Below are 57,671 nucleotides of genomic sequence, written 5' to 3'. Positions count from 1 at the left end.
CGAGTGCTCCTTTCGATCTAGAACGCAGTTTCTGCCTCGAGGTACCGACCTCGAATTGATTTCTGCTTGTTTAGGGGTGGATTTAGAAGATCTATTAGTTTGTCTTCCAGGTCTGGAATTGAGAGTTTGTCGTCAACCACAAGAAACCAAATACTTAATGGCTGAAGGCAGAGATATTTCGACAGTCTCTGTTCTCTCGTCATATTTTCTTTCGTTTCGTACAGGAGCCGCGGGTCGCCCATTATGTACTTTTTGTACTCGCCCTCGAATCGTTTCCGTATGGTGGTATCGAACGCTTTTCCGACATAAAGACACCAGTCAAAGCGGTTCTCACCGGCCTCCGTTTGAAACGCGAGCGGTGGCTCCCAACAGAACATATAGATCCCATGCCTGTCTGGTAGCATCTGGCCAACATCAGGATTAGCGCGAAGTTTCTGCCATTTTTGCGAGCCGCCATTCATAGCGGAGCTTACCTGTATACAGAAGTCTTCGTCTATCAGCGCCTGGATGGGAATTTCACTGACCAATCGCTTGATTGACCGGTTCCGATTTAACGCTAGAATACTCTTTAAGCGAGTGGAGTACTCAGTGCCATTCATGTTGCAAGCCTACTTGTGACAAATAACACATGAAGCCGCGACCTCTGCCGTGCCGTAGGCTTCGTCAATCTCGACCTCACTGAGATTGGCGCGCAGTGGGTTCTTTGGCCGACGTGCTTTCGCGCGCGCGAGGCGCCGTTCGTAATCCTCTTCGATTTGCTTGATGCGCTTCGGCTGCTCTAGTTCAGAGAGCGACTCCCGGTCGCTCCAGGTAAACGGCGAGCCATGTTCAAGTGCCGTCTTTTCGTATGCCTTGGCCTCTTCGAAGGCCTCTGGATGGGTCCGTTTCAGTCGCACCCATTCGATCTTTTGCTGATAAAAGCAGAAGGTGCAGCCACTACGGGAGCGCCAGTCATAATAGGTGGGAAGGCCAAGGCCTGACGATTCCAGCAACTCGACCACAGCTGCCTTGTCGAGGCCATGTTCGCGCAACGGAAGGGTAATCTTCAAATTGGGATGGGTGGCTAGCATGCCGGTGCGTGCAGGCTCATCTGCTCGGATCGCGACATAGCTGATGATTTCTATTCCAGCATCGAGGTCGCTCTTCACCCATTTCTCAAAGGGACGCAGCTTAAGCTGGCGTGTGCACCAACGTGTGCGCGGAGAAGGGAGGAAGTTACCATACTCCTTGAGCCAAAAATCGAAGTCCCGGTCGGGATTGAGATACGCAATAGGTCGTCCGAGAAAGCCCTCCAAGCGCCCTAAGAATTCGTAGACCTCTGGCAACTCCTTACCCGTGTCGGTGAAGAAATACTCGATCGGCAGGTCCGGGTAGGTTTGGCGCATAAACACAGCCAAAGCCGCGCTGTCACGCCCGCCAGACAAGCCCAGAACATGGCGCGCACTCATACGGCTTGGCTCCTTATATCGTCATTGGGATCGCTCATGCGCTGCATGCCAGCCTCTGCCAGAGCGGCGAGCGCCACAGCGTCACTTACGCCGGCTTGGGCAAAGATATCCTGCAGGCTTTCCGCGATCGCCTTGGCGGTGTCTTGCTCTTTGGCAGATAACTCGACAGCCCAAAGCGCCGTCTTGCCATTTTCACCCGTACCGACCACCACCCCAAGGGCATGGCGGCTTGGAACGCGCCCCTGGACTTTCGCCAGCATTTCGGCTTGGCGGAATGCCAGAGCGAGCTGGCCGGCTTCCATCGCCGCCCGGCTGGGCTCCAGATCACTCCAATTGCGGGGCGGTTTGCTGACGAGCAAGCCGGCCAAGGATTCCATATCTGGAAGGGTGCCTAAGAAGCTCTGAAGGCGTGAGGCAAATGCGTCCAAGCGAAGATCACCTGAGATCCCCTTGATGGTCTCAGCGCGGCGCTGCAGTTCCTCTAGCAGGTTGCCATCGTGGCCAAGCGCATCCAGCATTTTGTCCCTTAGGCGGGTCAGCATGGCTTCGTACGCTTGATGCAGCTCACGCAGCATTCCGCCGATTTCACCCGCTATCGCTGCCGGAGTGTCGCGGCCGCTTAACTGCACAAGATCGACGAAGATGGTGCGGTGAGGATCATTGGCAGCGCGCATGATCCGGCACAGCTCCTGGGATTCCTTGGATAGAGAGGACGTGCGCCGGGTCCAGTCCGGCAAGCGCATCACAAACTCCACCAAGGCTTGTGCGATATCCAAAGGTTTGGACTCGGGCGCACGTCCCATCACGGTTTCTATTTCTGCACTGAGTGCTTTGAGCAGAGCTTTTCCATCCGTCTTGGGATCAACATGCCGGAGGGACAAATCGCGCGGGTCCTGTAGCAACCGATCAATCACGTAGTCATTGATCTCAGGCTGGAAGATGCCCTCGACATAGACAGCCATCGAAGAGCGATGGGCTAGGACAAAGGCGGCGGCGAGCAAAGGCAGCAAGCCAGAGCGCACCCCAAACGGCGGCTGCTGCCATAGGCTATACACGTCCAACAAGGGGAACTCGCCATCCCTATTCTGGGCATGCTCCTTGGCTGCATCCCACATGGGGATTAGGCTCTGACCGGTTGCCTTGGTCGGTGCACGGAAGTCGAAGGCACTGTTGTATTTGCGGTGCAGTCCGTTGGCTTTGAGGACGGTGCGATAGAGACCCATCTCAGCCGGGAACCCTTCCATGCCGAGATCATCCTCGTCCGAGTGATTGACCATGGCATGCAACAGCGCACGTACGGCGGCTTGGCTGTTGCTGGAGGGCTGCTCGCGGTTCACCAGCTCACTGCGGATATGCGGAGTCAGGGGAAAAGTTTCGTCCGCCAGAGTTGAGGCAATCTGCGCGATCGCTTTGGTGGTGCCGGCCTCGTAGCTAGCACCGCGCACATACCAGGTCGCTTGAACAAAGCCTCGGCGGAGGGTGTCCTCTAACTCTGCGCTGACCACGGCAAGCCGAGCCTCAACCTCACGGCGCGCAACCGCATCGCCCTCCAACGCCGGGTGCCCTTGGCGAATGGCTTCCAAAGCCAACAGGGCCGAGCCAGCTCGACGGATATGCTGCGCATTGGGAGGCACGCCGAGTGCCACAGGATAGCAGCCCGCTCTGTGAGACGCGTCACAGCAGCTCTGCGCCAGCTGGGCGACTGGCACCACATCATCGGGGATCACCAAGAGAAACTGGCCTGCAGCCCCATTGGTCGGCTGATAACGTTCAACCAGTTTCGGCGCGGCCTGCGGCGAGGTGAGCGCCGTCGTGAACCAACGCAGAGTGCCCGTGGTGAAGTAATGCTTCTTGGCAAGGACTGGCTGCAAATCAGCGAAGGCTGACAACCGATCCAGGTTGAGTTCTCCGAGCTGGGCCTGTGCTTCACTCAGAGCAGTCTCGATGTCGAAGTCACTGCCGGCAAACAGAGCAAAAGCATTTAGATGGCCCCTGAACGCCGCAACAGACCAATCCTGAAGGTGCTGTAGCGCCTGATCAATTTCCTCAGATGTGGCCTCCGGCGCGCAACTTTCGAGTATGCTGCGCTCTGGAAGGACGCCGCTGCCGCCATGGAATAGTTCGATTACCGCAATGCTCTTGGCCAGTTTCAGCTGCAGTGGCCCACCCCGGTGCTCGCAGCGCTGGAGTGCTTCGACCGCCTGCGACCAGCGATGGGAATCCGGCGAGGCCAGGATGGCGGGCTCTAGGTTCGCTCGAAGATAGTCCCAAAGCTGTGACGGGTCATAGAGCGTCCCGCCAGCCTCGTGGGTTTTCAGGAATTCCTGAAACCCGCCCGGTTCCGCAGAATTGAGGAAGCCGAACACGCTGCGCTCATTCTGGCCGAAGCGCCGGCGCGACAAGGGGCCAATCAACGACGCCGTGACTGGATGCAGCGGCCAGCAGGCAGCCAAGCGCGTGAAAAGATCCTCAGGGCTACCAGGTCTGCGTCGGCGAATGGCACCGGCGACAGTCTCGATGATAGTGGCGGGGACCTCAGCCTCATCCGAATGGATAAGGGCACGGCCAATCAGATCGAGCACCTCATCAGTCGCAGTGACAATCGGGATATCCACATAGCGGCCCTGGATCTTAGCCCAGTCTTCCTGCATCTCGGCACCGAAACGGCGCGCATACTGGTCGAAGGATTGGTGCAGGACGCCGACGATCAGCAGCCGACCCTCGCAGCGCGCAGCAGCCTCAGCAAGATCTTGAAAGAAGTGGATGTCAGCAGTGCCGTCAGCGGCTGCTTCGAGGTATTTGCCAAGTTCATCAATAACGAGCAGCACGCCGGCCTCTGGTCGTGCAGAGGCTTCCTTCACGAGACGTTCGATTACATCCCGACCTGCCAGATCAATCTGTCGGCGCTTGGTGCGCGCCGGCTTAGCCTCCCGTGCAACAGCATCCGCCAAGGCCTCGCGAAGATCAGATACTGGATCCGCGCGGCGCCCAACGAGGGGCACGACAAGCCACGGTTCTTCCTCCTGTGGGAAGGCGTCGTGAAAGCAGGGCATATCTCCAAGTAACTCAAGGCCGTCTTGGTTCTGCTGGAAGCTGCCGCCGAGTATTTGGCAGAGCAAAAGCGCCAGGCTTGACTTGCCGCCACCATAGGGACCGGTCCAGGTGAAGGCATGCTGACCGGTTTCCTGGAATAGTCGCGCCATAGTCTCCATCGCCTGCCGGCTGGAGCCATGGCATACATAGCCCTGCAAAGCGCCATCGATAGCGTGATCTGTGTCGAGCCGGACCGAACGCTGGAACCGACGAGAAACTGTTACAATGTCGGACAGCTTGCTCATGCGGCACTCCTCTGCTTAGCGGTCTCGTAGGCGGAGGCCAGGAACATCATGGGATCAGGGTTGAGGGAACGGCGCGCAACGTTGCGGACCCCGGCCGTGTCGGACCAGAGGTAAGCTCGGGCTGTGCTTTCCTCTATGCGTGCTAGGCGCTCGACCAACGCATCCTCATCAAGCTTAAAAACACGCCCGGGTGAGCCTGGCTCGAAAGTCAACGCCTCGACCGAAAGCGTCTGTTGGTCTGGCGCATGCCGCATCCAAAACTCGTGAAGCGCATAAAGAAAGACGCCATCTGGCAGGGTCGGCTTAGCCCCGCGCCGGAACTGATAGGATTTGCTGCTCACTGCCCGGATCAGTCCGAGCGGCACTAAGGCCGGCTCAAAAAGATCATCGCTGAACTTGCCCTGACGGGTTGGCACATAGCTGCGCAAGAAACACTCGACGTCCCGCTTGATGGTCGCATCAGATGCTCGGATCTTGTTCTTCAAGCGCGCATTCTGCTGATCGCGATAGTCGCGGAGCGGCGCTGCAATCGCGTCGTGGTCGAAGGTCTGAACGGTGAGGTGATTGAAGACGTAGAACCATGTCGTGCACCGCTCAGGCGTACCCGCCATCATCCAATGGAGCAGCCATAGCGTTGCGGGAGCCTCGAGAAACGGATCGACGCCGGTTTCATCGGAAAACAGATAATCGCCAATATTCGTGGTGCGGAAGACATCGCCGTCTTCCTTCAAGATTCCGCAGGTTAGCGCCCAATGGCGGATAGCGCCGACCATATTCTTGCCAACTCCGAAGGTGACAATGGCCTCAGCATCGTTGAACAGTGATTTTGGCGCAACGCCGCCCTTGGCAGCGGCAACCTGATCGTAAGCCTTCTTCAGCCAGAGATGGCGAAGCGGGAAGGTTTCATGGCCAGAGAACTGGGCCCGGAAAGCAGGGTTGGCGAGTGGACCTCTGATCATGAAATGCTCCTCCTGGACGTGGCATCCAGTCTGTGAGGCAGAAGGAGTTTTGCGAGGGTTTGGCGATCCATCTTCGTCTTACTCCGCAGCGACGGCGTGAGACAGGCGGATTGCCTTTTCGCAGATCAGCTCCACCGCCTGATCAATATCATCGAGTGTGGTGAAGCGCCCGAAGCCGAGGCGCAGTGACGCTCGGGCCTCGTCGGGTGTAAGGCCAATCGCGCCAAGCACATACGAGGGCTCGATCAGGCCAGCATTGCAGGCAGATCCCACTGATGCGGCAAGGTCTGCCTGCAACATCATCAGCAAAGCATGAGCGTCGATGCCGGGAATGCGAATATTTAGACAGCCACTGAGGCTACTCTCTTCTGAGCCATTGACCCGAACACTGGGGATCCTTTCGCGCAGGTGGGTTAGCAACCGCGCCCTGAGTGCTATCGAATGCTGCTCATCTATATCATGCTGGACAAGCGCCTTCTCCGCGGCGGCCGCAAGGCCCGCACAGAGCATCGGTGCAAGTGTGCCGGGTCGCATCCCGTCCTGCTGACCGCCGCCATACATGATTGGAGCAATCCGTGAACGCGCATTGCTGGCGATGTAGAGCGCGCCGATACCCTTCGGTCCATAGAATTTATGCGCTGACAGGCTGACTAGATCGATGTTGAGGGCGAGCACATCAAGCGGCTGCTTTCCCGCGAGCTGCGCAGCGTCACTGTGGAAAAGGGCTCCCATTTCGGAGCAGAGCGCGCTTATCTCCTCCAACGGCTGCAGCGTGCCAATTTCATTATTGGCTGCCATCACAGAGACTAAAGCCGTGTCGGGCCGGATCAGCTGCGCCAAACGCTCCAGATCGATGATCCCATCCGCGTCGACGGGGATTATCTGAACTTCAAAGCCCTGTTTCGAGAGGGCCGCGGCCGGAGCAAGCACGCATTTATGCTCAATGGCGGACACCAGAATATGCCGGCGCTTCGTACGCTGCGCGACGCCCATCACGCTGAGGTTATTTGCCTCAGTTGCGCCTGCAGTGAGAATAATCTCGCCAGGTGCGGCACCGATAAGGTCAGCCACGGCGCGGCGAGCATCTTCCACTGCCCCGGCAGCCTCCCAGCCAAACCGGTGCTCAGAATGCGGGTTGCCGAACCGGTCATCAAGGAAGGGCAGCATTGCGGTGCGCACTTCTGGATCAAGCGGCGTAGTTGCTTGATAATCCAGATATATCGGTTTTCTAATGCTCATCTCAGTCCTTCGGAGCCGACTGCGAGAAGGGCAGCTCGGCCTGCTTGGTTTCGTCTTGCCGCTCCACGAACTCGGCTACTGCGCGGCGCACAGCCCATGACAACGAGAGATCGTTGCTCTCTGCTATGCGCACCAACTTCGCGTGGAGCTGAGGGTCCAAGCTCACTGTGAAGCGGACAGCGTCCTTCTTACCTTTGGGTCGGGGCATGTTCCTGAAGGCCTGTTTTGTGCACCATCATTCACCAAATTAGCATTACCTTCAACCCCAGACTGGAGGATTCGTCCAGCTTCGACGTCTGAATTGCATGCATACACTAGACGACGGCCGATGTTCACGCAACGTTCTGCCGTCGCGTTCACTCGAAAAGCGCCTGTGGTGTAGCAAGCAGGACATCCCTCACTTGGGTCTAAAGGTCTGACATATCAGGGGTTTTTAAGAATTTTGCTGACCACTCGGCTGGGACCGACTCCATCACTCGCGCCAGCGTGACCTCCGGCCCCTGCTTTCCGTCAAGGATCGCCTCGACGATATCCGGCGCGAGAAGCGTCAGACGCAGCACGCGGGTCATGTAGGAGGAGGTGATCACCTCGCGCTCGGCAAGCTCCGCGATGGTGGAGAACTCGCCGGACTCCAGCATGCGCTTCCATCTAAACGCGCGCGCCAGCGCCTTGACGAGGGCGCTGTCCTTCCGGTGCGGCGGAGCGGCGCCTTCCGGCAACTGCGTCTCCTTACGCCCGCCGCGCTTCACGAGGCGGAACGGGACATGCAGCGTCACCGTGTCGGGGATCGGAGCCCCGCGGGTCACGCGGCTTCTCCGATTCCGCCGGCCAGCATCTCGCGCGCGAGGCTGCCAAGGCCGTCCACGCGCAGCCGGACGTTGAGCCCATCCGTGCCGATGTCCACGCGCTCGACCATCAGCGCCACGATACGCGCCTGCTCGGCGGGGAAAAGCTCGTCCCAAAGCGGATCGAGTTGCTGCAGAGCCGCACGGGCGTCGGCCTCGGTGATGTCGTCGGCGTGGGCGCGCGCCGCCTTCCACGTCCCCGCAACGATCTCGGGCTGGCGGAAGACTGCGCGCAGCTGGTCGATCACGGCGGCCTCGATCTCGCCTGCGGGGACACGACCCACCGGGCACGACCCGGCACCGTGCTTCAGCACCGTCTGGCTGACGTAGTAGCGGTAGAGCCTGTCGCCCTTGCGGGTATGCGTCGGTGAGAACGCGGCGCCATCGGGACCGAACAGCAGCCCCTTCAGCAGCGCGGGCGTGTCGGCGCGCGTGCGCGCGGCGCGCTTGCGCGGGCTCTCCTGGAGGATGGCGTGAACCTTCTCCCAAGTCTCGCGGTCGATGATCGCGTCGTGCTCGCCGGGGTAGCTATCGCCCTTGTGGACCGCCTCGCCGATGTAGGCGCGGTTGCTGAGCATCCGATAGATGTACTTCTTGTCAATCCGGTTGCCGCGCGGCGTCCGGATGCCGCGCGCGCCGACCTCCCGCGCCAGTTCCGTGCAGGATCCGATGTCGAGGAAGCGAGAGAAGATCCAGCGCACATGCGCGGCGCTCTCGTCGTCGATCACCAGCTTCCGGTTCTCGACGCGATAGCCGTAGGGCGGCACGCCGCCCATCCACATGCCCTTCTTCCGGCTGGCGGCGACCTTGTCGCGGATGCGCTCCGCCGTCACCTCCCGCTCGAACTGGGCGAAAGACAGCAGGATGTTCAGCGTCAGCCGGCCCATCGACGTGGTGGTGTTGAAGGACTGGGTGACCGAGACGAAGGTCACGCCGTTCCGGTCGAACACCTCGACCAGCTTGGCGAAATCAGCCAGCGAGCGGCTGAGGCGGTCGATCTTGTAGACCACCACCACATCGACCAGCCCGTCCTCGATGTCAGCCATCAGGCGTTTCAGGCCGGGCCGTTCCAGCGTGCCGCCCGAAATGCCGCCGTCGCCATACTGATCGCGGACAAGCACCCAGCCCTCTGACCGCTGGCTGGCGATGTAGGCCTCGCAGGCCTCGCGCTGGGCGTGGAGCGAGTTGAACTCCTGTTCCAGCCCTTCCTCGGAAGATTTCCGGGTATAGACGGCACACCGCAGCTTGCGGACGACCTTCGATTTATCGGGTGGCTTCGTCATGTCCGCCCCCTGTGGTTCTTGAGCCCGAAGAAGACCCAGCCGTTCCAGCGCGTGCCGGTGATGGCGCGCGCGATGGCCGACAACGACTTGTAGGGTCGGCCCTGCCACTCGAAGCCGTCGGCGGTGACTGTGACGATCTGCTCATTGCCCTGCCACTCGCGCAGCAGCCGAGTGCCGGTGATGGGCCGGTCGCGATCAGCGCGGATGCCACGCTTCTTCTTGTCACCGCCGTCCAGTTCCTCGCCCAGCCGTTCCAGCCGCCGGATCGTCTCCGGCTTAAGTCCGCCATAGGCAAGTTCCTGGATCCGATAGGCCAGCCGACTCTCCAGGTAGCGGCGGTTGAACGGCGGCGGCTCGCTGTCGAACAGGTCGCGCCACTGTTTCTTCAGGTCGGGCGTCGGCGTGGTCTTGAGCGCGGCCAGGCGCGCGGGGATGGGAGCGGGCTTGTTCATGCATTTCTCCGGTGAGTTGGAGTTGCATGACGGCATTGGTCGGGCGGATAGTGTAGGCAACGTTCTCCAGTATCGTCAGATACTTCGCCCGTCTCCCGCATCCGCAACCGAACCAGCCCGAGCGCCAGCAGCCCGCACAGTTCGGCGCGTCGCTCGGCGGGGGTCATCTGGTCGGGCGGCAGAGGATTGGGGCGTTTCATGCGGGCCTCGGAGTGGTCGTCTCCTCTGGCCTCTACTCGTCGCTGTCGGAAACCGTCCCAGTCGATCCCGCGCAGGTTGATGAATCACGCAAAAGAACGTATCAAGAACACTGGTTTTGCAGGAAAGGGGATTCGTCGTGGCAGGCAATTTGAAGAAGTTCGTTAACCCCCGGTTCATCAAGACCATTGATCTCGCCCTGATGAAGCCGCTGCTGGCGCGGCACGAGGGCAAGTACAAGGGCTTCTCCATCGACCTGCTGGACCAGGAGGAGGATACCGCCCGCGAGGCGCTGGAGAAGCTGCTGACCGGTGCCGAGGACAGCTATCCCGAGGGGCTGCGCGGCGATCTGCACCGCATCGCGGAACTGGGCGACGCCCGCGGCCTTGAGATCATCCAGGCGCAGGCCGCGCGTCAGGGCGTCGATCTGTTCCCCGACATGAAGACCGGCGACGAGGACGCGCCGAACAAGGCGCATGATCCCAAGCACATCGCCGTCCGGGTGTTTCTGGAGCATCCTGACCTGTTCGACGCGGCCGCCGATCACATGGCGATGCTCACCGCCGACCGCCTGCATGAGTATGCCGGGCGGGAACGTGGCGTCGCGATCGATCTGACGGCGGAGAAGGTCGAGGCGTTCCGAACGGCCGTCGCCGCGCTCTTCCGTGACGCCTTTCTCGGGGACTACTGCCGGGTGGGCGACTACGACGACGATGACGAGATCAACCTCGTGGTCAGCCATGGTTCGATGGTCTCGACCATGCCGGTCGTCGAGGGCCAGGTTGAACGGGTCATCAGCGTGCGCCAGATTTCCCACGCCGTGCTGCGATACTCCGAGAACACCGGCATGTTGCGGCTGGCCCGTATCCGGAAGGCGCATCAGCCCGAGATCGCGGAACTCTTCGCCTCGATCATCCTCGACAGACCCGGCTTCTTCGACGGCGACGATGCGCAGGACCTCTATACCCTGCGCCCGGTCGAACTGGCCGGACCGGGCTTCGTCTTCGATGCCGCCTACGATCCACTGATCGACAAGGTGCTGATCATCGAGGCGGCGGCCGACCTGATGGCGCCCGGCAAGAAGGGGTATCCCCGCGTGGTGCGCACGCTGCGGTCGCGGGATCTCGGCGGTGACGCGCTCCAGCATTTCGGCAGCACACCGGTGTCGTTCGGCGGCGCCTGGCGGCTGGGCGAGCTCGTGTTCCGGATCCTGTTCAAGAGCGACGGCAAGCGCCAGCCGCAGGTCACGGTCAAGCTGCGGCCCCCGGGCGTCGTGCAGTTCCGTCGCACCCAGCATGAGGCGCGGGTGATGAAGCTGATCGAACGGAACGGGCTGATGAATCCGACGCGCAGATGAACGACCTCGAGCCTGCCGACATAAGAGGCGATCACCGCGTTGAGACGGTCGTCGAGGTTCTGGTCAACGATGACGACTTCGAAACCGGGAGGGTCGCGCAATGCGGCGAGGCTCTCGAGACAGTCACTCAAATCCCCGTCGTCCGCCACCGTTGCGATGACGAGAGAAACAAGGAAAGGCTTTTGCACCATAGGTATCCGATAAAATCTTATCTTGTTGCCAAACGTGAAGGACGCCGGGCACGCTAGTGGACGGTTACAATAGTTTGGCCCTCCGAGGAAATGCTTTCTGTCCAGCATTGTATGGATTAACTGCGTGACGCGGAAACGGGGAATCGGTCAACCGTCTCGCTCGCGCGTTAGCTGCTGCGTCGCAGATGGCGAGGTTGCTCCTGAATCAACGGCAACGGCCCCCTCCAGCGAGGCAATTAACCAACATGTTGGCTTGGCGCCCTCAGCCATCGTCGGGCGCCGGACGGGTCGACAACCAGATAAAGACCATTGCCTTCCGCATATCGTCCCGGAGCCTTCAGGTTGCGCACCTGGACGGCCGTGAGGGCGTTTATCGGGTGTCTCTTCCTGCTCGCAGCCATTCAATTTTGCCCCACAGAGCAATTGGCTTTCACCATATTTTCTGCACACTGCCGCACAACCCGAATACGAAAATGCAAGGCGGACAGGGCCTTAACGTCTTTATCTGCACGATACCGGACGCTAAAGCGGCGACCTCCCTCTCCCCCATTCGCCGTCCAGGCCACTGATATTGTTATCGTTTGCGCATGTGCGCGCGGGCGATCATCACCTTGGCCGTCTTGCCCTAGAACTCGTCCCAGTCCGCACTGATCGCCAGATTGCCCGATACCGGCGCGCTTGGCTTTGGCCGTATCGGCGTCGGGGCCGCTGGCATTTCCTGCTCGGTGGTTGTCACAAAGATATCCACTATGGCGTCAAGTTCGATAGCTTGGCCTTCGGTCTGCTCCACGGCGGCATTGGTCTCTTCGACCAGCGCCGCATTGTGCTGGGTCATCTCGTCGAGTTGGCGGACCGCGACGTTGATTTCCTTGATCGCGAGGGATTGCTCGGCGCTGGCCTTGGCAATGGAATCGACCAGTCTTGCGTTCTCGCGTGCCGCGTCGAGGATTTGCGCCAGCCGGTCGGCGGCCTGCTCGACGAGCTTGGTGCCGCCGCCGACTTCGTTGAGGCTGGTCTCCACCAGGGCCTTGACGTCCGAGGATGCAGAAGCTGCCGATTGGGCGAGCCGGCGCACCTCGACCGCCACCACGGCAAAACCGCGCCCCGCGTCACCCGCGCGCGCCGCCTCCACCGAGGCATTGAGCGCCAGAAGGTTGGTCTGGAAGGCGATGTCGTCGATCATGCCGATGATGCTGGAGATCTTGGCCGAGGACGCCGAAATCCTCTGCATGGCCTCATTGGCCCTCTCCATGACCTCACCCCCCTGGGTAGCGGAATCCGAGAGGTTGCGGGTGTTTTCCGCCGCCGTGCGCGCATCCTTGGAGCTGGAAACGACCGCACCCGACAACTGCTCCATGGTCGCCGACGTCTCCTCGACCGTGGTCGCCTGCCTGGCGGTGCGCTCGGCAAGATCATTGGCGCCCGCAAGAATCTCTCCTGTCGCAGTCTTGACCGTCGTCGATGTCTGCTTGAGCCGGTCTACGATGTCGACCAGCTTTTCGAGCGAGGCGTTGTAGGCCAGACGGAGGGCCTCGTACTGACCGGAAAAGCGCTGCTCGATCCGCCCGGTCAGATCCCCCTGCGCCAGGCACTGCAGACTGATGGTCAGCGTGTCTATGATCGCTTCGGCGCGCTTGCGCTCGGTGATGTCGGTGGCGAACTTGATCACCTTGACCGGCTGGCCCTTGGGGTCAAGGATCGGGTTGTAGCTCGCCTGAATCCAGACTTCCCGGCCCCCGCGTCCCAGGCGCCGAAACTCCCCGGCCACATACTCCCCCCGGCGCAGCCGCGCCCAGAACTCCCGGTACTCCGGGCTCGCGGCATAGTCCTTTTCGCAGAACATGGCGTGATGCTGGCCCCGGATATCTTCCATGCCATAGCCCAGTGTTGCGAGGAAATTCTCGTTGGCGGTGATCACCTCGCCATCGAGGGTGAACTCGACAACCGCCTGCACACGGTTGATCGCGGCAACCTGGGCCGAATGATCGGCCGCCTTCAGCTTCTGCTCGGTGATGTCGGTGGCGAACTTGATCACCTTGATCGGCCGCCCGGCCCTGTCCAGAACCGGATTGTAGCTCGCTTGAATCCAGACCTCGCGCCCGCCCTTGGCATAGCGGCAGAACTCGCCGGCGCGATACTGCCCCTCCCCGAGCTCCGTCCAGAAGGTCCGGTACTCCTGGGTGGCGGCATAACCGGGATCGACGAACAGGCTGTGGTGCCTGCCCTGCACCTCGGCCAGATCATAGCCCATTGCGGAAAGGAAATTGGCGTTGGCCGCAAGGATCGTTCCGTCCAGCCGGAACTCGATCACCGCTTGCGACCGGTTTATGGCCTCGAGCTTGGTTCGCGCTTCGTCACGATCCCGGTTTCGCAGCTTGGGAAACATCCTGAGCACCCCCGAAATCTGCTGGCCGCGCGCGTCGCCGCCATTGCCATCAATCCTGCCCGATCAGACCGCACCGAAAATGCACTCGGCCCCTTGCCCTCCGGTTAACGGCCTATGCCCGCATTCTACCTAGCTGCTGCTTCAGATCGAAGGGACATTGCCCGCGATCCTGAGCGATTGGCCCTCATATCCGCTCAGGCGAATGAACAAGTGCCCGTCCTCGGGCAGATCGCCGTAAATTCCCCCCGTCAGCATGTCGAGCACGGGTCCGGTCTCAACATGATCGAGCACGATCGTTTCCTCGAGCGGTTCAGGACCGAAATTGAGCGCCGTCACCTGTATGCCGCGCCCGTCGGGCAGCTCGTGCACCATCACCAGCAGCGCCGGGTTCTGCACGTCCGGAACGGCGATCTGGCGGGCCGCGTAAAGCCCGTAGGATTGCCGGACGGCAAGCAGGTGCTTGAGCTGGTTTGCAAAGGAGTTCGGATCTTCGAGCTGCTGGGGAAGCGAACCGTACAGCGTTTGCGCCTTGGGCAGACCGGCACTGGAATGCTGGGCCCCCGGATTGACGTCGATCAGATCATAGCCCCCGCGCTCGATCCAGCGGGTGTCGCCTTCGGCAACCAGGTCACCGACCGCGTCCGCCGGCAGCGGAAGCGCGCCCACGATATCCCAGCCCGAAAGCGCAAAGACCCCCGGCTGGAATGCGTTGTACATCACGAGGAGCAGATGGATGCGCTGGATCAGCTCCTTTTGCTCGGGTGTGATGGCGTCGAGATCCCGGATGCCCAGAGCCGCCGTGATCACGCTGATCGTCGTGCAGGCCACCCCGTTCGCCACGAAACGCAGATTGTAAGGCGCGGCATCACCGGTGAGCTTGTTATAGAGGATATCGCGCAGATGCTCGCGCAGCAGCGCGCCCGGCCAGGCCTGACCCTCGAAGGTGAACGTGTCGCTGGCGTGCTTGGTCCAGAAATGCACCAGTTCGAGCGTCAGCTCATCATGGTTCTGGAGCGCATGGATCAGCGAGGCCGGGTCGATATCGAAGTCATCCATGATGCCCAGCATCATGCGCAGAAATTCCGTGTTGCCGGTCAGGAGCGCGTGCTGATAGGCCGGGCGGGTGATGAAATCATAGCTGAGGTCGGCGCCACCCTTGGACATTTCCGCGATGTCGTCGACGGTGAGGTTGAGTTCCTGGAACGTGAACCCGCCCGCCTTGCGCACCATGCCCGCGATGATCTGGTTGCCCACCAGCGAGAGCGGATGGCCCTCGGACCAGGCCGTCTCCTCATGCCGGACCTCGACGCCGAGAAATCCGTTGGCATCGAGCCGCAGCCCGCGCGCGCCCAGCACGTCGAGCGAATGGAGCGCGTCTCCCACGATCATCTGTGGGGCGGCGAACGATGGATCGAGCCAGTTGAGCGAAGGCTGGCCCTCCTTGAAATAGTGAAGATAGACCCAGCGCCGGGCAATGCCGTCGACCCCCACGATGACATCGGTCGCGCTCCAGTCGGTCTCCTTGACCCCGGGCTCGAAAAAGATCACCCGGCGCAGCTGACCCACGATATGGCCCTTGGCCTTGAGGGCATCGACACAGTCGGGAGACATGTTGGCCGCGCGCCGGCCCTCGGGGATCTCGGGCAGAAGGTGCCAATCCTCCTCGGGAATCTCGACCATGTGGTAGAGCCCGGGGTAATCGCCGTAAAACATCTCGGCAAGGCGGAAGTCGGCGCCCTTGCCGGTATGGGCCGGGATGATGTCGTCGATCACGATCGAATTGTAGGCCGCCGCGACCCGGCTCATCGCTACGAATTCGTCAGACGTGCCGTAATGGGGATCGATCTCGAAGCTGATGCGATCGAAATTGCCGTCCACCGTCGGCGTCTTGACCCCGTCGCGGATGCCTCCGGCCTCCTTCATCGGCCCGGTATGCACACCCTGCACACCGATCGAGGCAAGGCAGCGCCAAAGCTCGGGATCCCCCAGGGTGGCGAGAACGCTCTCACCCTCGCGCGTCACGATCGCGGCGGGATAGGCGGTGAACCACACCGAGGCCAGAGCAGAAGCGGCCCGCGGGCGTGCCTCGGCATAGGGGTTGCGCCAGAAACGTCCCTTGCCCGCATAGCGGGCGGCGAGCTTGCGCGCATTGGCGAGCATCGACTGTTCCAGGAGCCAATCGATGTACTGAGGGTCTGGTTTGTCCATGTCTGGCCTGTTCGATGGTTGGGCAATGATTGTCGCCAGCCGGGCTGACGCGAAGTGTCGGCTTTCCAACTCAACGCTCGGATGGGGCCGCCGATGCGTCCTTGTGCATTCGATCCGCTCCTAGGCATGGACCGGTTTTCCACGCGCGAGCGGCTCGACAAGACTCCACGCCTGATCGTCGTTTGCAAGCTCCTCGAGGGTCAACCTGTATTTCCGTCGCCAGTTCGGATGCTCCGATGCCGTGCCCGGGACGTTGACCGGATCGATCTCGCCGGTCATGTCGTCGAGCTGGGTGGACAAAAGCATCGCACCCGTCAGCCCCAGAAACCGGTGAGCGTATCGCGCAAACGCCTCGGGCGTAACGAGAGAGGGATTCGACCCGTCCGGGACGAGCCCCTCACTGGCGAAGGCGGCAAGGATATTTTTGCGTTCGCGCGCGCGTCGCTCGTGCTGGCTGCGCGTTTCCTCCTCGGTCTCGAACGCGCCCAGACTCTGCTTGAGGACGAGGTCGTCGCCCCGCCACCACGCCAGCAGGGTCGGCAGGTCGTGACTTCCGGTATTGGCGAAGGCCAGCGCCGGATAGACGTCCGGCGCAAAGAACGTGCCGACGTCGAAGTCCTGTTCGAAAAACAGCACGCGATAGGACAGGACATTGGCAGCCGAGAGCCGTTCGCGAAAGCCGCTGGGCACGGTACCCAGATCCTCGCCCACCACCAGGCAATGCTGGCGCTGGGATTCAAGGGCAAGAACGCCAAGCAGATCGTCCAGCGGGAAGCTCACATAGGCGCCCTCGGCCGGGCTCTTGCCCTCGGGAATGCAGAACAGCCGCCGCAGACCCATGACATGGTCGATCCGCAGCCCGCCGGCGTGGAGCATGTTTGCGCGGATCAACTCTGCAAAGCTGCGATAGCCCTCCCGGCCCAGTTCAACGGGATCGAAGGGCGGCAGGCCCCAGTTCTGGCCCGCTGGGTTGAAGATATCGGGCGGCGCGCCAACAAGGCTGCGCCGGAGAAACGCATCGGGGTTGGCCCATGTCTCGGCTCCGGCAGCGGCGCACCCCACCGCCAGGTCGCGATAAAGCCCAACCGCCATGCCCTTCCGCCGCGCGGCCTCTGCAGCGAGGGCGAACTGTTCGTCGGCGACGAATTGCAGCCAGTCCTGGAAGTCCACCTCGTCCCGGTGCTCACGCGCATATTCTTCCAGTGCAACCGAACCGCAGGTTTGCAGATCCTCGGACCAGGCCCGCCAGTCCACATGGTCGGACCCTGAGGATGCGAAACGCTGGCGCAGCACCTGAAAGAGCGAAGCACGCCGCAGGCTCTCGCCTTTGTCGTGGCGGAACGTCTCGAAAGCCGCCTTGCGCTCGAGAGCCGCATCATCGGTGAAGGTGGTGAACAGGATGCGCAACGCTTCGAGCTTGAGCGCCGTGACACCGGCATAGTCCACGAGCGCGGAGGCGCGGCAGCGTTCGCGCTTGGCCTGGAAGACCTCCGAGCGCGCCAGATCCTGAGCCGCCCGCGATAGCGCCCATTCCGGCACGGCCTCCACGTCGATATAGATCGGATTGAGATAAAGGCGTGTGGCGGGGGAATAGGGGCTGGCTGCTTCGGGGTCATCAAGGAACATCTGGTGCATGGGATTGAGCCCGAGCAGTCCGCAGCCGCGGCCGCCCGCCAGTCCAATCAGCGCGACGAGGTCGGAGAAATCGCCGATCCCCCAGTTTCCGGCCGACCGGACGAGATAGAGCTGAACGGCTATGCCCCACTGGCCGTCCTTGACCTCCTGGGGCAGCCAGCACTGGCCGGGACTGACGATCAGGTGCGTTGCGGCCTCCACCTGAGGCAGGCGCAGCGTATGGTAACCGTACGGAAGGTCCGTGAGCTCCAGCACCATCCTGCTCTCCGAAGGGGCCATGCCGGACCAGTCGAATGTCCCGCTGGTTTGCTCGCCGGTCTCAAGGACCACGCGCCACTCGAGCGGGTTGGGCAACCCACCGCCCCTGATCTCCACGCGGCAGATACCGTCCCGGGGAACGGTGACGACACTTGCCGGAAGCTTTGCCGTGGCGCGCGCCTTGGCCAGCTCCAGCGCGTCCCGGGCATCAGCCTCGCTGGCGATGTGAACCCCCATGCTGTCGAGCAGAAGGCCAAGCGTTTCGCTGCTTACGGCGACGGTGGTTCCAAACGCGTTTTCGAACCGGCTGGATATTCCGTAGCGCTCCGCCAATTGCTGCAATGGAGAAGGTGTGGTCTCTTTGTCGGGTTTCATCAGCTCTCCTGGTGCGCCGGCGGGACGCGGACCGGGGGAGCTGGGCCATTTGCGCCCCCACTTAAGCAATAGACTCACTCAGTTTGAGTTCCGCGAGTTAAAACGAAACCAACTCTGCCCTGGCGCATTGGACGTGGAGGGCTGGACACGCTGCGGGGGCCACATGCTGCGCAAGACTGAGAAAAGCAAATCGGGGAAACGGACCACGCTGCCCCTGGCCACCGACGCCACGAGCCCCGCCCTGAGCACGACTGACGAGCGCCTCATGGCTCTGGCAGCCAACCGCATTGCCATCGAAGGCATCGAGCCAGAGATCGACGGCGGGCGGTTTGCCTCCAAGGCCGTGATCGGGGAACCCGTCCTTATCCAAGCGGATGTCTTTGCCGACGGCCATGAAAGCATCGATGCAGCCGTGTTGTACCGCGCCAAGGGCACCGACGCTGTCTGGCTCGAGGAGCCGCTGGAATTCGTCGAGAACGACCGCTGGCGGGCAAGCGTGGTCTTTTCCGAGAACCGGCTTTACGAGTTCACCATCATCGGCTGGCGCGACCTTTTCGGCACCTGGCGCAAGGACACCGCCAAGAAATACGCGGCAGGCCTCGATATCGCACTCGAGCTCGAGGAAGGCCGACGCCTGCTCGATTCTGCCCGGCACGCCGACCGGGCCACCCCCGCCGACAAAGGCGCGCTGGACCGGGTGCTGGACACCTTTGGCGGACTCGCCGACAATGGGGTCAGGTGGGCCCTGCTCAGCTCCGATGATATCGCTGCACTGATGACCCGGGCTGCGACGCGGACCAATCTGAGCCGCTACGAGCGTGACCTCGAGATCTTCGTTGATCGCAAGATCGCGGCCTTCGGCGCCTGGTACTGCATGTTTCCGCGCTCGCAATCGGGCGATCCGCACCGCCACGGCACGTTCGACGACGTCATCGGCAAGCTGCCCTATGTGAGAGATTTGGGCTTCGACGTCCTTTTCTTCACCCCCATCCACCCGATCGGCGAGGCCAACAAGAAGGGCAAGAACAACTCCCTGACCGCGGGCCCCGATGATCCAGGCAGCCCCTATGCCATCGGGTCGGCTGCCGGGGGACACGAGGCGATCGACCCCAGGCTGGGCACGTTCGAGGATTTCGACCGCCTGGTCGCCGCCGCCAGCGCCCATGGCCTCGAGATCGCGCTGGATTTCGCCATTCAGTGCTCTCCGGACCACCCCTGGATCAAATCCCATCCCGAATGGTTCGACTGGCGGCCGGACGGGACCATCAAATACGCCGAGAACCCGCCCAAGAAGTACGAGGACATCGTCAACGTCCACTTCTATCGCGATGCCATTCCCGACATCTGGTACGCGCTGCGCGACATCGTGCTGTTGTGGATCGAGCACGGGGTCAAGATTTTCCGGGTCGACAATCCCCATACCAAGCCGTTCCCGTTCTGGGAGTGGATGATCGGCGAGGTCCGGGCAAAGCACCCCGATGCAATCTTCCTCTCGGAAGCCTTCACCCGTCCCAAGGTCATGAAGCGGCTGGCCAAGGTGGGGTTTGCGCAGAGCTACTCTTATTTCACCTGGCGCAACGCCAAGTGGGAGCTCGAGCAATACCTGACAGAGCTGACCACCGAGGAATGCCGGCATTACATGCGGCCGAACTTTTTCACCACCACCCACGACATCAATCCGCGCTACCTTCAGACCAGCGGCCGCCCCGGGTTCCAGACGCGCCTGGTTCTGGGCGCCACCCTGGCCAGCACCTATGGCGTCTACAACGGCTTTGAAATCTGCGAAGCCGAGCCGGTGCCGGGCAAGGAGGAACACCTCAACTCCGAGAAATACGAGATCCGGGCCTGGGACATGGACCGCCCCGACAACATCAAGGGGGACATCGCGTTCATCAATCGGTTGCGCCGCGAGCACAAGGCGCTCCAGCAGTTCACCAATCTCGATTTCATCAACGCCTGGAACGACACCATCATGTGCTACGCCAAGTACACAGATGACCTGTCGGACTTCCTTTTGTTCCACGTCTGCCTCGACCCCCACACCGCCCAGGGCGCCGATTTCGAGGTGCCGCTTTGGAAATTCGGCTTGCCGGACGACGCCTCGATCGAGGTTGAGGACATGGTGACCGGCCATCATTTCACCTGGCACGGCAAGAACCAGCACATCCATCTCGACCCCTATTATAAGCCCTATGCAATCTGGCGGCTCATTCCGCCCGGAGCCGTGCGATGAGCCCAGCCGATGGCAACGTGGGAACAGACCCGAAACTAGTCTCGACCGACGGCAGCCTGAATTCCGCGTGGGCGGGGCCGGGGTTCGCTCAGCTCGAGAACACCACCCTGCCCGCCTTCCTGCCGCGCCAGCGCTGGTTCGGCGCCAAGGACCAGACCATCGAAAATGTCCGGCTTGTCTCGCTCGGTGAACTCGAGCCGGGCAACCACGCCCTGCTTGTCGCCGATGTCCGGCTGGACGGCGAGACCCAGCGCTATCTGCTGCCGGTTTCGGCCATCTGGGAGGCGGTGGGTGAAACCCGAGCGCCCGTCCTTGCCCGCATCGGGTCCGGGGAGCGGTCCGGCGTTCTGATCGACAGCGCGCTCCATGAGGGGCTGGCACTCGCCCTGCTCGATGCCATGCGCCAAGACATGCACCTTGATGCTGAAGGGGGCACCGTCCTTTTTATCGGGAGCGACGCGCTGCGGCGCTATGAGCCTCTGGAGGCCCCGCATGCGCTCGGTGTCGAGCAGAGCAATGTCTCGATCGCCTTCGGTTCGAGCATCATTCTCAAGCTCTATCGCCGGCTGCGTGAGGGCGATCAGCCCGACGTGGAGGTGGCACGCTTTCTCACCGGTGTCGGCGGCTTTCGCAACACCCCGGAATTTCTGGGCGAAGTCCGGTTCCGCCCCAAGGACGGCTCGGCAACAACGCTGGCGGCGGCCTTCGCCTTCGTGCCCAATCAGGGCGATGCCTGGGCGGCGGTCACGGGCGCATTGGCCCTGAGCCTGAACGAGGACTCCGGTGATGCCGGGAGATGGCTCGGCGCTGTCCTTGGACGACGCACGGCCGAAATGCATCAGGCACTGGCCGTTCATACCGACGACATCGATTTCAGGGTCGACCCGTTGCAGCCCTCTGACAGTGCCGGCTGGGTGAGCGAGGCTGTGGGCGAAACGCGCGATCTGCTCGGTCGCCTCGAGCGGCGTTTGTCGGCTCTCTCGCCCTTCGCCCGCGCCATAGCGGAAGATATATTGGCCCGGCAGGACCGCCTGATCGCGCGGATCAAGGCCTGTGGCGCCATGGCGCCGTCCGGCGGCCGCTCGCGCATCCATGGCGACTACCATCTCGGTCAGGTGCTGGTCACCCGCGACGACGTGATGATCATCGATTTCGAGGGCGAACCCAAACGAAGCCTTGCCGAAAGGCGGGCCAAGTCCTCGCCCCTGCGGGACGTGGCGGGCATGCTGCGCTCGTTCCACTATGCGGCCTGGACCGCGCTCGACCGCTACCGGGATACAACCGGCGACCTGCCGGACACCGTTCGCGCCCGCGTCGAAGACTGGCGCCGGACCGTCACTGACGATTTTCTCGCCAGCTACCAAACCCACGTGGCCGGCGCGGCCAGCTACCCGAGCGATCCCGCGTTCGCCAGGGCGCTGACCGACCTCTTCGTGATCCAGAAGGCCATCTACGAAGTCGGCTACGAGTTGGCCAACAGGCCCGACTGGATCCAAATTCCCTTGAGCGGGATCCAAGACCTTTTGAACGAGGGCCAAAGCCCGGGACAATAACCATGAGTGAAGCAATCACGCAGCCATCGGCCTATCCTTCCGATGTCGAAGCCATCGTGCGCGGCCGTCACGGCAATCCGTTCGCCACGCTCGGCCCGCAGGGAGGCAAAGGTGCGCCCCTGGCCATCAATGTCTTTGCGCCCCAGGCGGCCCGGGTCGAGATCGTGGACAGCCTGACCGGGGAGAGCGTGACGCAACTCAAGCTCATTCACCCCGAGGGCTTCTTTTCCGGCTTCATCCCGGGACGCACCGAGCCCTTCGCCTATCGCCTGGCGTTGACGGCCGGCGATTTCAGCTGGGAGAGCGAGGATCCCTATCGGTTTGCACCGATCCTCGGGGAGATCGACGAACATCTGTTGGGCGAGGGGCGGCACTTCCACCTTTACGAGCGCCTCGGCGCCCATCCCACCACGATCGAGGGCATTGCTGGCGTCACTTTCGCGGTCTGGGCGCCCAACGCTTCGCGCGTCAGCGTCGTGGGTGAATTCAACGCCTGGGACGGCAGGCGCCACCCCATGCGCAAGCGCATCGGCGTGGGGGTCTGGGAGCTCTTCATCCCCGGGCTGGAAAAAGGCAGCGTCTACAAATACGAGATCATCGGTCAGCACGGCGAAAGACTGCCGCTCAAGGCCGATCCCCTGTCCTTTTTCCAGGAACAGCCCCCCGCCACCGCGTCGATCGTACATGGTCTTCCCGAGCACGATTGGCAGGACGGAGCCTGGATGAGCACCCGCGCCGACCGGCAGACCCTCGATGCCCCCATGTCCATCTACGAGCTGCATCTGGGCTCCTGGCGCACGGGTGGGGACGGCGAGGCCCTCGATTACGATGCCATTGCCGAATTGCTCGTGCCCTATGTCACCGATATGGGCTTTACCCATGTCGAGCTGATGCCGATCACCGAACATCCCTTTGGTGGGTCATGGGGCTACCAGCCCGTGGGCCTGTTCGCGCCCACCAGCCGCTTTGGCACGCCCGAGGGCTTTGCCCGGTTCGTGGACCGCCTCCATGGCGCCGGCATCGGGGTGCTTATGGATTGGGTGCCCGCCCATTTCCCGTCCGACGCCCACGGTCTTGTGCAGTTCGACGGCACGGCCCTTTACGAGCACGCGGATCCTCGGCTCGGCTTCCACCGGGACTGGAACACGCTGATCTACAATTTCGGCCGCAACGAAGTGGCCAATTTCCTGGAAGCCAGTGCCCTGTTCTGGCTCGATCGCTACCACATCGACGGGCTGCGCGTGGATGCCGTGGCCTCCATGCTCTATCTCGACTATTCGCGCGAGCCGGGCGAATGGATCCCCAACAGGTTCGGCGGCAATGAGAACCTCGAGGCCATCGCATTCCTCAAGGAAACCAACACGCGCGCCTATGAGCTCTATCCCGGCTCCCAGACCATCGCCGAGGAATCCACGGCCTTTCCCAAAGTCAGCCGTCCCATCTACGATGGCGGCTTGGGGTTCGGGTACAAATGGAACATGGGCTGGATGCACGATACGCTTCACTACATGCAACTCGACCCCCTCTATCGCAGCCACCACCAGGGCGAGATGACGTTCGGGCTGCACTATGCCTATACCGAGAACTTCGTCCTGCCCCTCAGCCACGACGAGGTGGTTTATGGCAAGGGCTCGATGCTCGGGAAAATGCCCGGCGACCGCTGGCAGAAATTCGCCAATCTGCGGGCCTACTACGCCTTCATGTGGGCGCACCCGGGCAAGAAGCTGATGTTCATGGGCTGCGAGTTCGGCCAGGAGAGAGAGTGGAATCACGATCAGTCTCTCGACTGGCACCTCCTGGACGACCCCCTTCACCGGGGCGTCCAGTCTCTGGTGGCCGACCTCAACCGCCTCTACCGCGACCGCGCGGCGCTCCATCAGCTCGATGCCGACCCTGCCGGATTTGAATGGGTCGACGCGAGCGATGCCCAATCGAGCATCTTTGTCTTCCTGCGCAAGGGCGAACCGGGCACGGACCCTGTGCTGGTTGTCTGCAACATGACCCCCACGGTGCGCTCCGATTACCGGGTTGGTGTCCCTCAGGGCGGCAGCTGGGGTGAAATCCTCAATTCCGACGCAGAGTGCTATGGCGGCTCGAACATCGGCAATGGCGGCACCATCAACGCCGAGGAGGTCGCCTGGCACGCCCGCCCCGCGTCCCTCCGCCTCACCTTGCCGCCACTGGGGGTCATCATGCTGGCGCCCAACGCGGCCACCTGAAGCCCCAAGAGCATATCCTGTTCTGACAGGAGCTTTAAGCCGGGCTGGAGGGTCCGCTGCGGGGGTCACCAGCCAACCGGCCGGCAAGAGCATAAACGAGGCCCTCGGACCGGAATTCGATGCTGGCCGTGCCGTCGAAATAGGTGGGGACGACGCGGGTCGTCAGCCGCGAGCCAAATCCTTTGCGCTCGGGCTCGATCACCTCGGGCCCGCCTTCTTCCTGCCAGCGGAAATCAAAGCCGCCATCGGCGTCGCAGGCCCACCGGACATGCACGCACCCGCTGTCGGTCGAAAGCGCCCCGTATTTCAAGGCGTTGGTGGACAGCTCATGCAGCGCCAGAGAAAGTCCGAGCCCCTGCTGGGCGCTCAGCCCGATGCCGGGCCCCTCGATCACCATGCGGTCGGGTCTGTCGCAGTGAGGCTCGACGGCGGCCATGATGACGTCGCGTATGTCTGCGTCCTGCCAGCTCGCGCTGGTAAGCATGTCCTGCGCCCTGCCCAGCGCCTGGATGCGCTCTGAAGCGCGTCGCGCGCCTTCCTCGCCGGCGGACTGCCTCAGGCTCTGGGATACGATAGCCTGAACCATGGCGAGCGTGTTCTTCATGCGGTGCGAAAGCTCGCGCTGGAGCAGCCGCTGCTGGCGCTCCGCCTCCCGCTGCGCGACCAGCGCCGCATTGGTGCGCGCGACTTCGGCGGCAAGCGCCTCACGATCCCGCAGCGCCGCGGTCGTCTCGGTGACCACGTTCATCAGCCCGGCAATCCGGCCGTCATCATCGAACAGGGGGCTGTAGGAAAACGTCCAGTATGTCTGCTCGACCCTGCCGTTGCGGACCATGGCGAGGTGCAGGTTCTCCGCCCATGTGCCCTGCCCGCTCAACGCTTCGTCGACGAACGGCTTCACGCCCTCCCACACATCCGACCACAGGTCCTTGAACGGCGCGCCGAGCGCGCGATCGACGCGGTCCGCGAGCATGGGCAGATAGTCGTCATTGTGAAACTGAAGCAGCTCGGGTCCCCACCAGAAACAGATGGGCTGCCGCGATGCAAGGACCATCGCCAGCACGTTCATAAGCGACCTTGGCCAGGTCTCTATTGGCCCCAGCGAGGTGCGCTCCCAATCGAAGACACGGATCTGCTGTACCATCCGGCCCCCCTGGGGCAAGAGGTCGAGGCCGCGGGCAGCACCGCGTGGGCCAGATGCGTCAGACACGGAAACCGCCACTGAAATAATATTGCGGCACCAGTGTACCGGTGCCTGCGGGCAGAGGCAAATGCGCAGTTTGAAAAAAGAGTGGTCCACCATGGGTTTGCGGTGCAGCCCGCCGGGCCCGCATCCATGCCCGGAAAGCCCCTCAGGCGTGCTCGGCGATCACCGCGAGGAATTGGGGACCGTATCGGTCGAGCTTGGTCTCTCCCACGCCAGGCACCTTGGCCATCTCCCCCCGCGAGCCGGGCCGCTCCGCTGCCAGCCCGATCAGCGTCTTGTCGTGGAAGATGACGTAGGGAGGTACGTTCTGGGCCCGCGCGAGCTCGAGCCGCTTTTCCCGCAGCGCGTCGAAAAGCGCCCGATCCCGATCGCTGATCTCAGGCTGCGCGGCGCTCCTTGCCACCTTGAGGCGCCGTGCGCGCTGGGCTCCCGGTACCCGCAGCATCAGCTTTGGCTTTTCGCGCAGGAACTGCCGTCCCGACGGCGCGATCGCGAGGCCCCCGTGACCGGTGACGTCCACATCCACGAACCGCATGGCGATCATCTGGCGCAGGATCGAGCGCCAGGTGCGGCTGCCATGCTCCTTGCCGATGCCAAAGGTCGAGACCGCATCATGCCCCGCCCGGGTGATCCGGTCGTTCTCGACCCCCAGCAGCACGTCGATTACATAGGCCTGCCCGAAGCGCTCGCCCGTCCGGTAGATGCACGAGAGCGCCTTCTGCACTGCGATGGTGCCGTCAAAGAGCTCGGGCGGCGCCGCGCAGGTGTCGCAGTTTCCGCAAGGGCCGCACGCATCGCCGAAATAGGTGAGCAGCACCTGCCGGCGGCACCCCGCCGCCTCGGCCAGCCCCAAAAGCGCGTCGAGCTTCTGGCGCTCCATGTGCTTGCGCTCGCGGGGCGCGTCCGATTGTTCGATGAACCGGGTGCGCAGCGCGATGTCCTCGGACCCATAGAGCATCATCGTCTCGGAGGGCAGCCCGTCGCGCCCGGCGCGTCCCGTCTCCTGGTAGAAGGCCTCGATGCTGCCGGGCAGGTCCAGATGGACAACGAAGCGCACGTCGGGCTTGTCGATCCCCATGCCGAAGGCGATGGTGGCGACCATGATCACCGCCTCTCCATGCTGGAAGCGCAATTGGTTGGCGGCCCGCTCCTCCTTGTCCATCCCGGCGTGATAGGCCAGCGCATCATGGCCCTTCTCGCGCAGCCAGGCCGCCGTTTCCTCGGTCTTGCGTTTCGACAGGCAATAAACGATCCCGCTTTCCCCTTTGTGCCGGGCGAGGAAATCCCGTAGCTGGACGCGCGGATTGTCCTTTTCGGCGATGGTGTAGCGGATATTGGGGCGGTCGAACCCGGCGATGAAGGCATCCGCGTCGCCGATCTCGAGATGGGACAGGATCTCCGCGCGCGTCGGCTCGTCGGCCGTCGCGGTCAGCGCCATGCGCGGCACCCCGGGGAATCTGGCAACCAGCGCATCGAGCTGGCGATAGGAGGGGCGGAAGTCATGGCCCCATTGGGAGAGGCAGTGGGCCTCGTCGATGGCGATCAGCGACAGCGAGGCCCGGCCCAGCCCCTCGAGCACCTCGGGGCGCAGCAGGGTTTCCGGCGCGACATAGAGCAGGTCGAGCACCCCGCTGTGGACATCTCGCCAGAGAGCCCGCCGCGCGTCGGGGTCGAGGTCGGAGTTGAGCGCGGCGGCCCTGACCCCCGCTTCGCGCAGCGCCAGCACCTGATCGGCCATCAGCGCCAGAAGCGGGGAGACCACGAGCCCCATGCCGGGCCGCGCGATCGCGGGGATCTGGTAGCACAGCGACTTGCCCCCGCCCGTCGGCATCAGGACGAAGGCATTGTTGCCCGCGATCACGTGTTCGATGATTCGCGCCTGCGGTCCCCTGAACCCATCATAGCCATAGACGGTCTTGAGGATGTCGAGTGCGCTGGAAGTCATGCTGGAAATCATGGGCACCAGAAGAGAGAATCACCGGAGCGTTTCTCTTAACAGCTTCCTGCCCGCACCGGCCATCGGCCCAGGCCACGCCACGCCCCATCGTCCCTGTTCGCGCCTCACCCGGCAGCGCGGCTCTCGAAGCCAACCCCGGTGAGCTGTTCGGACACTGTCCAGAGCCGCCTCGCGACCGCGAGATCGGCCGCCTGGGGCGGAATGCGGGCCGGCGCGGGATAGCCGCGCACTTCGCTCATCCGATCGGGACCGTAATAGCCACCGCCCTTCGCATCCCGAGAGGTGGCGGCATAAAGCGTCGGCAGGGCGCCCTGCGCGGCCGGCTGGAACAGGAACCACAGCAGCGAACGGGTGAGCCTGTACGCGCTCCAGCGGCCCGGGGCATTGTGCAAGAGATCGGTGCGCGCGACCCCGGGATGGGCCGCGATACTGGCTATGCCCCACCCAAGGGTCTCGCTCCGGCGCTGGAGTTCGAGTGCGAACATCAGGCAGGCGATCTTGGACTGGCTATAGGCCTTCATCGGCACATAGGTCTCTTCGCTCTGAAGATCGGCAAAGTCGATACGCCCGTCCCGGGCCGCAACGCTCGAGAGCGAGATGACCCGCGGATTCTGGCCCTTGCGCAGCAGCGCCATCAAATGGGCCGTGAGCGCGAAATGGCCCAGATGGTTGGTACCCAGTTGCAGCTCGAACCCCTCGGCGGTCTCCTGCCGTTCGGGGGGCACCATCACCCCGGCATTGTTGATCAAAAGGTCCAGCCGGTCGGTCTGGGCCGACAGGCGCTGCGCGAAATCATCGACCGAAGCGAGACTGGCCAGATCGAGCGGCTCGAACCGGATCGTCGCCGTGGGCACCCTCTCGCGCACATGGGCCACCGCCGCCCGGCCCTTGTCCGGGTTCCGTCCAGCGATCACCACCTCACAGCCGGCCCGTGCCAGGGCCAGCGCGTCTTCCAGCCCCAATCCCCCCGTTCCCGTGACGACCGCAAGCCGTCCTTTTTGGGAACCAATCTCCGAAGTCGTCCAGCGTGCCATGGCGTGCCCATCCTGATTTTCCGATGGGTGCATAAAGCGACAGGCGACTTCAAATGGCCATGCCGGAAACTCGGCATGGCATGCCTGATCCTCCAGAACCGGAATCGGGTCAGCGGGCGCGCATCAGCGCCGAAGCGGCCTCGATCTGCTGGCGCGCTTCGGGCGTCAGGCTGGAGACAACCTGGCTGGGCGACATCCCGAAGGTGCGCGAAAATTCACGGCTGAACTGGGAAGCGCTCTCATAGCCAACCCGGTAAGCCGCTTCGGCCACTTTCACGTCTCCCCCGATCAATAGCCTGCGGGCCTCGATGAGTCTGAGGTGCTTTTGATACTGCAGCGGGGACATCGAGGTGAGGGATTTGAAATGCTGGTGGAACGAGGACGGGCTCATCCGGGCCTCCTCGGCCAGCCGTTCCACCCGCATGGTCTGGGTGTAGTTGCGCCGCAGAAGCTGGATCGCGTTCACCACTCCCCCGGTCTGGGTCTCGGGCAGCGCCAGCTGGCTGATCACGGCCCCATGGGGTCCCGAAAGCAGCCAGAAGCAGATCTCGCGCATCACCGACGGGAAGAGCACCGGGATCGCCTTGGGCGTGTCGAGCATGCGGATCAGGCGCACCACGCAATCGGCCAGAGGCCCATCCACATCGGCAATGAAAGGCCTGGGGCCCGGATCGCCGGCCTGCGCCGGCTTGACATCGACCATCGTCATCACCTCGCGCAGCGTCGCGACGTCGAAATCGATGGTGACGCTGATGAACGGCTCTTCGACGCTCGCTTTGGTGATCCGGCCGGTGGCCGGCAGCTCGACGCTGACCACAAGGCACTGCATGGCGGTGTAATCGAGGCTGTCTCCGCCGAACTCGATCCGCTTGGCCCCCTGCACCACGATGCACAATTGCGGCGCGTAGACCGTATGCGCCGGCATGATGGGGCGATAGGTGCGCAGGATCCGCATGGCCTTGATCTCGGTGGGGAAGAACCCCTCCCCGCCGCCATGGGCGTCCGCATACCCGGTCAACACGGTATGGAGCAGGGAGCCTGCGGTCCTGTCACCAGCCTCGGCCGTGATCCGTTCGTGATCCATATCTTCCGATCCTCCTGGAGGAATAGGCAAGCTTCTCGGGGCAACAGGCATTCTCGCCACTCCTTTCGACAGCTAGCGTAGTGAGACCGAAATCTCTTGCCCCAGAGTAACACGCAACCGACCGAAATTCACACTTCAATTTGACGCTGAACTGACGATTTTCAATAAACTCGACGCATATTCGAGTAACGGCGGAGCTGTGTTGTTGTTTATGTCAAATATTGATCCGGAACGCGTCTGGCTGCACGTGCAAAAAGGAGATGACATTGGTTTCGCTGACCGTCAACGGCACTTCTCTTGATATCCAGGCAGACGCCGCCAAACCGCTTCTCTGGGTGCTGCGCGAGGAGCTGGGACTTCTGGGGCCCAAATATGGCTGCGGCATCGCCCAGTGCGGCGCCTGCCGGGTTCTGATCGACGGGCAATCGACCCCCTCCTGCATCACTCCGCTGGGCAGCGTCTCGGGCGCCTCGGTCGTGACCATAGAGGGATTATCGGATACCGAGGGCACCCTCTCGGATGTCCAGCAGGCCTGGCTCGACGAGCAGGTGCCCCAATGCGGCTTCTGCCAGCCCGGTTTCATCATCGCCGCCACGGCCCTGCTCGCGGAAAACCCCCGGCCCACCGACGCCGAGATCGACGAGGCGATCACCAATATCTGCCGATGCGGCACCTATCCGCGCATCCGCCGTGCCATCCACCGCGCCGCCGCCGCGCGCGACCAGGCCTGAGGAGCCCGCCATGCCCCGGTTATTGTCCCGCCGCACCTTTCTGTTCACCGGCGCCGCGGTCGCCGGCACCGCGATGGTCGCCGCGGTCGGCGGCGTCGGCCTGCTCTCGACCGTCGATGTCGACGGGCTTGAGAGTTTCGTGGATGGCGAACGCGCCGTGCTCAACGCCTTTCTCACCATCCACAGCGATGGCCGCGTGGTCGTGAGCGTGCCGCGCACCGAAATGGGTCAGGGCATCCATACCGGTCTCGCCATGGTGGTGGCCGAAGAGCTCGACATTCCCATGGACGAGAGGCTCAGCGTGGTCTTCCCCACCGAGCTTCATCCGGCCTACTCGAACTGGTTCAATGTCCTCGGCGTCCGCCCCGAGGAAGCGAGCGGCCCGGTGGTCTGGGTCGGGCGGCGCGTTCTGGGCCTTGCTGGTTTCATCTCGACCGGCGCCTCGGCATCCACCATGGCCATGTGGCACCCCATGCGGGTGGCCGGCGCCTCGGCCCGCCAGATGCTGATCGCCGCTGCCTCGGCCCGGCTCGGGGTTCCCGTCTCCGCGCTCACGACCGATGACGGGTTCGTCACCCATGCAGCCTCCGGGCGCACGCTGTCCTACGGACAGCTGGCCGCCGACGCGGCAGTGCTCTCCCCGCCCGAGGATCCCGCGCTCAAGCCGGCTGCCCAGTGGCGGATCATAGGCCGCTCCCAGCCCCGGGTCGACCTGCCCGCCAAGGTGCGCGGCGCCCCGGTCTTTGGCATGGACGTCGTCCTCCCCGACATGCTCCACGCCGCGATCCGCCATGCCCCGGTGTTTGGCGCCGAACTCGCAGCCATCAACAACGAACCCGACGTGCGCGCCCAGCCGGGCATCCTCGATGTGGCAATCGTCAATAGACGGCAGGTCGCGGTGGTCGCCCGCTCCTGGTGGCAGGCCGAGCAGGCCGCCCAGCTTCTCGACATCTCCTGGACCTCGACAGATTTCGACACCTTCGCGACCGCCCAGATGTCCCGGGATCTCAACGCCGCGCTCACAAGCGATGATCCCCACGATGCCGTCGATGACGGCGACGCCGAGGCAGCGATCACCACGGCAGCCGACCGGGTCGAGGCCACCTACGAGGCGCCCTTCGTCACCCATGCCTGCATGGAGCCCATGAACGCCACCGTCATCATCCGCGAGGACGGGGCGGCCGAGGCCTGGGTGCCCTCCCAGGCGCCGATCGCCGTGCGCCAGGGCGTTTACAACGGGGCGAGCTGGGCCGATGTCCACCCCGCCTCGGTCACCTGCAACATCACCATGAACGGAGGCGCCTTCGGGCGGCGCAGCGATCAGGACGTGGTCGCCCAGGCCGCCTTCCTCGCCGCCCGGCACCGGGGCCGTCCGGTCAAACTGATCTGGTCGCGCGAGGAGGACATAAGAGGCGGGCTCTATCGCAGTCACGCTGCGGCTCGTTTGCGCGCAGGCCTCGGCCCGGACGGCCTGCCGCTCGCCTATGACATCCGGGTCACCGCCCAATCGGCGATCGAGGGCATTGCCGGGCGCAACCTCCCGTTCAACCCGGGCCCGGACGGGGACCGCTTCACGGTCGAAGGGCTCGACAAGCCCTATTACACCGTTCCCAGCAGACGGGTGCGCAGCCAGCATGTGCCCAGCCACGTGCCCATCGGGCTCTGGCGGTCCAACGGCTATTCCTTCAACACCTTCTTTATCGAGAGCTTCATCGACGAATGCGCGCTGGCCGCCGGCGCCGATCCGCTCGCCTATCGCCGCGCCCTCCTGCGCGATCATCCCCGCCACCTCGCAGTCCTCGACCGGGTGGCGGAAATGGCCGACTGGGGCGCACCGCTCACACCGGGCCGCGGGCGCGGCATCGCGATCGAGGAATGCCACCGCAGCATCGTCGCCCAGATCGCAGAGGTGACGATCGCCACCGATGGCGAGATCACGGTCGATCGCGTCCTGTGCGCCATCGATGTGGGTCTCGTGATCAACCCCGACGCCGTTGTGGCGCAGATGGAGGGCGGCATCAGCTTTGGGGTCACCAGCGCCCTGATGAGCGCCATCACCTTCGAGGACGGCGCGGTGGTCCAGTCGAATTTTCACGACTACCCCATCCAGCGCCTCGCCAACGCCCCGGAAGTGGAGGTCTCGATCATCGAGAGCGACCTGCCCCCCGGCGGCGCGGGCGAGCCGGGCATCGTTCCCGTCGCCGCGGCCCTTGGCAATGCCATCCACGCCGCAACGGGCCGCCGCATCCGCCGCCTGCCCTTCGCCACCACCCAGACCATCGGCCTGCGGCGAACCCGCAGCGTGCTGGTTCCAGAGGCCTGAGGCCCCGCCGATGAGCCCCTGGACCCGAAACGAGCAGATCGACGACATCCGCCCCGCGCTTCTGGCCGCGGCGGAAGGCCCCGAGCCCTTCGCCCTTGCCACCATCGTTGCGGCTGATGGCGGCCCGCGCCCCGTCGGCACCCAGATGGTGGTCACCCACGCCGAGCGCACCGGCTTTCTTTCGGGCGGCTGCATCGAGGGCGACGTCGCCTGCCACGCCCGCGCGGTGATCGCGGAGGGCCGGCCGCGACGCCTCGTCTATGGCCGGTCCAGCCCCTTTATCGACATTCGCCTGCCCTGCGGCGGACAACTGGTCGTCCTTGTCGAACGTTTGGCGCCCGGGGACCGCGCGATCACGGCCCTTGAGCACCTGAGCGCGGCACGCCGCCCCGCCTTTTATGCGAGCGACGGCTATCAGCGCGCAACGACCGCCACCGCCTGGCGGGGCTCGGACCGCTGGCCCGCCCGCGCCCTGTTCGTCCCGCGCCAGAGACTGATCGTGGTGGGCACCGATCCCTTCGCCCTGGCGCTCGTGACTTTGGCCGAAGCACTGGGATGGAAGGCCGTGCTTCTGCCCCCAGCCGCCGCAGATCCGGCAAGGCTCGCCGAGGCCGACCCCTGGACCGCGATCGCCATCCTGACCCACGACACTGCGACCGAGGTCGCACTGCTTGCCGCCGTCCTGCGTTCCGATGCGGGCTTTGTCGGCGTCATGGGCTCGCGCTCCCGGATCGCGGCACGGCGGGCCCGACTACTCCAGGCCGGCGTCCCCGAGCCCCTGATCGGTCGCCTGCGCGCGCCCATAGGGCTCGAGATCGGAGCCCGCGCGCCGATGGAAATCGCCACCGCGATCGTCGGCGAGATCATCGCCGCCTCCGGCGCCACCCCCGGCTCGCGCGTCATCAGGCCTCGGCCCGTCACCGCTCAGCAGCAGCCCGAGAAGTCCCTGAACCAGGCCTCGATCTCGCGCTCTATGACCGGCCACGCGCCTTCGAGCGCAGCGAAACGGGCGATTTCGTGCCGGTAGAGCTCGCGCAGGGCCCGCTCGGTGCCCTCGAGGTCTACCCCGGTCAACTGCCCCTCTCGCACAACATAGCGCCCCGCCACCACAAGATCGCTGACCTCCTGGGCGCTCGCGCGGGCAAACAGCAGGTCGATCGGATCGACATCCATGATCCGGTCCCGATCCAGCCGGTCATAATCGAGGACCAGCAGATCCGCCGCCTCCCCCCTGGCGATCCGCCCCGCTCCGGGCGCCCCCGTCGCCGCCCGGCCGTTGGCGATGCTCTCGAGGAGAAACGCCTTGCGATCCCAGGTGCGCGCGAATGCCGGCCCGCCATGCAGCGCATTGGCCAGCCGCGTTTCTCGCACCATGTCGTCGTCCTCGTCGAACGCCAGCCCGTCCATGCCCACAGCGATCCTGCATCCCCGCCCATGGGCGTCCGCGATCGGCCCCTTGCCCGAGCCCAGGTGCATGTTCGAACTCGAATTGGTGACGATCACGGCCCCGGCGTCCGCGATCATCTCGAGTTCCCCGGGCCGGGCATGGACGCAATGGGCCAGCGTCAGGCGCGGGGAAAGAAGCCCGATATCCTTCAGATAGGTGACGATCCCGCCGGGAAACGTCCGGTCCGCCCAGAGCCGCTGGTAGGGGGTCTCCAGCAGGTGCATATGGACCCCGCGCCCGGTTGCGGCCGAGCGCTCCGCGATCGCCACCAGCAGCGCGTGCGAGCACCACTGCACGCCCGCGGGCCCGAACTGCACGTCCACCATCGGCCCGCCGATCGCCTCCCCGATCGCCTCGGTCATCTCGATCATGGCCTCGGGGGGCGCCGCCGGCCGGCAATAGGTGTCCTCCACGATCGCGGCGACCTCTGCCGGCAGGCGCGCGAGCATGTCCGCCTCCTCGCCATAAACCAGCGGATTGCGATCTCTGAGCGCCGGAGCATAGGCAATGCGGATTCCCACTTCCCCCGCCGCTCTGGCCACTGCGCGCGCTTCATCGAGTGCCGACAGCCGTCCGCTGGGACGGGTATAGTGCACCATCACCGACCCGCAGCCGGACCGGGCGGCGCGGGCAAAGGGCGCCAGCGCGGCGAGATGGGCATCGGGGGGCGTGGCGAGCATGGATCTGGGCAGCCAGGTCTCGAGCCCCATGAACGCAGCCCCGAACGAGGACAGCGCCAGAGGCCGCGCGTGGTCATGGCCATTGGCGAGCGCGGGCACCGCCAGCCTGCGCCCCGCGCCGCGCCGCTCTGGCGTTCCCGGCTTCACCTCGGAAAAGACCCCGTCCTTCCAGCCGATCGCGACCTGCCGGTCGACCGGGCGCGTGGGGTCGAGCAGGGCATGGCTCACCTTGATCGATGCCATTTTTCGCCTCCTGAAAAGAAAAAGCCCCTCCCCGGTCGAACGCCGGAGAGGGGCGGGTTGGACGCACCTTAAGGTTACTGGGCCTGGTAGACCAGTTCACGCTCCTCGCGCGCGGGGAGAAATTCGCGGCTGAACACATCGCTGGTCTCTGGCGTGCTCGAAAGGTCGTAGCCCTCGACCACGATGTCGATGGCGCGGGCCAGCCTCTCGTCATCAACGTCGCCCAGTCCGATCTCGGCAGCTTCCTCGGAGGCCATCAGGCGCTCATAGGCGAAGTTGAGGCGCATGCGCTCGATCTCTTCATTGACGAGGTTATCGAAGTTCATCACCGCTTCCATGGCCATGTCCTGGTCCAGCCCGATCTCGATCGAGGCCTTGTTGACCGCACGCACCAGCCCGGCCACCGCTTCGGGATTGTTCTCGATCATGTCCTGGGACACCATCATCCCGTTGGAATAAAGATCCATGCCGTAGTCACCGAACAGCCACCAGTCGAAATCGTTCTCGGGATCCTGGCGGTTGTTGAGGAGATTGAAATAGCTGGTGATGTTAAAGACTAGTGCGCCGTCGATCTCGTCGCGGATCAGCATCGGCTCTTGCAGGTTCGGCGCCATGTTGGAAATCTCGATGGCGTCGATGTCCAGCCCGTTGGTGCGCGCAAACACCGGCAACAGGCGCGTGGTGGGCGTGCCCTGCGCGCCGCCCAGAACCCGTCCCTCGAAATCCTCGATCGCGGAAATTCCGCTCGATTTCTTGGTGACGACGGCAAAAGGGGGCTGGTTCCACATCATGTAGACCATGACCGGCACCTGGTCGGGACGGTCGGCAGCGTTCTGGATGATGGCGTTGATGTCGCCGAACCCCGCATCATAGGCCCCGCCCATGATGCGCGTCACCGTCGCCCCCGAGCCCTCGCCCTGGTCGATGATGACGTTGAGGCCCTCGTCCTCGAAATAGCCCTTGTCTTTGGCCACGAAGAACGCGGCGTCCGATCCCTGGGTCACCCAGCCCAGGGTGAAGCGCACATCGGTGAGGTCCTGGGCGAAGGCCGAAGACATGGTGAGCGCGGCAAGGCCGAGCGTGGCGGTCAGCAGTCTCTTCATCAAAGTTCTCCTTGAGGCGTTTGCGTCTGGAATGACGGTCGGATCAGGCTGGGATTTCGTTCTTGCGCGTTGCCCAGCCCGTCACCCGGCCCTCGATGGCCGAGAAGATGGCGTAGAGCGCCACACCCAGTGCGGCGAGAATGAACAGGCCCGAAAAGACGAGCGGCACATCGAAATTGGAGGAGGCGGTCATCATCACATTGCCGATGCCGCGATTGGAGGCGACGGTCTCCGAGAGCACGGTGCCCACGAACGCATAGGTCACCGCGACCTTGAGCGAGGCGAAAAAGAACGGCATGGTGCGGGGCAGCCCCACATTCCAGAGAATGTCGAGCTTGCTCGCCCCCAGCGCCTTGAGCACGTCCTCCTGCTCGGGCTCGGTGGTCGCAAGGCCCGTGGCGATGTTGACCACGATGGGGAAAAAGCAGATCACGATCGCCGTGAGGATGGCGGGCACGGTCCCCGAGCCGAACCAGAGCACGAAGATCGGGACCACCGCCACCTTGGGGATGGAGGAAAACCCGATCAGGAGCGGATAGGCGGTGTCATAGGCGGTGCGCGACACCCCGATCACAGCGCCGATCACCACACCGATCGCGACGCCGAGCGCGAACCCGATCATGGTCGTGACCAGCGTCTGGACCATATGCGGCCAGAGCACGTTCATGCGCGTGAACAGGGTATAGAACACCTGGCTGGGACGCGGCAGCACCAGGTCCGAAACCCCCAGGATGATGCACAGCACTTCCCAGACGAGGAAAAAGCTCACGATCAGGGCCCCCGCCGAGACCCGGCGCTTGATGGCATAGTTCATGTCCGGGACTCCTGGCTTGGGCGCACCCCGCCGCGGGCATTGACGATCAGCCCGCGCAGGCGCTGGTTGAGCTCAACGAACCCGGGCTCGAAGGTCATCTCGATGGTGCGCGGACGCGGCAGCTCGATCGCGCTGTCATCGAGGATGCGGCCCGGGCGCGCGCTCATCACGCAGATGCGCTCGGCGAGATAGCCCGCCTCCTTGAGATCGTGGGTGACCAGCAGGACGGTCGGGCGCAGCTTGAGCCAGAGATCCTGCAGGGTCCCCCAAAGCTCCTCGCGGGTGAACTGGTCGAGCGCCCCGAAGGGCTCGTCCAGGAGCAGCAGGCGCGGCTCGTGCACCAGCGCGCGGCACAGATTGGCCCGCTGGAGCATGCCGCCGGACAACTGCCAGGGAAAATGATTGGCAAAGCCCTTGAGCCCCACATCTTCGAGCAGCGCATGCACGCGGTCGCGAAACTCGGTCTTTTTCTTGGCGTGGAACTGCTGGCGGAACGGCCGCACGATCTTGAGCGGCATCATGACGTTCTTCTCGATCGTCAGCCAGGGCAGCATGGTGGGGTTCTGGAAAGCCATCCCGATCCGCAGCGCCTTGGCCTCGACCTCCCGGCCACCCACGATCACCGCACCGCTCGTGGGCCGGATCAGCCCCGCGGTCAGTTTCAGGATCGTCGATTTTCCGCATCCGGAAGGGCCCACGAGGGCGAGAAACTCGCCATCGGCAATCTTGAGCGAGGTTTCCGAAAGGGCCGGCACCTGCTGGTCGCCCTGGCCGAACGTGACACTGGCCTGCGACAACTCGACGGCAGGAAAGCCCGATCCGGGCGCAGCCTTTGCGTCCGTTTGCGGAACACCTGATAGGGGCGATGATGTTTGCATACTGTTCATGACCAATAGTGCATGCAATCATGATGCCAATCGCTGGGCTCGGCGGCGAAATCCCGGTTTTCCGGGCCTGCGCCGTCCAGGGCGGCCAGCCGGCAAGCGGGCAAAACCGAGGCACCATCGTCAATTGCACATCGTTTGGGCATCGGACTGGATTCAAATTAGGCGACCAAAGCGCTCCAGAGCGCGCATAGGCGATTGAAAAACCGCGGCTCGATGGCTAATCACGAGGCTCGGGGCCGCAAAGGGGGCGTACATGGCCGGCAGCACAGCAACGGGCAAGACCCGCACCTTGGGGGGCGCAGGCGAGGACAAGGCGGGCACGATCTGCCGGGCTATCCGCCGCGCCATCGTCGAGCGCGCGCTGCGCCCGGGGGACCGGCTGCCCGAGGATGCGCTGGGCGAGCGCTTCGGCGTCAGCCGCACCATAGCGCGCCACGCGCTGGGACAGCTCGGCTCAGAGGGCCTGGTCGATCTGCGGCGCAACCGCATAGCCGTCGTCGCAACCCCATCCATGGAAGAGGCGCGCGACACCTTCGATATCCGGATCGAGTTGGAGCGTCTCGTGGTCAAGGCGCTGGCCGGCCGGCTCGAGCCCGACCAGATCGCTCAGTTGCGCGCCCATGTCGAGGCCGAACAGGCGGCGCGGGGGGGCAGCGAGGCGACCTCGATCCGCCTTGCCACCGAGTTCCACGTTCTTCTAGCGGAAATGACCGGCAAGTCGATCCTGACCCGCTATGTCAACGAGGTGTCCTATCGCTGCGGGCTGATGCTCTCGGCGTTCAGCCGGCCCCATTCATCGGAATGCGCCGTCAGCGAACACAGCGAAATCATCGACGCGCTGATCGCCGGGGATTCCGAGAACGCCATGCGGCTGATGAGCACCCATCTCGAGGATGTCGCCGAGCGGGCGCTGCTGGTGGCGCCCGAAGCGCGCAGCCGCGACCTCATGGACATCCTCGCCCCCTATGCCGAGGAAGCCGCCGGGTCCCCCGCCCGCCCGCGCCGCACAAAACGCTGAGCACTCCGCGTGCACGGACCGAGGCTCAGCGCCGCGCAACGGACGGATCGAGGATCCATTCGGCGCTGTCGTTCCAGACGTCCATCTTGACGATTTTCCCGTCCCGGACGACGAACCGGTCAACATAACGGTTGTCCTTGAAAGGCGTGCCGTCGATCCACGCGCCATAGAGTGTACCGATGCTGTAGACCACGGTCTCGGTGTCCGACTTGGCCACATCGAAGCGCCGCATATCCTTTTTGACCCATTGGTAGCGCGCCGCGTTAAACCCCGTGGGCCCCTGCGGGCTGTCGTAATCCCGCCCCCCGGTGAAGGTGACCACGAAATCGTCCGCGATATAACGCGCCGCGCCCTCGGGATCGGGGATCATCGACGCCTCGAGATAGAGCCGGACCACTTCGGCATCCGGATCCTCCAGCCGATCGGCGTCGGCGCTCACGGTGTCGGCTGCGGACATCTCATGATCCCTTCTTGGTGCAGCGCGCCTCTGGCGCACTGGAATTTGCTTCAACTGAATGCAATAGTGTCTCAAAAGTGTATGCGAACCTTGCATGCCCAATCAAGGGAGTTCCTGTCCATGATCGATCTGATCGTCCGCAACGCGCATCTGCGCGACCGCGATGGCCTTTGGGACATCGGCATTTCGGGCCAGTCGATCGCGGCCATCGAACGACGGATAACAGCCGACGCGCGCATCGAGAATCTGGAAGGGCGCCTCGTCCTCCCGGGCTTTTGCGACACCCATGTGCACCTCGACAAGGCCTGCCTGCTCGGGCGCAGCGACCACCGCCACGGCGCGCTCGCCGGCGCCATCGCCGCGATTTCCAGGCTCAAGGCGGGGTTCACCGCCGAGGATGTCTATGCCCGCGGCGCCCGGTGTCTCGAGATGGCCATCGTCCAGGGCACCACGCACATGCGCACCCATGTTGAGATCGACCCCGTCATCGGCCTGCGCGCGTTCGAGGCCATCCGCCAGCTTCGGGACGATTACCGCTGGGCCCTCGACCTTTCGATCTGCGTCTTCCCCCAGGAGGGCCTTCTCAACAATCCCGGCACCGATGAGCTGATGGTCATGGCGCTAGAAGGGGGCGCCGATCTGGTCGGCGGATGCCCCTATACCGATTCCGATCCCCACGCTCATGTGGCCCGCATCTTCGATCTCGCCGAGCGCTTCGACATCGATATCGACTTTCATCTCGACTTCGATCTCGACCCCGGCTGGATGCACCTCGATGCGGTTCTGGCCGAAACCCGGGCGCGCGAGCGCGGCGGGCGGGTGGCGGTCGGCCATGCCACCAAGCTCTCCGCGCTCGCGCCCGCTCCACTGGCACAAGTCATGGCGCGCCTTGCCGATGCCGGCGTGGCGGTGACCGCCCTGCCCGCGACCGATCTTTACCTCATGGGCCGGGACCATACCGAAAACGTGCCGCGCGGGGTCGCCCCGGTCCACCGGCTGGCTGAGGGGGGCGTGTGCTGCTCGATCGCCACCAACAACGTCCTCAACCCCTTTACGCCCTTCGGCGATTTCTCGCTGCTGCGCATGGCCAATCTTTACGCCAATGTCTGCCACGCGGGCCCCGACCGGTTCGCCCAGGTGCTCGACCTCATAACGACCAGCCCCGCCCGGCTGCTCAACCTGCCCGACTACGGCACGAGAGTGGGCGCCGTGGCCGATCTGGTGGTCCTTGACGCGCCCGACCAGATCGAGGCGCTCGGCGCGCTCGCCATGCCGCTCTTTGCGCTCAAGCGCGGCAGGAAGACCTTTGCCCGCGCCCGGCCGGAGCTCATGGCACCCTAGCGCGTCTCGCCTGTTCTGCCGGTCAGTGGCGGAAGTGGCGCATGCCGGTAAACACCATGGCGAGCCCCGCTGCATCGGCGGCGGCGATCACCTCCTCGTCACGGATCGAGCCGCCCGGCTGGATCACCGCGGTCGCCCCCGCTTCGATCAGCGCCTCAAGCCCGTCGGCAAACGGGAAGAACGCGTCTGACGCCACGACCGAGCCTTGGGTCAACGCGCCCTCGATTCCTGCGGCTTTTGCCGCATCGCGGGATTTGGAATGGGCGATGCGCGCGGAATCCACCCGGCTCATCTGGCCCGCGCCGATCCCCACAGTCGCCCCGTTGCGGGCATAGACGATGGCGTTGGACTTGACGTGCTTGGCCACCTTGGCGGCGACCATCAGATCGGCCATCTCCGTCTCGGTGGGCGCGCGGCGGGTCACCACCTTGAGCGCGCAATCCTCGGCGCTCCGGTTGTCGCGTGACTGCACCAGCATGCCGCCGGCCACCGTGCGCACGCTCACCCCGTCCGCCTTGGGGTCGGGCAGCCCGCCGGTCAAAAGCAGCCGCAAATTCTTCTTGCCCTCGAATATCGCGCGGGCGTCCGCGGTTGCATCGGGGGCGATCACCACTTCGGTGAACAGCTTGACGATCTCGGCGGCCACTTCCGCATCGATCGTGCGGTTGAGCGCCACGATGCCGCCAAATGCGCTTACCGGATCGCAGGCCAGCGCCCCCTGATAGGCGGTCGCAAGGGTGGCCCCCAGCCCCACGCCGCTCGGATTGGCGTGTTTGATGATCGCCACCGCGGCAGTGGCGTTGGGATCGAACTCGGCCACCAGCTCGAACGCGGCGTCGGTGTCGTTGATGTTGTTGTAGGACAGCACCTTACCCTGGACCTGCTCGGCCGTGGCCACGCCTGCCCGCTCCGAGCCGTCCGCATAAAAGGCCGCCCATTGATGGGGGTTTTCCCCATAGCGCATGGTCTGGCGCAACACGCCCGCAACGCTGCGCCATTTGGGCCCGTCCTCGCAGTCCAGCGTGCGCGCGAACCAGGCGGAAATGGCCGAATCATAGGCCGAGGTCCTGCCATAGGCCTTGGCGGCGAGCTGCTGGCGGGCCTCGTAGGAGACTTCCCCATGGCTCCCGATCTCCTCGAGCACGGCGTCGTAATCGGCCGGATCGACCACGACGGTCACATCGGCATGGTTCTTTGCCGCCGCCCGGATCATCGCGGGCCCGCCGATATCGATGTTCTCGATGATGGTGTCGTAATCAGCGCCCGCGCGCACGGTCCTGGCGAAGGGATAGAGATTGACCACCACCAGATCGATCGGGGAAATCCCGTGGATGCGCATGGCGCTGGTGTGGGCCGGATTGTCGCGCACGCCCAGAAGCGCCCCATGCACGCTCGGATGCAGCGTCTTGACACGCCCGTCCATGATCTCGGGGAACCCGGTCACTTCCGAGATGTCTATGACCGCGATACCGGCATCGGTCAGCGCCTTGCGCGTCCCTCCGGTAGAAACGATCTCGATGCCATGGCCCGAGAGCGCCCGGGCGAAATCGATGATGCCGGTCTTGTCGGAGACCGAAAGCAGGGCACGCCTGATGCCGCGTGTTTCACTCAAAGCCATGGCCCTGTCCTTTGTGCGGGTAATGCCGGGATCGGCGCGTGGCTAGCACGTCTGGAAGGTCTAGGGAACCTTCCGCCGCACCCGGGTCTATTGCCGGGTGATCACCCAGGCCGCCTCGGCGCCGGGCGCCGCGACCCCGCTCAGGACGATCTGGAAGGTCCGCATCAGCCCGTAATAGGCCGAGTGGCGAACGCTTTCCTCGATCCGCGCCTCGGCCCCCTCCCAGAGAAACGACCACTGCTCCCCATTCCTGTGGCGCATCCGGATCAGCGCGGCAGCCGGATCGATCTCGGGCGCGACACCCGGACCGAGATGGAACCGGATCGAGAATGCGCCCGGAATCTTGGCCGTATCCCCGTTGGCCACGAAGAAATCCTGTCCCGCCAGGGTATGGCCGCCTCCCATCAGGGTCAGCCTGCGCACCAGATCGAGCCCGTAGCGCTCGGCGTATCCGGCTGTGCGCATCTCGAGCACGTTGTCGCTCCGATCGAGGCTGAGCGTGGGGTCTGCGCTCCGTGGCCGCAACCGGTCGGCGATGAACAGCCCGCCACCCAGCTCGGCGGCCGAGAGATCGTCGATGGTGGGCGCACAATGGGCCGAGCCGTGCCGGAACAGGGTGTGGGATTCAGGAAGCTGGGACGGCGCCGGGCCGCAATTTCCCACAATGAAGCTGCCCCCGCAGCTGTATTCGAAACTCAGAGCCCCGGCATGGGCCGTCCCCGAATGGGCCAGCGGAGGGACCTTGCCTCCATCGGCGACCACCCGGCCCTCCCCGTCCACGAGCACACCATATCCGCTCGAGATCACCGACTGGTCGGTGCGCGCGCTCGACTGGGCCAGCACTGACAGCACCATGCCCACGGGCACCTGTCCGCAGCCGTTCATATAGACCGGCTCGCGCGTGCCCAGCACCAGGCGCTCGAAGGCCCGGTGCATCCGCTCGACAGAGGCGGCGATCTCGCGCACATGCTCGGGCTGGCGCAGGCCCAGAAGCCTGTTGACCGGAATCAGTTCGCCAAGCGCCTGGAGCTGGAAATAGGGGTTGCGCGACAGGTGCAGCCCGTCCTCATCGGTCTGGCGCGCCAGTTCCGCCTCGAGCTGGGCCACGAGCCCGGGCACTTCGGCCTCTTCGGTGGCAAGGCACATGGATGCGCCCAGAAGCGCGATGCGCGCCATCAGCCTGTCGAAGGGCTCGCACGCCAGCTCGACGCGCGCCTTGATCGACTGGATCTGGGTGCCCAGAGAGCGGTTGATGGCGCGCACCTCGTCGGTCGTGGCGCCTTCGACCAGAAGGGTGTGGTTCTTGAGCCAGTTCAGGACGCGCTTGGAGGCGATCGGCACCGCCCAGGTCTCGCGCTCGAAATCCCCGTGCCGGCCAAGCCAGTCGAGCACCAGAGTGCGCGCGAAGCGGCGCTGGCCGGGATCGGACAGCTCGCGGAAATGGCGCAGCCAGGCAAAGCCATGCAGGTGGTCGAGCCAGTTGCGCGCGTCGGTATCCACCGAAAACGGGGACGCGCCACCCGTGTCGACCAGATGTCCGGCCAACAGATATTTGCCATCCATCATCTCGATGACCGAATGGCTGTCGGTGGGCCGAAACTCGGTCAGCCGTCCCACAAAGGACGGGGCATCGCTGCCCGACCAGGTCCAGGAAAACAGCGGACTCGTCACTACGCGATCGGCGGCAACGAACGCGCCCTTTTTCACAACGTAGCGCCAGAGATCGAGCAAGGTCTTGTTTCCCGATGGACAATCACGTTCGCGAAACTATCATCAAGCGGTCATGAACCACAAAAGCTGAAACCGGTTTTCCCGGGTTTGCTTCAGCGCTTGATGAAACGCGCAGCGAAGAACCCGTCCATGCCCCCCTCGACAGCCCCGGGAAGCGCCAGAGCCGGTGTGGTGCGCACCGCCCCTTCCCGTGTGATCGGCGCGGCCCAGCCATGGAGCTCGTCGGCCGTGACCGGGGAAAGTGCCAGATCGGGGAAGGTCTCCAGCGCCCAGCCCATCTGCTCCTCGCCCTCACTGGCCTCAAGCGAGCACACGCAATAGACCAGCACCCCGCCGGGCGCGAGCATCCCGTGGGCGGCTCCGATCATCTCGCGCTGCAGCCCGACCCGGTCGGCTATTCCTGCATCGGTGCGGTTGAGGAGCACTTCGGGATGACGCCGGAACGTGCCCGTCGCCGAGCATGGCGCATCGAGAAGCACCGCATCGAAGGGCGCCTCGGGCCGATAGGTCAGAACGTCCGCGGTCTCGAGACGGGCCTTGAGTCCCAGCCGGTCGAGATTGGAAGCAAGGCGCTCGAGCCGCGCAGGGTCGAGATCGATGGCCGTCACCTCTCCCCCCAGCGCCGCCAATTGCGCGGTCTTGCCTCCGGGCGCTGCGCACAGATCGACCACGCGCATGCCGGGCTTCGCGCCCAGCAGCAGGGCCGGCAGGGTCGCGGCGACATCCTGCACCCACCATTGGCCTTCGGCAAAGCCGGCCAGGTCGTGAACCGCCGCATCGCGCACCGGCACACGCACCGACCGGCCCAGGAGCGGCGTTGCGCCCAGGCGCGCGACCAGTTCGGGATCGTCTGCCCTGAACGTCAGATCGAGCGGCGCACCCGCCAAAAGCGCCCGCGCAAACGCCGCCGGTGCGTCCGCGCCATACTGGTCGGCCCAACGCTCTGCGCGCCGGGGCGGCAGAGTGGCGATCTCGGGCTGGGCGGTAAATTCCTCGCGCCTGCGGTCGGCCCCGCGCAGCACCGCATTGGCCAGCTTGTCGAACCGCCCCGCGCGCCGGTCGGCGCGCACGGTTTCCACCGCCAGGTGCACCGCCGAATGGGCCGGCACATCCTCGATGAACAGCAATTGCGCGATCCCGATCCGCAGGGCGGCTTCCAGCACGCCAGAGCGTCCGGGCAGGCCCTTGTCGAGCATGGCATCGAGAACCGCGGAGATGTGACCGTGCCGGCGCAGCGCCACGGTCACCAGCCTGTTGGCCAGCGCCCGATCGCGCCCGTCGGGAAAACGCTCGGCGCCGAAGGGCACGAACGGCGCGCCGCGCAGCACTTCGCTCAGACGCGATGCAGCCTCGAGCCGGGGCTCGAGGCCGATCGATGGTGTGCGGGACAGCTTGTGTCGTTGGGTCGTGGCTATCGGATCATCCCCAGGGACCCGGTTGGCTGGGGCCGGAACGCGGCCGGGTGCCCGGCGTCCGCCAGCCCGGGGTCGAACGCGACCGGGCCGGAGACGGCTCTACACGTCGGGGCGCGGAAAATCCACCGCCCACGATGTCCGGGTTCTCGGCCATGGCCTCGAGCGCGGCGATGCGATTGGCCGGATCGGGGTGGGTGGCAAACAGATTGTCCATGCGCGCGCCCGAAAGCGGGTTTGCGATATACATATGGGCCATGGCCGGAGCCCGTTCGGCCTGCATGTTGTGCTGGCGCTTGGCCATCTGGCTGATCTTGCCCAGCGCACTGGCCAGCGCCATGGGGTCCCCGCAGATCGCGGCGCCCACCTTGTCGGCCTCATATTCACGGGTCCGGCTGACCGCCATCTGGACGAGCGCGGCGGCGATCGGCGCCAGCAGAACCATGGCGATGGTCCCCACCAGGCCGACCGGGGAGTCGTTGTCGCGCCCGCCAAAAAACAGGCCGAACTGGGCCAGCATGGACACCGCACCCGCGAGCGTCGCGGTGATCGTCATGGTGAGAGTGTCGCGGTTCTTGATATGGGCCAGCTCGTGGGCGATCACTGCGGCAACTTCATCGGGAGTGAGTTGGCTCACCAGCCCCCGAGTCACCGCAACCACGCCGCGCTCGGGCGTCGGCCCGGTCGCAAAGGCGTTGGGCTGGTCGGTATCGATCAGGTAGAGCCGAGGCATGGGCAGTTCCGCCCGCTCGGCGAGCCGGCGGGTCATGGAAAAGAGTTCGGGCGCGCTGCGCTCGTCGATCTCGCGGGCCCCCTGCATCGAGAGCACCATCTTGTCGGAATTGAAGAACGCAAAGGCGTTCATGCCGACCGCCACCACCAGCGCGATCATCATGCCGCCCGTGCCGCCGACCAGAAAGCCCACGCCCATGAACAGCGCGGTCATGCCGGCAAGAAGGATTGAAGTGCGCATGGCGTTCATCATCGTCGTACGGACTCGCTCGTTGGGACGTTTCGTGGCATCAAGATGGATACAGCTTGGAGCCCGCACAAGAGTGCGCAGTCTAAACTCTTTGTCATGAGCCCCTGTTCCCGATCCTGTCCGTGAGACTCCCCATGACCGAACCGTCCAAGGCGAAAGCCTTCTCCGCCAGACGCCCCGATCCCGAGACCGCCCGCAAGGCGCGCGCCGAAGCTGAAGCGCGCCGGGCCGAAATCGACGCGGCGATCGAGGCGCGCCCAGCGGAAATCTCCGGCCGGGGCGGTCTCGATCCCGCCCGCTACGGCGATTGGGAGATCAAGGGCCTTACAAGCGACTTCTAACGTCTCTTGGCGTCATATCATCGCGTGATCGGGCGCTATCCCAGTACGCCGATCACCACGCCCTGGACGATCATCACCCCCAGCAGATAGCCCCCGTCGATCACCGCGAGCGACCATGTGTGCCCCTGGTAGCGATGGTTGAGCACCATCGAGGTCATGATGAACCCCGCCCAGAGCATCACCCCGAGCCGCACCGCCGCGTAAACCGAGGTTTCCCCGAACACCGCCGGGGTCAGAAACGCCAGGAAACCGGCCATCACCAGCTGGCACGCCGCGCCCCAAAGCAGCGGGACGACAGGGCCGCCGGAACCGGCCATGATCTGGCCTTGAGACTTGCCGGTTGCCGCGACCCACTGCCTGGAGAGCCCCATATACCAGGCCGCGCCCAGCGCCATGGACGCAACCATCGCCAGCACGACAGCCAGCCAGTTGATCCCGAATCCATCCATCTTGTGATCCTCCCCCGGTCGGCGCGCTGAGCGCCCTAGCTGCGCAATCCTACGCCCGGCAAGTCGCGGTGACCAGAGGTGCGGTCAGGGCTCGACGCCCCCCATACGGCAGACGATCTCCCATTCCCGTTTCGAGACCGGTTGCACCGAAAGCCTTGAATTGTTGACCAGAACCATCTCCGAGAGATCGGGATTGGCCTTGATGTCATCGAGCGTCACCCGGCGCCCGAACGGGCGCACCGCCTCGATATCCACGCACTCCCAGCGATGATCGTCGGTCGTGGAGTCCGGATGGATTTCCACCGCGACCCGGACGATCCCCACCACCGCCTTTTCCTTGACCGAGTGGTAGAAGAACCCGAGATCGCCGACCTTCATCTCCCGCATGTTGTTGCGGGCCTGATAGTTGCGCACCCCGTTCCACTCCTCGGGCGCGCCCTTCTTGACCTGGTCGTCCCACCCCCAGGTCTCGGGCTCGGATTTGAACAGCCAGTAGGCCATGATGTTGCTCCTATTCTTCCCTCTTGAGCGGCCGCGCCATGAGCATGGGCACGATGGAGTCGATCCGGGCCCGCCCCGAAACCAGCATATTGACCGCCTCGATAAGCGGCGCATCGACCTTATGGGCCCGCGCCAGCGCAAGGGCGACGGGCGCGGTGAGCACCCCTTCGGCAAGCCCCACGCCGGAGGCCGCGATCTGGTCACGGGTCTCGCCCCGCCCCAGCGCCATGCCGAACGAGAAGTTGCGCGACTGGCCCGACGTGCAGCTCAGCGCCAGATCCCCGATCCCGGCTAGCCCGCCAAGGGTCGCCTCGCGCCCGCCCACCGCCGCGACGAGGCGGCCAAGCTCGGCGAACGCCCGCGCAAGGAAAGCCGAACGCGCCGAAAGCCCGAGCCCCGCGCCCTCGATCGCCCCGGCACCCAGCGCGTAGACGTTCTTGAGCGCCCCGCAGGTCTCGACCCCCACAACATCGCCGCTGGCATAGGGGCGGAAGCTGCCGCTCGCGAGCGCAGTGGCGATCGATTCCGCCCGCGAGGCCTTGGAACCGGCGAGCGTGATCGCTGTTGGCCGTCCGCGCGCCACGTCATGGGCAAAGCTGGGACCCGAAAGAACGAAGGGCTCGGCCCTGGGCGCGCATTGGGCGAGAACTTCGCTCTGGCGCAGATTGGTCTCGCGCTCGAGCCCCTTGGCGCAGAGCACCACGGGCTTGCGGTCCAGAACCCCCGGCCCGATCGCGCCGAGCATCGCCCGGCTCGCCTGGGCGGGCACCGCCAGCAGGATGAGGTTTGCGTCGTCGAGCCCGGTCAAGTCCGTCTGGGCCCTGATCGAGGGATCAAGGGCAATGTCACCGAGATAGCGCTTGAGACGGTGATCGCGGTTGATGCCGGCCACCCCCTCGGCGTCCCGGCCCACGATGGTCACGGCATTTCCCGCCGCCGCTGCGGCCTGGCCGAGCGCGGTGCCCCACGCCCCGGCCCCGATGACAAAGACATGCGCGCTCAAGAGGCTATCCTCATCCCGGGCTCGTCCAGCGGCCAGCGCGGGCGGGCGGGCGCGTCGAGCCGGTCGGTCCGCCCCAGAACCAGCCGCTCGGCACCGGCCCAGGCGATCATGGCGCCATTGTCGGCGCACAAGGCCGCTGGCGGCACCACGAGCCGCGCTCCCGCGCCATCGCAGACACCTTCGAGGGCTTTGGCGATCGCCCGGTTGGCCGCCACCCCGCCGGCCACCACCAGCGTGGGGGGCGCGTCCGGACACGCCTTTGAAAACCGCTCCAGCGCATCGGCACTGCGCGAAGACAGAATATCCACGATCGCCGCCTGGAAGCTCGCGCATAGATCCGCGATATCGGTCTCGTTTACCGGTTCTATGGCTTCCGCAGCCAGCCGCAGGGCGGTCTTGAGCCCGGAAAAGGAGAAATCCAGGCGCCGCTCGGACAGCAAGGGTCTGGGTAATCTGAACCGCGCGGGATCGCCGGACCCGGCCCGGCGCTCCACCTCGGGCCCGCCGGGATAGCCCAGATCCATGAGCTTGGCGGCCTTGTCGAAGGCTTCGCCAAGCGCGTCGTCGATCGTGGTGCCCCAGCGCTCGTAGTCCCCCACCCCCCGCACGAGGAGGAATTGGGAATGCCCGCCCGAGACCAGAAGCAAAAGATAGGGGAAGTCCAGCCCATCGGTCAGCCGCGCGGTGAGCGCGTGACCCTCAAGGTGATTGACCGCAATCAGCGGTTTGCCGCTTGCCGCGGCGATGCCTTTCGCCGTGGTCAGGCCGACCAGAACCCCGCCGATCAGTCCCGGGCCCGCGGTCGCCGCCACCGCCGAAAGCGCGCCGGTCCCGATTCCGGCCTCATCGAGTGCGGCGATGACGATTGCATCGAGATGGGCTATATGGGAGCGCGCCGCCAGTTCCGGCACCACCCCGCCATAGGCGGAATGCTCGGCGATCTGGCTGCGCACGATGTTCGAAACGATCTCCCCGGTGCCATCGCAATGCCGGCGGACGACGGCCGCCGCGGTCTCGTCGCAAGAGGTCTCGATCCCGAGAACAAGGTGCACGCTTGCGTCGATCTGGTCTCTGGCCATCGAATATGGTCTGTTGAATAAGAACCTGCGGCAACGCAAATCAGGGCTGCCGCGTTGAGCTTTCAAGCACTCATAGCAGGACGGGGGCGCATTGCAATCTTCCACCCAAACCGCCGAACTCACCATCGGAACCCGCGGATCGCCCCTGGCGCTGGCCCAGGCCCATGAGGTGCGCGACCGGCTGTGCGCGGCCCATGGCATGGCCCGCGAAGCGATCGCGATCCGGGTCATCAAGACCAGCGGCGACATCATTTTGGACCGGCCGCTTTCGGAAGTCGGCGGCAAGGGCCTGTTCATAAAGGAGATCGAGCAGGCGCTGGTCGATGGCGAAATCGACCTCGCGGTCCATTCGGGCAAGGACATGCACACCTCCCTTCCCGACGGGCTCGAGCTCTCCGCCTTTCTCGAGCGCGAGGATGTGCGCGACGCGTTCATTTCCCTGATCGCCCGCAGCCCCGACCATCTGCCCGAGGGCGCCCGCATCGGCACCGCCTCGCTGCGCCGGGCTGCCCAGTTCAAGCGCTTCCGGTCCGATTTCAAGGTGGTGATGTTCAGGGGCAATGTGGCCACGAGGCTGCGCAAGCTCGCCGACGGCGTTGCCGATGCGACCCTTCTGGCGCTGGCCGGTCTCAACCGGCTGGGCGAAGCGCATCGGGCCACGCTGGTTCTCGATGGGCCAGCCTTCGCGCCGGCGCCGGCCCAGGGCGCCATCTGCATCGAGACGCGCACCGGTGACACACGGGTCCGCACGCTCGTGGAAGCGCTCGATCACCCGCCCACCGCGCTGCGCGTGGCCGCAGAGCGCGCGTTTCTTGCGACGCTGGACGGGTCGTGCAAGACCCCGATCGCCGCGCTTTCCACTCTCGATGGCGAGACGCTGACCCTTTTTGGCCAGATCCTTGCGCCGGACGGCAGCGCGAGCTTTGAAGACGAAGTCTCGGGGCCCACGGCCGATGCCGAGCGCCTCGGACAGGAGCTGGGCGAGACGCTGATTTCGCGCGCCGGCAAGGATTTCATCGATTCCCTGCGCCGGGGGCACTGAGATGGCCCGGCGCCCTGCCCTGCTCGTTACGCGGCCTCAGCCGGACGCAGACCGTCTGGCCGACCACCTCGACGCGCTGGGCATAGAGCCGGTTCTGGCCCCCATGCTCGAAGCCCGCGCGATCCCGCATGCGACCATGCCTCTTGACCGAACCCTGGGCGCGATCGCGATCACCAGCGCCAATGCGGTCCGCTTCCTCGTAGCCAGTGGTCAGCATCAGGATTTTGTCGACCTGCCCGTGTTCACGGTCGGGGACGCCAGCGCTCATGAATGCCGGCAGGCAGGGTTTTCCAAAGTGACGAGCGCGCGAGGCACCCTCGCCGATCTGGCCGAACTGATGGGAAGGGCCGCGCCACCAGGCACGATTTTGTACCCGGCGGCCCACCACCGCAGCGGCGACCTGGCCGGTCTGATGGCGCCGCACGACCGGGTGGTCGAGACACGCGTTCTCTACGAGATGGTCGCCACAACCCAGATGCCTCAGGACGTTGCCGAGCGCCTGCACGAGGGCACCATCGCGGGCGCCCTATTCTATTCACGGCGCACCGCAGAGGTCTTTTCGGGGCTCTGTGCGGACCCTGAATTTGCCGCCACTCGGGCCGATCTCGAAGCCCTGTGCATCTCCGAGACGTGCGCCGAACCGCTGGTTGCGCGGCACTTCACCCGTATTTCCCTCGCCGACGCGCCCGACGCCGAAGCCATGCTTGTCCTGGCCTTGGCTTTTGCCCGCGAGCAAATCGAGGCATGATGACCCCCGATCGTATCGAATCCGAGGCGGCCCCATCGCTGCACACCGACACCGAACACGCAAGGCATCTCACATGACGGACGACAAGAGCGGACCGGTCAAGCCACCCGTTCTCGACCTCAAGGCGCGCGAGGCGGAAAAGCAGAAGGCCGAAAAGCACAAGCAAGCCGACGCGCGTGAGAACGGCAAGCCGGAGCCCAAGGCCGGTTCCGCGGCCGCGAACAAATCCGGCCCCACCCCCGAGCAGGCCCGCGGGGCCGAACCCGCCGCGTCTCCGGCGAGCAAACCGACCAAGCCCTCCGGCACCCCGGCCAAAGACACCGCAACTCCAGGCGATGCCTCCACCCGCCCCGCCGCTGCGTCCGGGTCCGGCAAGGCCGGACCAGAAGGCGCAACGACCGGCAAGCCTCCGGCCAGCACAGCCGATCCCCAGCGTTCGTCTACCACCAGCCTGCCCGCCATGGCGCTCACCGCCGGCGCAGGCGCCCTGGGCGGCGCCATCATCGTTTATGGCCTCGCCCTTTGGGGGATGCTTCCCATAGCCGAGGACAGCTTCGATCCGACCGAGATCGAAAACCGCATGGCCGAGATCGAGGGCATCGCGCTCCAGGCCGTCGATCGCAGCGCAGACGCGGGCGACGGGCTTGCGGGGCTCGAGGAGCGGATCGCGCGCCTTGAAGCCGGGATGAGCGAGATGGAAGGTCAGGAACCGGTCTCCACACAGGCCGTGAACGACCTCGAAGACCGGCTCGGCGCGCTCGCGGACCGGGTCGAGGCCGTCGCCGCCGGCGCCGGCGGGGAGGATGCTGACACGTTGGGCTCCGCGCTGACCGAGCTGCGCACCGATTTCCAGGACCGCCTGGCATCTCTCGAGCCCCGCATCGCTGCGCTCGAAACCGCCATCGATGATCAGCCCGCGATCGAGGAGGCCCAGGCCGAGCGGGACCGCTTTGCGGCCATTCCCGGACTTCTGGCGGAGATGGAAACCGCTCTGGACACCGGCGAGCCCTTCAGCTCCCTGCTTGGACGCGTCCAGGACGCCTATCCGGAACTCACCATCGCTCCGGATATACGAACCCTTTCCACAAGCGGGGCGCCGCAGCCGACCGATATCATGGAAACCTTCGAGACCGAGCTGCCCGAAATCCTCTCTTCACGTCCGCTCGACGAGGAGGCCGGCTGGCTGCGCCGGCTCGCCGATCAGGCAGGCGCCGCCATCGCCCTGCGGCCGGCCGGTGACCTGAGCGGGGATACACCCGACGCCCTGATCGCCCGGACCGAACGCGCGCTCGAAACCGGCGATTTTGCCCGTGCCCTCGACGCGATCGAAACCTTTCCCGAGCCCATGCTCGAGGCCGCCGCGGGCACACGGAAGTTGCTCGCCGACCGGCTCGCAGCCCGGGCCCTGCTCGATCAACTGCGCCGGCAGGCCGGGGAGAATGGCCAATGACCCGTCTTATTGTCTACCTTCTCGCCAGCCTTCTCGTCGCGGCCTTCTCGGCCTGGCTGATCGCCCTGCCGGGCACCGTCTCGATCGATGTGGGCACCTACAGGCTCCAGCCCAGCCTCGGGGCGGCAATCTTTGCGCTCGTCCTCCTCATCGGGTTTGCCATCGTGCTGTGGGGGCTTGTGCGCCGGGTGATCGGGCTGCCCGACGCCATCGCGCGCCGGAACGAAAAGCGCCGGTTTACCGCCGGGCTCGATGCCCTCTCCGACGGGCTGATCGCGCTCGAAGCCGGGGACCACGCCCGCGCCCGGACCCTCGCCAGGGACGCGCAGTCCAAGCTTCCTGACAACGCCGCGGCCCGGCTGCTCGAAGCGCGCGCCCAGCTCGCCCTTGGCGCCATGGGCGAAGCGCGTGAGCGCTATCGCGCGCTGCTTGCCGACGACAAGACGGCGCTGGCAGCGCTCTCTGGGCTCTACGAGCAGGCGCGCCTCCAGGCCCGCCCTACCGCCGCGATCGCTTTCGCGCGCAAGGCATTGACCCTCGCCCCCGATCTCGACTGGGCCTCGCGAGCGGTGTTCGACGATCTTACCGGGCGCGAGGAATGGACCGAAGCCCTCGAGATGGCCGAGCGCCTGCCGGCCCGCACAAGGGGCCAGAAAGCCGCCGGCCAGAGACGGCGCGGCGTACTCCACGCCGCCCTCGCCCGATCCCGCGAGACATCCGATCCGGACTCCGCGCTCGAGCACGCCAAGTCGGCACTCAAGCTCCTGCCCGATTTCGTACCCCCGGCCCTGATCGCGGCGCGCGTTTATATCAACAAGGCAGACACCAAGAAGGCCTCCCGCCTGCTCAAGCGCACCTGGCAGTCCACGGGCCATCCCGATGCGGCCAACCTTTATGTCCATGTCCAGCCCGGGGCCTCGGCGCTCGACCGGCTCGACCGCGCCCGCGCGCTTCTTTCGGACCGCACCGAGGACCGCGCTGCCGCGATCGTTCTGGCCCGTGCCGCCATCGACGCCTATGAATGGGCGACGGCACGCAACGCACTGGCCCCACACGCCGCCAAGGACCCCACACAGACGGTATGCGTCCTGATGGCCGAGATCGAGGAGGGCCAGTCGGGTGATCAGGGCCGGGCGAGGCAATGGCTCGCCCGGGCGGTCGATGCGCCGCGCGATCCCGTATGGACGGCGGACGGCCTGGCGCTCGATGAATGGGCACCGGTTTCCCCCGAAACCGGCCGGCTCGATGCCTTCGAGTGGAAATCGCCTGTCACCTCGCGCCCCGTCAAGGCCATAGAGCAGGACAGCGACACCGCCCCGCCCGCAGCCGAGGCCATGCCTCAGGCCCTCGCGTCGGCTCCCCACCCCGGCCCGGACACGCCAGAGCGCTCCTGAAATGCGTAGGGGAAACAGAGAGCCCGGCGCGATGGCGGGTGAGGAAAGGAAACCGACACCCGAACGCGTCCCGGGGCTTGCGCGAACCACAGTGCGCCAGTAAAAGGCGCAGTGAACGACATCGCGGCCCGCCCGCGACCGTCCCGAGTGCCGCTTTAGCTCAGTTGGTAGAGCACATCATTCGTAATGATGGGGTCACGTGTTCGAGTCACGTAAGCGGCACCATACTTTCCCCGCTCCACGGTTCTCTCTCGCCAAGCACTACTTGGATCCCCAATAACTGTGGTGTTACGGGGATTTGGCAGGGGGTGGTCCATCAGAGACGCGGCGTTGGACAGAGACGCCTGGGGCGGGACGTCGGTATTGGGGCGCCAGTCTCTCCGGGCCGGTCCCGACGTCCCCATGTTTGGGGATATGATGGATGGTGATGGCAGGAAGGGCGCTGGATTGCGCCGGGCCATTTTGTCCGCTTCAGGTTTCGAACAGCTTCTGCTGCTCGGCCCAGGATGCGGGCAACTCGGCAAGCCGGGAGAGCTTGTGGGCGGTGAGATCGGCCGGCTGGGTGCCGGCGATAATCTTGTCGACGATCGAAGGGGCCAGGAAGGCCAGGCGCAGCGCACGCCCTACGTCCGATCGATCGACGTTGTTGACCGAAGCGATGTCGCTGATGGTCCGGCCCGAGCCATCGGTCAATTGCGTGAGATAGTGATGGGCTCTCCGGATCAACCCGATCAGCGTTGCATCCGGCGCCGCGGTGCGCTGGCTTTTCTCCGAGAGAACGATCCGTGTTTCCTTGCCACGGCGGCGCAGGGCAATGGGGCACCCGATGTCGATACCGTCGCGAGATGAGGCTGTGGACCGGTCGGCGTTCCCAGGCTGGTGGCCCAGCGCAGCAGCCAGCGCCATCGTGTCGATCAGGATGACCATCCGCGCCGCGGTGAGCTCAATCCGAGTGATGAGCGTGCGGATCGTCGCGCGCTTATCTTGCGGGCTGGCTTGACGATAGGTCAAAGCCAACTTTGAAGCCTCTTTGATCAGAGCCGGAATGCTCGCGGCGGGAATGCGGCCCTCAACGAGGTTGGCCAGCCGCCGGGGGTCGGTGAAGAGGCCTAGCAGGTTCATCTCGAACGCCTGTTCGATCTCCCGCGCCGGCAGTCGCCAGCCGCGCTCATCGCTGCGCCCGCGCTCCTCAACGAGCGCTTTGGAGACATAGTAGCGATAGCGCATATCGCCCCGCCTGGTGTGGACGGACCGAAGCCTGGTGCCGTTCTCGTCATGGATGAGACCGGTCAGTAGATGCAGATCGGTTGCGTTGGTGGCAGATTTTCGAGCCGGAGCCTGAGTGGCGAGCAGGCGTTCGGCCCGCGCAAACGTCTCGGGCTCGATGATCGCCGCATGCTCGCCTTGGTGGATGACGCCCTTGTGCCTGACCTTGCCGATATAGATCGGATTGGAAAGCAGGTGATAGAGATGGCCCCGGCTGAAGGTGCGGACCTGCGGATCGGGGTCAGCTTCGCTCACAGCGATTGCGATTGATCTTACCTGACCGTCTTGGCCTTCCTGTCTCTCGCTTGCTGTGCTGGTATCTGCATCCGCCAAAGCTGCACCCTTGCGATCTGGGCATCTTCTCGCCGGAAAGCGCTCGGCATTGGCCTCGGCCACCAGCGCGCGCACCGACCCCAGTTCAAGATAGCGGCCAAAGAGATAGCGCACGATCGTCGCTTCGCCCTCATCGATTCTGAGCTTGCGGTCTTTTGCGCGATAGCCCAAGGGGACGGCGCCTCCCATCCACATGCCCTTGCGCTTGGAGGCAGCGATCTTGTCGCGGATACGCTCGGCGGTAACCTCCCGCTCGAACTGGGCGAACGAAAGCAGGACGTTCAGCGTCAGCCTGCCCATGGAGGTCGTGGTGTTGAACTGCTGGGTGACGGACACGAACGAGGCCTTGGCGCCATCTAAGATGTCCACGAGCCGCGCGAAGTCGAAAAGCGACCGGGTCAGCCGATCGATCTTGTAGACCACCACCACATCGACCTTTCCATCCCTCAGGTCGGCAAGCAGGCGCTTGAGACCGGGGCGCTCCATCGTGCCCCCCGATATGCCGCCATCATCATAGCGGTCAGCGAGCAGGCGCCAACCGAGCGAGCCCTGCGAGACGATATAGGCCTCGCAGGCTTCACGCTGGGCATCGAGGGAGTTGAACTCCTGCTCGAGCCCGTCCTCGGTAGACTTCCGGGTATAGATGGCACAGCGCAGGTGTGGAGGGGCGCTCATAGTCCAAAGAACCTCGGGCCCGACCAGTGCGCGCCGGTGATGCGCTTGGCGACTGCGCTGAGCGAACCATAGACCCGCCCGTCGAACACGATGCCCTGGTCGGTCACGTCCACCACATGCATGCGCCCGTTCCACTCGCGCATCAGCCGCGTGCCGACCGAAGGAGCCGGCGTCTTGGCCTTGCGATCGGGTGCGCCATCAGAGGCCGACATCGCATCTGCACCCTGTCGAGCCTTCCCGCTATCAGCCTTTCCAAAGCGCTGCCTGGTCCGTGCTCCCCCTTTTCCCCTGGTCCCAAGCGCAACTCTCGCCGATGAGGACAGTCCACCGAGCTTGCCGGCCTGTAGATGCCAAGCAGCCGAGCGTTCCAAAAGCGGCCTGTTGATCCCCTTGGGCGGCGCACAGCCAAAGGCCTTCTTCCATCGGGCGATGAGGTCTTCGCGTGAGAGGGCGCCGATGGCCGCGACCTCCTGCTCCAATTGGTCCGAGGCGCGCATGGCGCTCACACCGCTTTCGCATCGACGTTGACGTGATAACGTCGGACGCCCTGTTTGGTGACCTCGCTGGAAAGCTCGAGGGCCATCTTCTTTCTGACCGTACCCGAAAGAAAGCCGCGCACCGAGTGGACCTGCCAGCCGGTCGTCTCTTGCAGCTCGGCGAGCGAGGCGCCGGACTTGCGGCGCAGGTGTTTGAGCGCCGCCTCGGACTTGGAGATGCGCGGGCTGGCAGATGCCCCCACTGCCTTCACTGGACCCGACCGCCGGGTGACGTCATGGGATGCGCCGGGCTGGGGAACGCGGCTATCAGGCGCTTCTGCTGCCTTCGCCTCGGGCCCTGGTCCCGCAGCCTGCTCGGTTCCCTCACCAGCGACAGCGTCGTCCGCATCGCGCTCGGCTGGCTTTTGTTGAGTGTCGGTCGCGCGCGCCAGCTGACTGGCCTCACCGACACCAATCTGCTCTTCGGCCGCAGTCTTGGGCTCGTTCTGATCTTCGCGCGTCTGGTTGATTGTGTGCGTCATCGCTTGGCTCCCTTGCCTCAGCTGCGGGACGATCCCGCGCCGCTACCAGGGCAAGCCCGGCACCAGGCCAGGCACACAGCCCACTGCAGCCTCTCCCCGCCGCAGCACCCTCACCAATGCTTGCCG

At 64.7% G+C, this 57,671-nt stretch carries 46 protein-coding genes and 1 tRNA gene (1 of these 47 running past the window's edge); 15 read left to right on the top strand and 32 right to left on the bottom strand.

The window, feature by feature from the left end:
• From EO136_RS03655 to EO136_RS03615, 9 genes are all read right to left on the bottom strand, one after another.
• A protein-coding gene (locus EO136_RS03655; RefSeq protein WP_127143119.1) for a DNA sulfur modification protein DndB crosses the window boundary here: on the bottom strand, position 1 shows a 1-nt sliver of it. 1,340 nt of this gene lie to the left of the window's left edge; only 1 of the gene's 1,341 nt is visible here; its start codon straddles the left edge of the window (only 1 of its three bases is visible, at position 1); its stop codon lies off the left edge, out of view.
• Between the two features lie 607 nt (positions 2 to 608).
• A complete protein-coding gene (locus tag EO136_RS03650) occupies positions 609 to 1,448 on the bottom strand; it encodes a phosphoadenosine phosphosulfate reductase family protein (protein WP_127143118.1) in 840 nt (279 codons plus the stop codon).
• The gene (locus EO136_RS03645; RefSeq protein ID WP_127143117.1) at positions 1,445 to 4,786 is read right to left on the bottom strand and encodes an ATP-binding protein; all 3,342 of its coding nucleotides are present in this window, start codon (positions 4,784 to 4,786) and stop codon (positions 1,445 to 1,447) included. Before EO136_RS03645 ends, EO136_RS03650 begins: the two co-directional genes overlap by 4 nt.
• Positions 4,783 to 5,745 carry a DUF4007 family protein gene (locus EO136_RS03640; protein WP_127143116.1) on the bottom strand — a complete coding sequence of 321 codons (963 nt, stop codon included), beginning with the start codon at positions 5,743 to 5,745 and terminating at the stop codon, positions 4,783 to 4,785. Before EO136_RS03640 ends, EO136_RS03645 begins: the two co-directional genes overlap by 4 nt.
• Positions 5,746 to 5,823: 78 nt before the next feature.
• Positions 5,824 to 6,984, bottom strand: coding sequence for a cysteine desulfurase family protein (locus EO136_RS03635; RefSeq protein WP_127143115.1), 1,161 nt, complete (start codon positions 6,982 to 6,984; stop codon positions 5,824 to 5,826).
• 1 nt (position 6,985) lies between these two features.
• Positions 6,986 to 7,192: a CopG family ribbon-helix-helix protein gene (locus EO136_RS19080; protein WP_127143114.1), complete on the bottom strand. Its 207-nt coding sequence runs from the start codon at positions 7,190 to 7,192 to the stop codon at positions 6,986 to 6,988.
• Between the two features lie 199 nt (positions 7,193 to 7,391).
• A complete protein-coding gene (locus EO136_RS03625) occupies positions 7,392 to 7,790 on the bottom strand; it encodes a hypothetical protein (protein WP_127143113.1) in 399 nt (132 codons plus the stop codon).
• Positions 7,787 to 9,112 (bottom strand): recombinase family protein, encoded by a 1,326-nt coding sequence (locus tag EO136_RS03620; RefSeq protein ID WP_127143112.1) that lies wholly within the window; start codon positions 9,110 to 9,112, stop codon positions 7,787 to 7,789. The genes EO136_RS03625 and EO136_RS03620 overlap by 4 nt, the downstream gene beginning before the upstream one ends.
• Positions 9,109 to 9,564, bottom strand: coding sequence for a DUF2924 domain-containing protein (locus EO136_RS03615; protein ID WP_127143111.1), 456 nt, complete (start codon positions 9,562 to 9,564; stop codon positions 9,109 to 9,111). The genes EO136_RS03620 and EO136_RS03615 overlap by 4 nt, the downstream gene beginning before the upstream one ends.
• Before the next feature lie 337 nt (positions 9,565 to 9,901).
• Here EO136_RS03615 and EO136_RS03605 point away from each other — a divergent pair, with 337 nt between their 5' ends.
• Positions 9,902 to 11,119 carry a hypothetical protein gene (locus EO136_RS03605; RefSeq protein ID WP_127143110.1) on the top strand — a complete coding sequence of 406 codons (1,218 nt, stop codon included), beginning with the start codon at positions 9,902 to 9,904 and terminating at the stop codon, positions 11,117 to 11,119.
• Between the two features lie 816 nt (positions 11,120 to 11,935).
• On the opposite strand, the gene EO136_RS03595 is transcribed toward EO136_RS03605, so the two are convergent.
• The 3 genes from EO136_RS03595 to malQ all read right to left on the bottom strand — a co-directional run bounded on the left by EO136_RS03595 (position 11,936) and on the right by malQ (position 18,172).
• Entirely contained in the window at positions 11,936 to 13,696 is a 1,761-nt protein-coding gene (locus EO136_RS03595) for a methyl-accepting chemotaxis protein (protein WP_127143109.1), read from the bottom strand.
• Positions 13,697 to 13,837: 141 nt separating this feature from the next.
• The gene (treS, locus tag EO136_RS03590; RefSeq protein WP_127143108.1) at positions 13,838 to 15,904 is read right to left on the bottom strand and encodes a maltose alpha-D-glucosyltransferase; all 2,067 of its coding nucleotides are present in this window, start codon (positions 15,902 to 15,904) and stop codon (positions 13,838 to 13,840) included.
• Positions 15,905 to 16,024: 120 nt separating this feature from the next.
• On the bottom strand, positions 16,025 to 18,172 hold the full coding sequence (malQ, locus tag EO136_RS03585; protein ID WP_127143107.1) for a 4-alpha-glucanotransferase: 2,148 nt from the start codon (positions 18,170 to 18,172) through the stop codon (positions 16,025 to 16,027).
• Positions 18,173 to 18,335: 163 nt separating this feature from the next.
• Between malQ and EO136_RS03580 the strand changes: the two genes are divergently transcribed.
• The 3 genes from EO136_RS03580 to glgB are packed head-to-tail and all read left to right on the top strand — an operon-like array spanning position 18,336 to position 24,177.
• Positions 18,336 to 20,405 (top strand): alpha-1,4-glucan--maltose-1-phosphate maltosyltransferase, encoded by a 2,070-nt coding sequence (locus EO136_RS03580; protein ID WP_206513260.1) that lies wholly within the window; start codon positions 18,336 to 18,338, stop codon positions 20,403 to 20,405.
• Positions 20,402 to 21,958: a putative maltokinase gene (locus EO136_RS03575; protein ID WP_127143106.1), complete on the top strand. Its 1,557-nt coding sequence runs from the start codon at positions 20,402 to 20,404 to the stop codon at positions 21,956 to 21,958. The genes EO136_RS03580 and EO136_RS03575 overlap by 4 nt, the downstream gene beginning before the upstream one ends.
• 2 nt (positions 21,959 to 21,960) lie before the next feature.
• A complete protein-coding gene (glgB, locus tag EO136_RS03570) occupies positions 21,961 to 24,177 on the top strand; it encodes a 1,4-alpha-glucan branching protein GlgB (RefSeq protein WP_127143105.1) in 2,217 nt (738 codons plus the stop codon).
• A 34-nt stretch (positions 24,178 to 24,211) separates the two neighbouring features.
• Here glgB and EO136_RS03565 read toward each other — a convergent pair whose 3' ends face one another.
• The 4 genes from EO136_RS03565 to EO136_RS03550 all read right to left on the bottom strand — a co-directional run bounded on the left by EO136_RS03565 (position 24,212) and on the right by EO136_RS03550 (position 29,459).
• The gene (locus EO136_RS03565; protein WP_246018255.1) at positions 24,212 to 25,321 is read right to left on the bottom strand and encodes a sensor histidine kinase; all 1,110 of its coding nucleotides are present in this window, start codon (positions 25,319 to 25,321) and stop codon (positions 24,212 to 24,214) included.
• Between the two features lie 208 nt (positions 25,322 to 25,529).
• Positions 25,530 to 27,329 (bottom strand): DNA helicase RecQ, encoded by a 1,800-nt coding sequence (gene recQ / locus EO136_RS03560; protein WP_127143104.1) that lies wholly within the window; start codon positions 27,327 to 27,329, stop codon positions 25,530 to 25,532.
• Positions 27,330 to 27,445: 116 nt separating this feature from the next.
• On the bottom strand, positions 27,446 to 28,375 hold the full coding sequence (locus EO136_RS03555; RefSeq protein WP_127143103.1) for an SDR family oxidoreductase: 930 nt from the start codon (positions 28,373 to 28,375) through the stop codon (positions 27,446 to 27,448).
• A 109-nt stretch (positions 28,376 to 28,484) separates the two neighbouring features.
• Entirely contained in the window at positions 28,485 to 29,459 is a 975-nt protein-coding gene (locus EO136_RS03550) for an AraC family transcriptional regulator (RefSeq protein WP_206513259.1), read from the bottom strand.
• Between the two features lie 260 nt (positions 29,460 to 29,719).
• Here EO136_RS03550 and EO136_RS03545 point away from each other — a divergent pair, with 260 nt between their 5' ends.
• Genes EO136_RS03545 through EO136_RS03535 form a run of 3 tightly spaced genes read left to right on the top strand, consistent with a single transcriptional unit; the run spans position 29,720 to position 33,540 of the window.
• Positions 29,720 to 30,190 (top strand): (2Fe-2S)-binding protein, encoded by a 471-nt coding sequence (locus EO136_RS03545; RefSeq protein ID WP_281280367.1) that lies wholly within the window; start codon positions 29,720 to 29,722, stop codon positions 30,188 to 30,190.
• Between the two features lie 10 nt (positions 30,191 to 30,200).
• Positions 30,201 to 32,513 carry a xanthine dehydrogenase family protein molybdopterin-binding subunit gene (locus tag EO136_RS03540; RefSeq protein WP_127143100.1) on the top strand — a complete coding sequence of 771 codons (2,313 nt, stop codon included), beginning with the start codon at positions 30,201 to 30,203 and terminating at the stop codon, positions 32,511 to 32,513.
• Between the two features lie 10 nt (positions 32,514 to 32,523).
• Positions 32,524 to 33,540, top strand: a complete 1,017-nt coding sequence (locus EO136_RS03535) for an XdhC family protein (protein ID WP_127143099.1) — start codon at positions 32,524 to 32,526, stop codon at positions 33,538 to 33,540.
• On the opposite strand, the gene EO136_RS03530 is transcribed toward EO136_RS03535, so the two are convergent.
• The 4 genes from EO136_RS03530 to EO136_RS03515 form a co-directional block, all read right to left on the bottom strand.
• Positions 33,438 to 34,883, bottom strand: coding sequence for an amidohydrolase family protein (locus EO136_RS03530; protein WP_127143098.1), 1,446 nt, complete (start codon positions 34,881 to 34,883; stop codon positions 33,438 to 33,440). The genes EO136_RS03535 and EO136_RS03530 overlap by 103 nt on opposite strands.
• Before the next feature lie 74 nt (positions 34,884 to 34,957).
• Positions 34,958 to 35,989 (bottom strand): ABC transporter substrate-binding protein, encoded by a 1,032-nt coding sequence (locus EO136_RS03525; RefSeq protein WP_127143097.1) that lies wholly within the window; start codon positions 35,987 to 35,989, stop codon positions 34,958 to 34,960.
• A gap of 40 nt (positions 35,990 to 36,029) precedes the next feature.
• Positions 36,030 to 36,800, bottom strand: a complete 771-nt coding sequence (locus EO136_RS03520) for an ABC transporter permease (protein ID WP_127143096.1) — start codon at positions 36,798 to 36,800, stop codon at positions 36,030 to 36,032.
• Complete coding sequence (locus tag EO136_RS03515; protein ID WP_127143125.1) at positions 36,797 to 37,678, bottom strand: ABC transporter ATP-binding protein; 882 nt, start codon at positions 37,676 to 37,678, stop codon at positions 36,797 to 36,799. The genes EO136_RS03520 and EO136_RS03515 overlap by 4 nt, the downstream gene beginning before the upstream one ends.
• A gap of 262 nt (positions 37,679 to 37,940) precedes the next feature.
• On the opposite strand from EO136_RS03515, the gene EO136_RS03510 reads away from it, so the two are divergent.
• Entirely contained in the window at positions 37,941 to 38,705 is a 765-nt protein-coding gene (locus EO136_RS03510; protein WP_127143095.1) for a GntR family transcriptional regulator, read from the top strand.
• Positions 38,706 to 38,730: 25 nt separating this feature from the next.
• Here the strand turns inward: EO136_RS03510 and EO136_RS03505 are convergent, their stop codons facing one another.
• Positions 38,731 to 39,162, bottom strand: coding sequence for a nuclear transport factor 2 family protein (locus EO136_RS03505; protein ID WP_127143094.1), 432 nt, complete (start codon positions 39,160 to 39,162; stop codon positions 38,731 to 38,733).
• Positions 39,163 to 39,282: 120 nt separating this feature from the next.
• Between EO136_RS03505 and EO136_RS03500 the strand changes: the two genes are divergently transcribed.
• On the top strand, positions 39,283 to 40,503 hold the full coding sequence (locus EO136_RS03500) for an amidohydrolase family protein (RefSeq protein WP_127143093.1): 1,221 nt from the start codon (positions 39,283 to 39,285) through the stop codon (positions 40,501 to 40,503).
• 22 nt (positions 40,504 to 40,525) lie between these two features.
• Here EO136_RS03500 and purH read toward each other — a convergent pair whose 3' ends face one another.
• The 4 genes from purH to htpX form a co-directional block, all read right to left on the bottom strand.
• Positions 40,526 to 42,121, bottom strand: a complete 1,596-nt coding sequence (purH, locus tag EO136_RS03495) for a bifunctional phosphoribosylaminoimidazolecarboxamide formyltransferase/IMP cyclohydrolase (RefSeq protein ID WP_127143092.1) — start codon at positions 42,119 to 42,121, stop codon at positions 40,526 to 40,528.
• A gap of 87 nt (positions 42,122 to 42,208) precedes the next feature.
• Positions 42,209 to 43,852, bottom strand: a complete 1,644-nt coding sequence (locus EO136_RS03490) for a heparinase II/III family protein (protein WP_127143091.1) — start codon at positions 43,850 to 43,852, stop codon at positions 42,209 to 42,211.
• Positions 43,853 to 43,944: 92 nt separating this feature from the next.
• A complete protein-coding gene (locus EO136_RS03485) occupies positions 43,945 to 45,180 on the bottom strand; it encodes an RsmB/NOP family class I SAM-dependent RNA methyltransferase (protein WP_127143090.1) in 1,236 nt (411 codons plus the stop codon).
• A 91-nt stretch (positions 45,181 to 45,271) separates the two neighbouring features.
• Entirely contained in the window at positions 45,272 to 46,246 is a 975-nt protein-coding gene (gene htpX, locus EO136_RS03480; protein WP_127143124.1) for a zinc metalloprotease HtpX, read from the bottom strand.
• 134 nt (positions 46,247 to 46,380) lie between these two features.
• Between htpX and EO136_RS03475 the strand changes: the two genes are divergently transcribed.
• On the top strand, positions 46,381 to 46,587 hold the full coding sequence (locus EO136_RS03475) for a DUF1674 domain-containing protein (RefSeq protein ID WP_127143089.1): 207 nt from the start codon (positions 46,381 to 46,383) through the stop codon (positions 46,585 to 46,587).
• A gap of 35 nt (positions 46,588 to 46,622) precedes the next feature.
• Here the strand turns inward: EO136_RS03475 and EO136_RS03470 are convergent, their stop codons facing one another.
• The 4 genes from EO136_RS03470 to tsaD form a co-directional block, all read right to left on the bottom strand.
• The gene (locus tag EO136_RS03470) at positions 46,623 to 47,036 is read right to left on the bottom strand and encodes a DUF1761 domain-containing protein (RefSeq protein ID WP_127143088.1); all 414 of its coding nucleotides are present in this window, start codon (positions 47,034 to 47,036) and stop codon (positions 46,623 to 46,625) included.
• 84 nt (positions 47,037 to 47,120) lie between these two features.
• Positions 47,121 to 47,537, bottom strand: a complete 417-nt coding sequence (locus EO136_RS03465; RefSeq protein WP_127143087.1) for an EVE domain-containing protein — start codon at positions 47,535 to 47,537, stop codon at positions 47,121 to 47,123.
• Between the two features lie 10 nt (positions 47,538 to 47,547).
• Positions 47,548 to 48,540, bottom strand: a complete 993-nt coding sequence (locus EO136_RS03460) for an NAD(P)H-dependent glycerol-3-phosphate dehydrogenase (RefSeq protein WP_127143086.1) — start codon at positions 48,538 to 48,540, stop codon at positions 47,548 to 47,550.
• Positions 48,537 to 49,619 (bottom strand): tRNA (adenosine(37)-N6)-threonylcarbamoyltransferase complex transferase subunit TsaD, encoded by a 1,083-nt coding sequence (gene tsaD / locus EO136_RS03455; RefSeq protein WP_127143085.1) that lies wholly within the window; start codon positions 49,617 to 49,619, stop codon positions 48,537 to 48,539. Before tsaD ends, EO136_RS03460 begins: the two co-directional genes overlap by 4 nt.
• Positions 49,620 to 49,710: 91 nt before the next feature.
• Here tsaD and hemC point away from each other — a divergent pair, with 91 nt between their 5' ends.
• The 5 genes from hemC to EO136_RS03430 all read left to right on the top strand — a co-directional run bounded on the left by hemC (position 49,711) and on the right by EO136_RS03430 (position 54,478).
• On the top strand, positions 49,711 to 50,661 hold the full coding sequence (gene hemC, locus EO136_RS03450; protein WP_127143084.1) for a hydroxymethylbilane synthase: 951 nt from the start codon (positions 49,711 to 49,713) through the stop codon (positions 50,659 to 50,661).
• Position 50,662: 1 nt separating this feature from the next.
• Positions 50,663 to 51,409 (top strand): uroporphyrinogen-III synthase, encoded by a 747-nt coding sequence (locus tag EO136_RS03445; protein WP_127143083.1) that lies wholly within the window; start codon positions 50,663 to 50,665, stop codon positions 51,407 to 51,409.
• A gap of 73 nt (positions 51,410 to 51,482) precedes the next feature.
• Positions 51,483 to 52,859, top strand: a complete 1,377-nt coding sequence (locus EO136_RS03440; RefSeq protein ID WP_127143082.1) for a COG4223 family protein — start codon at positions 51,483 to 51,485, stop codon at positions 52,857 to 52,859.
• Positions 52,856 to 54,253, top strand: coding sequence for a heme biosynthesis protein HemY (locus tag EO136_RS03435; protein WP_127143081.1), 1,398 nt, complete (start codon positions 52,856 to 52,858; stop codon positions 54,251 to 54,253). The genes EO136_RS03440 and EO136_RS03435 overlap by 4 nt, the downstream gene beginning before the upstream one ends.
• Positions 54,254 to 54,402: 149 nt before the next feature.
• Positions 54,403 to 54,478, top strand: a tRNA-Thr gene (locus tag EO136_RS03430).
• A 246-nt stretch (positions 54,479 to 54,724) separates the two neighbouring features.
• Here the strand turns inward: EO136_RS03430 and EO136_RS03425 are convergent.
• The 3 genes from EO136_RS03425 to EO136_RS03415 are packed head-to-tail and all read right to left on the bottom strand — an operon-like array spanning position 54,725 to position 57,545.
• Positions 54,725 to 56,527 (bottom strand): recombinase family protein, encoded by a 1,803-nt coding sequence (locus EO136_RS03425; protein ID WP_127143080.1) that lies wholly within the window; start codon positions 56,525 to 56,527, stop codon positions 54,725 to 54,727.
• The gene (locus EO136_RS03420) at positions 56,524 to 57,024 is read right to left on the bottom strand and encodes a DUF2924 domain-containing protein (RefSeq protein ID WP_127143079.1); all 501 of its coding nucleotides are present in this window, start codon (positions 57,022 to 57,024) and stop codon (positions 56,524 to 56,526) included. Before EO136_RS03420 ends, EO136_RS03425 begins: the two co-directional genes overlap by 4 nt.
• A 5-nt stretch (positions 57,025 to 57,029) precedes the next feature.
• Complete coding sequence (locus EO136_RS03415) at positions 57,030 to 57,545, bottom strand: DUF3489 domain-containing protein (RefSeq protein ID WP_127143078.1); 516 nt, start codon at positions 57,543 to 57,545, stop codon at positions 57,030 to 57,032.
• Between the last annotated feature and the right edge of the window lie 126 nt (positions 57,546 to 57,671).

Source organism: Pelagibacterium montanilacus, assembly GCF_003992665.1.
GTDB lineage: Bacteria > Pseudomonadota > Alphaproteobacteria > Rhizobiales > Devosiaceae > Pelagibacterium > Pelagibacterium montanilacus.
This window is presented reverse-complemented; position numbering and strand designations above follow the sequence as displayed.

What these genes read in the sequence shown, in the direction of transcription:
- EO136_RS03650 (WP_127143118.1), bottom strand. Translation starts at nt 1,448, where the DNA reads ATGAGTGCGCGCCATGTTCTGGGCTTGTCTGGCGGGCGTGACAGCGCG.
- EO136_RS03645 (WP_127143117.1), bottom strand. Translation starts at nt 4,786, where the DNA reads ATGAGCAAGCTGTCCGACATTGTAACAGTTTCTCGTCGGTTCCAGCGT.
- EO136_RS03640 (WP_127143116.1), bottom strand. Translation starts at nt 5,745, where the DNA reads ATGATCAGAGGTCCACTCGCCAACCCTGCTTTCCGGGCCCAGTTCTCT.
- EO136_RS03635 (WP_127143115.1), bottom strand. Translation starts at nt 6,984, where the DNA reads ATGAGCATTAGAAAACCGATATATCTGGATTATCAAGCAACTACGCCG.
- EO136_RS19080 (WP_127143114.1), bottom strand. Translation starts at nt 7,192, where the DNA reads ATGCCCCGACCCAAAGGTAAGAAGGACGCTGTCCGCTTCACAGTGAGC.
- EO136_RS03620 (WP_127143112.1), bottom strand. Translation starts at nt 9,112, where the DNA reads ATGACGAAGCCACCCGATAAATCGAAGGTCGTCCGCAAGCTGCGGTGT.
- EO136_RS03615 (WP_127143111.1), bottom strand. Translation starts at nt 9,564, where the DNA reads ATGAACAAGCCCGCTCCCATCCCCGCGCGCCTGGCCGCGCTCAAGACC.
- EO136_RS03595 (WP_127143109.1), bottom strand. Translation starts at nt 13,696, where the DNA reads ATGTTTCCCAAGCTGCGAAACCGGGATCGTGACGAAGCGCGAACCAAG.
- treS (WP_127143108.1), bottom strand. Translation starts at nt 15,904, where the DNA reads ATGGACAAACCAGACCCTCAGTACATCGATTGGCTCCTGGAACAGTCG.
- malQ (WP_127143107.1), bottom strand. Translation starts at nt 18,172, where the DNA reads ATGAAACCCGACAAAGAGACCACACCTTCTCCATTGCAGCAATTGGCG.
- EO136_RS03580 (WP_206513260.1), top strand. Translation starts at nt 18,336, where the DNA reads ATGCTGCGCAAGACTGAGAAAAGCAAATCGGGGAAACGGACCACGCTG.
- EO136_RS03575 (WP_127143106.1), top strand. Translation starts at nt 20,402, where the DNA reads ATGAGCCCAGCCGATGGCAACGTGGGAACAGACCCGAAACTAGTCTCG.
- glgB (WP_127143105.1), top strand. Translation starts at nt 21,961, where the DNA reads ATGAGTGAAGCAATCACGCAGCCATCGGCCTATCCTTCCGATGTCGAA.
- EO136_RS03565 (WP_246018255.1), bottom strand. Translation starts at nt 25,321, where the DNA reads ATGGTACAGCAGATCCGTGTCTTCGATTGGGAGCGCACCTCGCTGGGG.
- recQ (WP_127143104.1), bottom strand. Translation starts at nt 27,329, where the DNA reads ATGACTTCCAGCGCACTCGACATCCTCAAGACCGTCTATGGCTATGAT.
- EO136_RS03555 (WP_127143103.1), bottom strand. Translation starts at nt 28,375, where the DNA reads ATGGCACGCTGGACGACTTCGGAGATTGGTTCCCAAAAAGGACGGCTT.
- EO136_RS03550 (WP_206513259.1), bottom strand. Translation starts at nt 29,459, where the DNA reads ATGGATCACGAACGGATCACGGCCGAGGCTGGTGACAGGACCGCAGGC.
- EO136_RS03545 (WP_281280367.1), top strand. Translation starts at nt 29,720, where the DNA reads ATGACATTGGTTTCGCTGACCGTCAACGGCACTTCTCTTGATATCCAG.
- EO136_RS03540 (WP_127143100.1), top strand. Translation starts at nt 30,201, where the DNA reads ATGCCCCGGTTATTGTCCCGCCGCACCTTTCTGTTCACCGGCGCCGCG.
- EO136_RS03535 (WP_127143099.1), top strand. Translation starts at nt 32,524, where the DNA reads ATGAGCCCCTGGACCCGAAACGAGCAGATCGACGACATCCGCCCCGCG.
- EO136_RS03530 (WP_127143098.1), bottom strand. Translation starts at nt 34,883, where the DNA reads ATGGCATCGATCAAGGTGAGCCATGCCCTGCTCGACCCCACGCGCCCG.
- EO136_RS03520 (WP_127143096.1), bottom strand. Translation starts at nt 36,800, where the DNA reads ATGAACTATGCCATCAAGCGCCGGGTCTCGGCGGGGGCCCTGATCGTG.
- EO136_RS03515 (WP_127143125.1), bottom strand. Translation starts at nt 37,678, where the DNA reads ATGCAAACATCATCGCCCCTATCAGGTGTTCCGCAAACGGACGCAAAG.
- EO136_RS03510 (WP_127143095.1), top strand. Translation starts at nt 37,941, where the DNA reads ATGGCCGGCAGCACAGCAACGGGCAAGACCCGCACCTTGGGGGGCGCA.
- EO136_RS03505 (WP_127143094.1), bottom strand. Translation starts at nt 39,162, where the DNA reads ATGTCCGCAGCCGACACCGTGAGCGCCGACGCCGATCGGCTGGAGGAT.
- EO136_RS03500 (WP_127143093.1), top strand. Translation starts at nt 39,283, where the DNA reads ATGATCGATCTGATCGTCCGCAACGCGCATCTGCGCGACCGCGATGGC.
- purH (WP_127143092.1), bottom strand. Translation starts at nt 42,121, where the DNA reads ATGGCTTTGAGTGAAACACGCGGCATCAGGCGTGCCCTGCTTTCGGTC.
- htpX (WP_127143124.1), bottom strand. Translation starts at nt 46,246, where the DNA reads ATGAACGCCATGCGCACTTCAATCCTTCTTGCCGGCATGACCGCGCTG.
- EO136_RS03475 (WP_127143089.1), top strand. Translation starts at nt 46,381, where the DNA reads ATGACCGAACCGTCCAAGGCGAAAGCCTTCTCCGCCAGACGCCCCGAT.
- EO136_RS03470 (WP_127143088.1), bottom strand. Translation starts at nt 47,036, where the DNA reads ATGGATGGATTCGGGATCAACTGGCTGGCTGTCGTGCTGGCGATGGTT.
- EO136_RS03465 (WP_127143087.1), bottom strand. Translation starts at nt 47,537, where the DNA reads ATGGCCTACTGGCTGTTCAAATCCGAGCCCGAGACCTGGGGGTGGGAC.
- tsaD (WP_127143085.1), bottom strand. Translation starts at nt 49,619, where the DNA reads ATGGCCAGAGACCAGATCGACGCAAGCGTGCACCTTGTTCTCGGGATC.
- EO136_RS03445 (WP_127143083.1), top strand. Translation starts at nt 50,663, where the DNA reads ATGGCCCGGCGCCCTGCCCTGCTCGTTACGCGGCCTCAGCCGGACGCA.
- EO136_RS03440 (WP_127143082.1), top strand. Translation starts at nt 51,483, where the DNA reads ATGACGGACGACAAGAGCGGACCGGTCAAGCCACCCGTTCTCGACCTC.
- EO136_RS03435 (WP_127143081.1), top strand. Translation starts at nt 52,856, where the DNA reads ATGACCCGTCTTATTGTCTACCTTCTCGCCAGCCTTCTCGTCGCGGCC.
- EO136_RS03425 (WP_127143080.1), bottom strand. Translation starts at nt 56,527, where the DNA reads ATGAGCGCCCCTCCACACCTGCGCTGTGCCATCTATACCCGGAAGTCT.
- EO136_RS03420 (WP_127143079.1), bottom strand. Translation starts at nt 57,024, where the DNA reads ATGCGCGCCTCGGACCAATTGGAGCAGGAGGTCGCGGCCATCGGCGCC.
- EO136_RS03415 (WP_127143078.1), bottom strand. Translation starts at nt 57,545, where the DNA reads ATGACGCACACAATCAACCAGACGCGCGAAGATCAGAACGAGCCCAAG.